At 69.9% G+C, this 57,671-nt stretch carries 46 protein-coding genes (1 of these 46 running past the window's edge); 25 read left to right on the forward strand and 21 right to left on the reverse strand.

All coding sequences use genetic code 11. The features are described from left to right. Positions 1 to 951 (forward strand): xylulokinase (locus EJ913_RS21320; protein ID WP_244939442.1); only part of this gene is annotated, 951 nt, incomplete at its 5' end. A 280-nt stretch (positions 952 to 1,231) separates the two neighbouring features. Here the strand turns inward: EJ913_RS21320 and EJ913_RS21325 are convergent. The 7 genes from EJ913_RS21325 to EJ913_RS21350 form a co-directional block, all read right to left on the reverse strand. Next, complete coding sequence (locus EJ913_RS21325) at positions 1,232 to 2,305, reverse strand: ABC transporter ATP-binding protein (RefSeq protein WP_127001650.1); 1,074 nt, start codon at positions 2,303 to 2,305, stop codon at positions 1,232 to 1,234. Beyond that, a complete protein-coding gene (locus EJ913_RS21330; RefSeq protein WP_244939443.1) occupies positions 2,302 to 3,957 on the reverse strand; it encodes an ABC transporter permease in 1,656 nt (551 codons plus the stop codon). The genes EJ913_RS21325 and EJ913_RS21330 overlap by 4 nt, the downstream gene beginning before the upstream one ends. Further along, positions 3,954 to 4,988, reverse strand: a complete 1,035-nt coding sequence (locus tag EJ913_RS21335; RefSeq protein WP_127001652.1) for an iron ABC transporter substrate-binding protein — start codon at positions 4,986 to 4,988, stop codon at positions 3,954 to 3,956. Before EJ913_RS21335 ends, EJ913_RS21330 begins: the two co-directional genes overlap by 4 nt. 178 nt (positions 4,989 to 5,166) lie before the next feature. Next, complete coding sequence (locus EJ913_RS21340; RefSeq protein WP_127001654.1) at positions 5,167 to 6,498, reverse strand: TonB-dependent siderophore receptor; 1,332 nt, start codon at positions 6,496 to 6,498, stop codon at positions 5,167 to 5,169. A 7-nt stretch (positions 6,499 to 6,505) separates the two neighbouring features. After that, on the reverse strand, positions 6,506 to 6,637 hold the full coding sequence (locus tag EJ913_RS33090) for a hypothetical protein (protein ID WP_274389861.1): 132 nt from the start codon (positions 6,635 to 6,637) through the stop codon (positions 6,506 to 6,508). Between the two features lie 234 nt (positions 6,638 to 6,871). Then, positions 6,872 to 7,444: a MurR/RpiR family transcriptional regulator gene (locus EJ913_RS21345; protein WP_185909874.1), complete on the reverse strand. Its 573-nt coding sequence runs from the start codon at positions 7,442 to 7,444 to the stop codon at positions 6,872 to 6,874. 308 nt (positions 7,445 to 7,752) lie between these two features. Beyond that, positions 7,753 to 8,517, reverse strand: a complete 765-nt coding sequence (locus EJ913_RS21350) for an SDR family oxidoreductase (RefSeq protein ID WP_127001658.1) — start codon at positions 8,515 to 8,517, stop codon at positions 7,753 to 7,755. A gap of 101 nt (positions 8,518 to 8,618) precedes the next feature. On the opposite strand from EJ913_RS21350, the gene EJ913_RS21355 reads away from it, so the two are divergent. Then, positions 8,619 to 9,557, forward strand: coding sequence for a LysR family transcriptional regulator (locus EJ913_RS21355; protein WP_127001660.1), 939 nt, complete (start codon positions 8,619 to 8,621; stop codon positions 9,555 to 9,557). An 82-nt stretch (positions 9,558 to 9,639) separates the two neighbouring features. On the opposite strand, the gene EJ913_RS21360 is transcribed toward EJ913_RS21355, so the two are convergent. The 4 genes from EJ913_RS21360 to EJ913_RS21375 form a co-directional block, all read right to left on the reverse strand. Continuing rightward, complete coding sequence (locus tag EJ913_RS21360) at positions 9,640 to 10,395, reverse strand: isochorismatase family protein (protein WP_127001662.1); 756 nt, start codon at positions 10,393 to 10,395, stop codon at positions 9,640 to 9,642. Positions 10,396 to 10,412: 17 nt separating this feature from the next. Next, a complete protein-coding gene (locus EJ913_RS21365) occupies positions 10,413 to 11,729 on the reverse strand; it encodes a nicotinate phosphoribosyltransferase (protein ID WP_127001664.1) in 1,317 nt (438 codons plus the stop codon). A 31-nt stretch (positions 11,730 to 11,760) separates the two neighbouring features. Then, positions 11,761 to 13,461, reverse strand: a complete 1,701-nt coding sequence (locus tag EJ913_RS21370; protein ID WP_127001666.1) for an NAD+ synthase — start codon at positions 13,459 to 13,461, stop codon at positions 11,761 to 11,763. Positions 13,462 to 13,768: 307 nt separating this feature from the next. Further along, positions 13,769 to 14,908 (reverse strand): bifunctional nicotinamide-nucleotide adenylyltransferase/Nudix hydroxylase, encoded by a 1,140-nt coding sequence (locus EJ913_RS21375; RefSeq protein WP_127001668.1) that lies wholly within the window; start codon positions 14,906 to 14,908, stop codon positions 13,769 to 13,771. A gap of 221 nt (positions 14,909 to 15,129) precedes the next feature. Here EJ913_RS21375 and EJ913_RS21380 point away from each other — a divergent pair, with 221 nt between their 5' ends. The 22 genes from EJ913_RS21380 (at position 15,130) to EJ913_RS21480 (ending at position 47,699) form a co-directional block, all read left to right on the forward strand. Further along, the gene (locus EJ913_RS21380) at positions 15,130 to 16,341 is read left to right on the forward strand and encodes a putative DNA modification/repair radical SAM protein (RefSeq protein ID WP_127001669.1); all 1,212 of its coding nucleotides are present in this window, start codon (positions 15,130 to 15,132) and stop codon (positions 16,339 to 16,341) included. Positions 16,342 to 16,343: 2 nt separating this feature from the next. Then, positions 16,344 to 17,750, forward strand: coding sequence for a UdgX family uracil-DNA binding protein (locus EJ913_RS21385; protein WP_127001671.1), 1,407 nt, complete (start codon positions 16,344 to 16,346; stop codon positions 17,748 to 17,750). A 35-nt stretch (positions 17,751 to 17,785) separates the two neighbouring features. Next, positions 17,786 to 18,019, forward strand: a complete 234-nt coding sequence (locus EJ913_RS21390) for a hypothetical protein (protein ID WP_127001673.1) — start codon at positions 17,786 to 17,788, stop codon at positions 18,017 to 18,019. 116 nt (positions 18,020 to 18,135) lie between these two features. Continuing rightward, positions 18,136 to 24,594: an SPM autocatalytic domain-containing protein gene (locus EJ913_RS31780; protein WP_185909875.1), complete on the forward strand. Its 6,459-nt coding sequence runs from the start codon at positions 18,136 to 18,138 to the stop codon at positions 24,592 to 24,594. Positions 24,595 to 24,727: 133 nt separating this feature from the next. Beyond that, on the forward strand, positions 24,728 to 26,158 hold the full coding sequence (locus tag EJ913_RS21400) for a TolC family protein (RefSeq protein WP_244939445.1): 1,431 nt from the start codon (positions 24,728 to 24,730) through the stop codon (positions 26,156 to 26,158). Beyond that, entirely contained in the window at positions 26,155 to 27,828 is a 1,674-nt protein-coding gene (locus tag EJ913_RS21405; RefSeq protein WP_127001675.1) for a peptidase domain-containing ABC transporter, read from the forward strand. Before EJ913_RS21400 ends, EJ913_RS21405 begins: the two co-directional genes overlap by 4 nt. Then, entirely contained in the window at positions 27,828 to 29,207 is a 1,380-nt protein-coding gene (locus EJ913_RS21410; protein WP_127001678.1) for an HlyD family type I secretion periplasmic adaptor subunit, read from the forward strand. Before EJ913_RS21405 ends, EJ913_RS21410 begins: the two co-directional genes overlap by 1 nt. Before the next feature lie 235 nt (positions 29,208 to 29,442). Continuing rightward, positions 29,443 to 32,535 carry an ABC transporter substrate-binding protein gene (locus tag EJ913_RS21415; protein ID WP_127001680.1) on the forward strand — a complete coding sequence of 1,031 codons (3,093 nt, stop codon included), beginning with the start codon at positions 29,443 to 29,445 and terminating at the stop codon, positions 32,533 to 32,535. Further along, positions 32,532 to 32,930, forward strand: coding sequence for a hypothetical protein (locus EJ913_RS21420; RefSeq protein WP_127001682.1), 399 nt, complete (start codon positions 32,532 to 32,534; stop codon positions 32,928 to 32,930). The genes EJ913_RS21415 and EJ913_RS21420 overlap by 4 nt, the downstream gene beginning before the upstream one ends. Then, entirely contained in the window at positions 32,927 to 33,424 is a 498-nt protein-coding gene (locus tag EJ913_RS21425; RefSeq protein ID WP_127001684.1) for a hypothetical protein, read from the forward strand. The genes EJ913_RS21420 and EJ913_RS21425 overlap by 4 nt, the downstream gene beginning before the upstream one ends. Beyond that, on the forward strand, positions 33,421 to 34,137 hold the full coding sequence (locus EJ913_RS21430; protein ID WP_127001686.1) for a hypothetical protein: 717 nt from the start codon (positions 33,421 to 33,423) through the stop codon (positions 34,135 to 34,137). Before EJ913_RS21425 ends, EJ913_RS21430 begins: the two co-directional genes overlap by 4 nt. Then, positions 34,125 to 37,433, forward strand: coding sequence for a type VI secretion system protein (locus tag EJ913_RS21435; protein WP_244939446.1), 3,309 nt, complete (start codon positions 34,125 to 34,127; stop codon positions 37,431 to 37,433). The genes EJ913_RS21430 and EJ913_RS21435 overlap by 13 nt, the downstream gene beginning before the upstream one ends. 374 nt (positions 37,434 to 37,807) lie before the next feature. Then, positions 37,808 to 38,308: a YcjF family protein gene (locus tag EJ913_RS21440; protein WP_127001688.1), complete on the forward strand. Its 501-nt coding sequence runs from the start codon at positions 37,808 to 37,810 to the stop codon at positions 38,306 to 38,308. A gap of 47 nt (positions 38,309 to 38,355) precedes the next feature. Beyond that, entirely contained in the window at positions 38,356 to 38,526 is a 171-nt protein-coding gene (locus tag EJ913_RS31785) for a hypothetical protein (RefSeq protein ID WP_185909876.1), read from the forward strand. A 62-nt stretch (positions 38,527 to 38,588) separates the two neighbouring features. Continuing rightward, the gene (locus tag EJ913_RS21445; protein WP_238518970.1) at positions 38,589 to 39,347 is read left to right on the forward strand and encodes a substrate-binding periplasmic protein; all 759 of its coding nucleotides are present in this window, start codon (positions 38,589 to 38,591) and stop codon (positions 39,345 to 39,347) included. Beyond that, positions 39,344 to 41,098: an ATP-binding cassette domain-containing protein gene (locus EJ913_RS21450; protein ID WP_127001690.1), complete on the forward strand. Its 1,755-nt coding sequence runs from the start codon at positions 39,344 to 39,346 to the stop codon at positions 41,096 to 41,098. Before EJ913_RS21445 ends, EJ913_RS21450 begins: the two co-directional genes overlap by 4 nt. 1 nt (position 41,099) lies before the next feature. Beyond that, a complete protein-coding gene (locus tag EJ913_RS21455; RefSeq protein ID WP_127001692.1) occupies positions 41,100 to 42,431 on the forward strand; it encodes an SPFH domain-containing protein in 1,332 nt (443 codons plus the stop codon). Between the two features lie 7 nt (positions 42,432 to 42,438). After that, entirely contained in the window at positions 42,439 to 44,103 is a 1,665-nt protein-coding gene (locus tag EJ913_RS21460; RefSeq protein ID WP_127001694.1) for an ATP-binding cassette domain-containing protein, read from the forward strand. 54 nt (positions 44,104 to 44,157) lie between these two features. Continuing rightward, positions 44,158 to 45,312 (forward strand): SDR family oxidoreductase, encoded by a 1,155-nt coding sequence (locus EJ913_RS21465; RefSeq protein ID WP_127001696.1) that lies wholly within the window; start codon positions 44,158 to 44,160, stop codon positions 45,310 to 45,312. A 28-nt stretch (positions 45,313 to 45,340) separates the two neighbouring features. Continuing rightward, positions 45,341 to 45,754, forward strand: coding sequence for an SET domain-containing protein (locus EJ913_RS21470; RefSeq protein WP_127001698.1), 414 nt, complete (start codon positions 45,341 to 45,343; stop codon positions 45,752 to 45,754). After that, positions 45,751 to 46,485, forward strand: a complete 735-nt coding sequence (locus tag EJ913_RS21475) for a hypothetical protein (protein ID WP_185909877.1) — start codon at positions 45,751 to 45,753, stop codon at positions 46,483 to 46,485. The genes EJ913_RS21470 and EJ913_RS21475 overlap by 4 nt, the downstream gene beginning before the upstream one ends. 35 nt (positions 46,486 to 46,520) lie before the next feature. Continuing rightward, positions 46,521 to 47,699 (forward strand): porin, encoded by a 1,179-nt coding sequence (locus EJ913_RS21480; RefSeq protein ID WP_127001700.1) that lies wholly within the window; start codon positions 46,521 to 46,523, stop codon positions 47,697 to 47,699. A 63-nt stretch (positions 47,700 to 47,762) separates the two neighbouring features. Here the strand turns inward: EJ913_RS21480 and EJ913_RS21485 are convergent, their stop codons facing one another. The 7 genes from EJ913_RS21485 to EJ913_RS21515 all read right to left on the reverse strand — a co-directional run bounded on the left by EJ913_RS21485 (position 47,763) and on the right by EJ913_RS21515 (position 54,347). After that, positions 47,763 to 48,677 carry an SMP-30/gluconolactonase/LRE family protein gene (locus EJ913_RS21485; RefSeq protein ID WP_127001702.1) on the reverse strand — a complete coding sequence of 305 codons (915 nt, stop codon included), beginning with the start codon at positions 48,675 to 48,677 and terminating at the stop codon, positions 47,763 to 47,765. Then, complete coding sequence (locus EJ913_RS21490) at positions 48,674 to 50,209, reverse strand: tripartite tricarboxylate transporter permease (protein ID WP_127001704.1); 1,536 nt, start codon at positions 50,207 to 50,209, stop codon at positions 48,674 to 48,676. The genes EJ913_RS21485 and EJ913_RS21490 overlap by 4 nt, the downstream gene beginning before the upstream one ends. Before the next feature lie 16 nt (positions 50,210 to 50,225). Further along, a complete protein-coding gene (locus EJ913_RS21495; RefSeq protein ID WP_127001706.1) occupies positions 50,226 to 50,750 on the reverse strand; it encodes a tripartite tricarboxylate transporter TctB family protein in 525 nt (174 codons plus the stop codon). A gap of 73 nt (positions 50,751 to 50,823) precedes the next feature. Continuing rightward, positions 50,824 to 51,789: a Bug family tripartite tricarboxylate transporter substrate binding protein gene (locus EJ913_RS21500; RefSeq protein WP_127001708.1), complete on the reverse strand. Its 966-nt coding sequence runs from the start codon at positions 51,787 to 51,789 to the stop codon at positions 50,824 to 50,826. Positions 51,790 to 51,887: 98 nt separating this feature from the next. Next, positions 51,888 to 52,541, reverse strand: coding sequence for a 2-dehydro-3-deoxy-6-phosphogalactonate aldolase (locus EJ913_RS21505; protein ID WP_127001710.1), 654 nt, complete (start codon positions 52,539 to 52,541; stop codon positions 51,888 to 51,890). After that, positions 52,534 to 53,541, reverse strand: a complete 1,008-nt coding sequence (locus tag EJ913_RS21510) for a 2-dehydro-3-deoxygalactonokinase (protein ID WP_127001712.1) — start codon at positions 53,539 to 53,541, stop codon at positions 52,534 to 52,536. The genes EJ913_RS21505 and EJ913_RS21510 overlap by 8 nt, the downstream gene beginning before the upstream one ends. After that, positions 53,505 to 54,347, reverse strand: a complete 843-nt coding sequence (locus tag EJ913_RS21515; protein ID WP_244939447.1) for an IclR family transcriptional regulator — start codon at positions 54,345 to 54,347, stop codon at positions 53,505 to 53,507. Before EJ913_RS21515 ends, EJ913_RS21510 begins: the two co-directional genes overlap by 37 nt. 295 nt (positions 54,348 to 54,642) lie before the next feature. Between EJ913_RS21515 and EJ913_RS21520 the strand changes: the two genes are divergently transcribed. Beyond that, positions 54,643 to 55,419 (forward strand): SDR family NAD(P)-dependent oxidoreductase, encoded by a 777-nt coding sequence (locus EJ913_RS21520; RefSeq protein ID WP_127001714.1) that lies wholly within the window; start codon positions 54,643 to 54,645, stop codon positions 55,417 to 55,419. A 73-nt stretch (positions 55,420 to 55,492) separates the two neighbouring features. Here EJ913_RS21520 and EJ913_RS21525 read toward each other — a convergent pair whose 3' ends face one another. The 3 genes in view from EJ913_RS21525 to EJ913_RS21535 are tightly spaced (at most 4 nt apart) and all read right to left on the reverse strand, a layout consistent with a single transcriptional unit that may run on beyond the window. Next, a complete protein-coding gene (locus tag EJ913_RS21525) occupies positions 55,493 to 56,512 on the reverse strand; it encodes a peptide ABC transporter ATP-binding protein (RefSeq protein ID WP_127001716.1) in 1,020 nt (339 codons plus the stop codon). Beyond that, on the reverse strand, positions 56,509 to 57,501 hold the full coding sequence (locus EJ913_RS21530) for an ABC transporter ATP-binding protein (protein WP_127001718.1): 993 nt from the start codon (positions 57,499 to 57,501) through the stop codon (positions 56,509 to 56,511). The genes EJ913_RS21525 and EJ913_RS21530 overlap by 4 nt, the downstream gene beginning before the upstream one ends. A gap of 4 nt (positions 57,502 to 57,505) precedes the next feature. After that, a protein-coding gene (locus tag EJ913_RS21535; RefSeq protein ID WP_127001721.1) for an ABC transporter permease subunit crosses the window boundary here: on the reverse strand, positions 57,506 to 57,671 show its 3' portion. 758 nt of this gene lie beyond the right edge of the window; the window shows 166 of its 924 coding nt (coding positions 759–924); its start codon lies beyond the right edge, outside the window; its stop codon occupies positions 57,506 to 57,508.

The raw sequence follows: 57,671 nt of genomic DNA on the forward strand, positions 1-57,671 counted from the left end.
TGGCTCGACGTCGCCCGGCGCGACTGGTCGGACGAGCTGCTGGCCGTGACCCGCCTGACCCGCGCCCACATGCCCGACCTCGCGGAAGGCTCCGCCCCGGTCGCCCGGCTGTCGGCCGGTTTCACCCGGCGCTGGGGCATGAAGGCGCCGCCGGTGGTGGCGGGCGGGGCGGGGGATTGCGCGGCGAGCGCCATCGGGCTCGGCGCCATCGCGGCCGGCGACGGCTTCCTCAGCCTCGGCACCTCGGGCGTGGTGTGGCGGACCACCGACCGCTTCCTGCCCAACCCGGCGCTGGCGGTCCACGCCTTCTGCCATGCGCTGCCCGGCGTCTGGCACCAGATGGGGGTGATGCTGTCGTCGGCGGCGTCGCTGGCCTGGGCGGCCTCGGTCTTCGGCCGGCCGGAGGCGGAGCTGCTGGCGCCGCTGGGCGACGCGGTGGACGGTCCGTCGCCGGTCGCCTTCCTGCCTTACCTGTCGGGAGAGCGCACTCCTCACAACGACGCCACCGTGCGCGGCGTGTTCGCCGGCCTGTCGCCGGAAAGCGGGCGCGACGCCATGGTGCAGGCGGTCCTGGAGGGGGTCGCCTTCGCCGCGCGCGACAATCTGCTGGCGCTGGGGGAGGGAGCCGGCGCCCCAACCGAACTCGACCTTGCCGGCGGCGGTTCGCGCTCGCGGCTGTGGGCGCGGGTCTGCGCCGACGTGTTGGGCGTCACCGTTCACCGCATCGAGGACGGCGAGGTCGGCGCGGGGCTGGGGGCCGCCCGTCTCGGCCGCATGGCGGCGACCGGCGAGGACCCGGCCGCCGTCTGCCGCAAGCCGCGCCGCCTGGAAAGCTTCGTCCCCGATCCGTCCCGTGCCGAAGCCTACGGCCGGGCATGGCTGCGCTGGCGCCGGCTCTATCCCCTCGCCAGGGAATTCGCGGCTGTCGAGGCGTCCGTGGCAGGGCCGTGACGCCCGGATCGTTGATGAGGTTGCGAATCATCGGCGTAGCCGGTCGCACGGCTTCATGGCCAGGGCACAGGCCGAGAAGGCGGTGGCGATGACCGCCGCACCGACAAACAGGCTGCGCGGCCCCAGCCAATCCATCGCCAGGGCATCCGGCAGCGGCGCCGTCGCTTCCGATGGATCCCAACCGTGGGCTTACCGTGAACATCACCGCCTGACTGGAAGGTCGGCCGGCTGGTTTTGCCGCTCTTGCGGGTCGGGCGGCCGGCCCGGAAACGCAAAGCCGCTACGTTGCGAAGACGTGAGCCTTGCCGGACACCGTGATCCGGACATGGGTATTGATCGCCGGCAGGTCCAGGCTCGAGCTGTGGACCGTCAGCGCCGGCTGGGAATCCTGGGCGTGACCGTTCAGCAGCGACACCGCGACCTTGCAGACGGCGCCGCCGAACTCCACGGCGGTCACCCGGCCGTGGCAGGCCGCTTCAGGGGAGGCCGCCGGATCAGCGGGCGAGGCGGGAGCCAGCCGAAGCTGTTCGGGGCGCAGCATAATCTCCGCCCGCCCGCGCCGCGAACCGGTGTCGGCGGCGACGCGGCCGAGACCGCAGGCGGCCCAGCCGTCGCCCAATTCCGCCGGCAGCACGATGGCGTCGCCCAAAAAGGCCGCCGTGTCGCGGTCGCAAGGCCGGTGATAGAGTTCCTGCGGCGTGCCCGCCTGCGCGAGCCGCCCCTGGCGCAGCACGGCGACGTGGTCGGCGAAGGACAGCGCCTCGTTCTGGTCGTGGGTGACCAGGATGGTGGTGACGCCGGCCGCGCGCAGCAGATCCGCCACCGCCTTGCGCATCGTCTCCCGCAGTCCGGTGTCCAGCGCCGAGAACGGTTCGTCGAGCAGCATCAGCCGGGGCTGGCGGGCCAGCGCGCGGGCCAGAGCCACGCGCTGCTGCTGGCCGCCCGACAGCTCATGCGGGCGCCGGCCCAGCATCCGGCGGTCCAGCTCGACCATGTCCATCATGTCCAGCACGCGGGCGTCGCGCCCCGGCAGGCCGCGCTCCAGCCCGAAGGCGATGTTGTCGGCGACGCTCAGATGCGGGAACAGCGCGCCGTCCTGCGGGACGTAGCCGATGCCGCGCCGGTGCGCCGGAACCGCCGAGGCGCCCTCGGCCAGCACCTGGCCGTCCAGCGTCACCCGGCCGGAATCGGCGGTCTCGAAACCGGCGACGATGCGCAGCAGCGTGGTCTTGCCCGACCCGGAGCGCCCGACGATGGCCATGCGGGCGCCGGCCGGAACGGCGAGGTCGATGCCGTCCAGCGCGGCCATCCCGCCGTAGCGCTTGCCGATGCCTTGAATCGTGAGGAACGTCATCGTCCGGCCGCCCGTTTGGATTGCGCGTGGAGAAGGAAGGTCAGCGGCAGCGACGCCAGCACCATCAGCACCGCGTAGGGCGCCGCCCCGGCGTAGTCGAGTTCGGCGGTGAAGGACCAGAACTCGGTCGCCAGCGTGCGCGTGCCGTTGGGGGCGAGCATCAGGGTGGCGGTCAGCTCGTTGGCGATGCCGAGCGCGACCATCGCCATGCTGGCGGCGGCACCGGGCGCGGCCAGGCGCAGCGTGGTCTGGCGCACCGCCTGGAAGGGCGTGCGGCCGAGCGACATCGCCGCGCGCTCCAGCTCGACCGGGGCCTGGGCGATGCTGCCGCGCAGCCCCACCAGCGCGCGCGGCAGGAACAGCAGCCCGTAGGCGAGCAGCACCGTCGCCACCGTCTGGTAGAGCGGCAGGGCGACCCGCACGGTGATCGTCACCAGCGCCAGCGCCACCACGACTCCGGGCAGCGCGCCGACGTGGTAGTGGCAAGCCTCCATGATCCGTTGCAGGCGGCCGGGCGCCCGCACCGACAGCCACGCCATGGGCAGGGCGGCCAGCGTGGTCAGCGCGGCGCCGGCCAGCGCCAGCAGCGCGGTCTGGCCGATGGCACCGAGGACGGCGGGACCCCAGACGGCGGCGCCGCCGATCAGCAGCCAGCGCCCCAGCGTGACCAGCGGCACGCCGAGCGACAACGCGGCGGTCAGGGCCGGAACCAGCAGGGCGGGCAGCGTGGCGTTGCCCAGACGGCGGCGGTCCGGCAGCCGCGCCGCGCCGGATCCGACGCGCGCGTAGCGCTCGTTGCCCCGGACGGCGGTCTCGGCGCCCAGCAACGCCAGGCAGCACAGCACCAGCACGCCCGCCAGCATGTTGGCCGCCGGCCCGTTGTAGGCCGACTGGAACTGGTCGACGATGGCGGTGGTGAAGGTGTCGAACTGGATCATCACGTAGAGGCCGTATTCGGCCAGAAGATGCAGCCCGACCAGCAGCGCGCCGCCGCAGATCGGCAGACGCAGCTGCGGCAGCACCACCCGGAGGAACACCTCCCACGGCCCGAGGCCGAGCGAGGCGGCGACGTCCTCCATCGCCGGGTCGAGCCGGCGCATCTGCGCGGCCACCGGCACGTAGAGGAAGGGAAAATAGGCGAGCACCGAGACCAGCGTCGCGCCGGACAACCCGTGCAGGCCGGGGGCGACGGTGATCCAGGCGTAGCTGTGGACGAAGGCCGGCACCGCCAGCGGCGCCACCGCCAGCCAAGCCCAGAGCCGAGCGCCGGGCAGGTCGCTGCGCTCGGTCAGCCAGGCCAGAGCCACCGCCAGGATGATGGCCGGGGGCAGCGTGGCGAGTTCGAGCAGCAGGGTGTTGACCAGCAATTCGCCGACGCGCGGTCGGAAGACCAGCGCCGCCACCGTGTCCCAACCGGTCTGAACCGCGATCCAGGCAACGAAGCCGAGCGGCAGCAGCGCGATCAGCGAGACCAGCGCCGCCAACGCGATGGCGGCGGCGGGGCCGTTCGGCCGTCGCCACCGCCACCCTTCACCGGCGGTCGGAGACCGCCATGCCCCCTCTCCCCGCGCGCCGTCTTCCCGCGCGTTGATGCCGGGATGGACGGCGTCGCGGAAAGCCGGCGTGCGGGGATCGAGGGTGGGGTGCGTCACAGCAGGCCAGCCGCCGTCATCAGGTCGGTGACGGCCTTGTTGTTCAGCGTCTCCGGCGTGACCTTCGGCGCCTGCAGCTTGGCGATCGGCTCCAGCTTGGCGTTGGACGCGACGCCGCTGGCGATGGCGTACTCATAGGCGTTGCCGTCGCGCAGAATTTCCTGGCCCTTCGTGCCGGTCATCCACTTGACGAAGGCCTGGGCCTCCGCCTTGTGCTTGCTCGACGCCAGCACGCCGGCCCCGGAGAGGCTGAGGAAGGCGCCCGGATCGTTGTTGCGGAAGTAATGCAGCGCGACGTTCTTGCTGTTCTCGCCGGTGTTGGCCTGATCGCCGACGTAATAGTAGTGGTAGATCACCGCACCCTCGACCTCGCCGGCGTTGACCGCCTTCATGGCGACGCCGTTGCCCTTGTAAGGCTTCGCGTTGTCCTTCACGCCCTTCAGCCAGGAGGCGGTGGCCGCCTCGCCCTTCAGCTGGAGCAACGCGCCGACGATGGCCTGGAAGTCGGCCCCGGCCGGCGAGGCCGCCCAGCGGCCCTTCCAGCTGGGATCGGCGAGGTCGAGCAGCGACTTGGGCAGCTGTTCCGGCTTCAGCTTGGCGGTGTTGTAGGCGAAGACGGTGGAACGCGCGGCGACGCCGGTCCAGTGGCCGTTGGCCGGGCGGAAATTCTCGGGCGTCTGGGCCAGCACGTCGGCGGCCAGCGGGGCGAAGAGCCCGGCCTTGTCGACCAGCGCCATGGCGGGCGAGTTCTCGGTCACGAACACGTCGGCGGGCGAGGCGGCGCCTTCCTGGACGATCTGGTTGCCCAACTCCATGTCGCCACCCTTGCGCAGCGTCACCTTGATGCCGGTGTCGCGGGTGAAGCCGTCGGCCCAGGCTTGGGTCAGGCTGGCGTGCTGGGCGTTGTAGACGACGATTCCGTCGTCGGCCGCGCTGCCGGCCGTGCCCTGGGCCAGGGCCGTCAGGGACGAACCGGTGAGGACGACGGTCACCGCCGCCGCGCGGGCAAGATGCTTGAACACCATGGTCATGGTCACCTTCGCTGCTTTATCGATATCGACGTGTGCCGGGAGCGTCGATGCCGCTCCAGTAACACAGGGAATAGGATGCGAATCAATCTCAACCGCAGCCGTAAGCGTCCGAGAGGCGGCATGGGAGGCATGACGACACCGGGCGGCTTGGCGATCCGGTGCCGCGCTCCCGGCCAACTCAAGCCCTCCGCCCGGCCAGGATGGTGGAGGGGGAGAGCCGGGACGACGGGACGGCCGGCACCCTTCCCGGCTCGGCGGTCTGGACCGAGCCGTAGAGGTTGAGGCGGTAGCCGGTGCGGTTGCGCAGGCTGATGCCGTTGTCGAAGCGGTGCTCGACCGCCGCCGTCACTGCGTCCACCCGCGCCTTCACCGGGCTGCGTTCGGGATCGCCGAAGAAGGTGGCGGTGCCGGTCTCGAAGGGTTGGCCCCGGAAGGACGGAATGCCGCGGTCGGCCACCCGGTCGTCCTGGAAATGCTCATAGCCGACCTGGAGCAGCGTGTTCTCGTCCAGGCGGAAGGAGGCCGTCGGGTTGAGGCCCCAGCGCCGCAGTTCGACGCCGTTGCGGTAGCTTTCCGAAACCTCGTAGACGCCGGTCAGGCGTAGGGCGACCGCCTCGTCGACACCCTGGCCGACGTCGAAGGAGCCCCGGTAATGGGCGTTGCTGCCGGTCTCGACCTTGGCTTCGCGGGTGCGGGTCCAGTCGGCCTGACGGCTGACGCGGTTGATCAGGCCGCCGACGCCGCCGCGCCCGAAGATCATCGCGTTCGGGCCTTTGACGACCTCGACCCGCTCGATGTTGTAGAGGTCGCCGTAATACTCGACGTCGTCGCGGATGCCGTCGAGGAAGAAGTCGGCGGTCGTGCTGTTGCCCCGGAACACCGCCGTGTCGCGGTTGCCCTCGCCTTGGGCGAAGCCGACGCCCGGCACGTAGCGGACGGCGCCTTCCAGATTCTGGATCGCCTGGTCGTCCATCTGCTGGCGGGTCACCGCCTGCGGCACGTCGCGCAGGTCGGTTTCGGTCTTGGTGGTGCTCAGGATACGCTTGGCCTGATAGCCGCTGTCGGGCGGCGTTTGGATGTTGAAGCCTGTCGCGGCCCCCCCGACCTGAACGGGGTCGATCACAACCGGACCCGATGCGGCGCCCTGCGCGGTCGCCAGCGCGACGGAGTTGGCGCCGGTGAAGCGGTAGGTCAGCCCGCTCCCGGCCAGCAGGCGGGCCAGCCCCTCGGACACGCTGAACGTCCCGCTGACGCCGTTGCTGCGCAGAGCCCCCAATGGCGCGGCGTCATAGAAAAGCTGGATGCCCGCCTTGTTGGCGAAGGATAGCGGTTGAGCGACGCCACGGCGTCGCTCAAGGGGACGCGGTCGAACACCAGACGGCCATGGAGCCAGGCGTCGGCGTTGTCGAGGTCGATCAGGGCGGTCGCCTCCAGACCGCTTGTGGCGTGGTAGCGGACGGTCTGGCCGGGCGACAGCACGACCGCGTCGCCCGGAGACTTCGGCCAGCATCGCGGGGTCACGACTCCTTCTCCGGGGCGGGCGCCGTCTTGCGGCGGCGCGGGGTGTCCGGCGGCCCGGCGCGGTCCTGGTCGAGCAGGTCGGCCCAGCCGCCGCCGATCGACCCGCGCAGGTCGTTCAGGCGCTTCAACTCGGCCAGCGAACCCGAGGTGTCGGACGCCGTGACGCCCAGGATGATGGCTTCGAGGCAGACGAAGGTCGCGCCGTGCAGGGCGACGCGCTGGGACCGCCCGCGCAGGACGGGGATGGTGACGTCGGCGTGGCGGGACAGCTTCTCGTCCAGCGAATTGGTCAGCAGGACGATGGGCAGCGCCAGCCGGCGCGCCTCGGCGATGACCGCTCCGGCCTCGGCGTAGGCGCGGCCTTAGGCCATCATCAACACGGCGTCTCCGGAGCGGAGTTCCAGCAGTTGGTCGGCCAGCGCGCGACCGCTTTTGTTCAGCAGATGGATTGGCCGCCCATGCCGGCGCAGCACCGCGACCGCCATGGAGATCTGCATCCGCGCGGCGCCGCCGCGCAGCGCGCTCAGGGCATCCTGGTGGGTGGACAGCACCAAGTCGATGGCGGGGTCGGCGCCCTCGGCGATGTCGATGAAGGTCCGGCTCATGTTGTCGGCCGGCGTTTCCTTGTCGCCCAGGCTGGCCGCCAGCGCCCGCCGGAGATCCGGCAAGCCGTCGAAGCCGAGCGCCTGCACCGTCCGCACGACGCTGGCGTCGGAAGTGCCGGTGACCGCCGCGATCTGGAGCGCGGATTTGGTCAGAACCTCCAAGCGGTTCTGGTCGATGTAGGTCGCCACGCGCTGGAGCGACGGTGGAAGCGAGGCTGCCTTTTCTTGAATGGCTCGACGGGCGTCCGCTGGTCCTTTTCGTCCCGTGAGGCCATACCGTCGTAAACCCTGTCGAAACTGCTTGTCTGTAATAAACCATACGAATGGCAATCGCAGGCGTCAATGCCACTCATTCGCAATAATATTATTGCAACCACTTGGAACGCCGAACCATTCACGAAAGCCGTACGGAAGGGCAGGTCGAGGACTGCCTCCAGAAGGCTGGTCTCAACCAGGGTCCACATCAGCCGGATACGCCCCTCCGGGAGCAAGCCGCCGTTGGATTGGCGTCGGGTGGAGAGGAGGCTGAGGTGTGAGCGGAGCGGCGTGACCTTCCGCCACGCGGAGGCGAGGTCACGCCCGTCCGGGGCGACGGGGCGCGGACGGCCAACCGATGCCCCGCCTCTGCCGGCGTCCGGTCAGATCTGGGCCATCCCGCCATCGGCGAACAGCTCGACGCCGTTGACGAAGCTGCTGTCGTCGGAAGCCAGGAAGACGGCGGCCTTGGCGATCTCGTCGGGATCGCCGACACGGCCCAGCGGCACCTGCGCCGCCAGATAATCCACCAGTCCCTGCTGCTGCGCGGCGTCCGGACCGGCCAACTCGACCAGACCCGGCGTGCGGATCGGGCCGGGGCTGAGCGTGTTGACGCGGATGCCACGATCCTTCAAATCCAGGATCCAACTGCGGGCGAAGCTGCGCACCGCCGCCTTGCTGGCGCTGTAGACGCTGAAGGCCGCCGTGCCCATGCTGCCGGCGGTCGAGCCGGCGAGGATCACCGAGGCGCCGCTCCCGAGCAGCGGCAGCGCCTTCTGCACCGTGAACAGGACGCCCTTCACATTGCGGTCGAAGGTGTCTTCGTACTGCTCCTCCGTGATGGCGCCCAGCGGCAGCATGCCACCGCCGCCGGCGTTGGCGTAGAGCACGTCGATGCGGCCCTTGTCAGCCTGTATCCGGGCATAGAGCCGGTCAAGGTCGGCGAGGTTGGACGAGTCCGCCTGGACGCCCGTCGCGGCGCCGCCGGCCGCGGTGATGGCGGCGACCGCAGCGTCCAGTTCGGATTGGCGGCGGCCGGTGATGTAGACGAAGGCGCCCTCATCGGCAAAGCGCTTGGCCGCGGCGAGGCCGATGCCGCTGGTGGCGCCGGTGACGAGGGCGATCTTGCCGTCAAGCTTGCGTGACATGTGGCTCTCCATGTTTGGGGGTGTGCGCTGGTCACAAAGCTATCGACGGCTGAGGCATATCGAAATAGAAATGACTGAAAACGAACGTTGCGGATTTGTCGATGTCGAAGCTTCCCGATTTCGAGGGGTTGGCGATGTTCGCCAAGGTGGCGGAGGAGCGCTCCTTCGCCGGCGCGGCGCGCGCCATGGGGGTTTCGGTCGCCACCGTGTCGCGCGCGGTCAGCCGGCTGGAGGAGAGGCTGGGCGCGCGGCTGTTCAACCGCACCTCCCGCCGCCTGGCCCTGACGGACTTCGGCCATTCGCTGACCGAGCGTGCGGCGCGCCTGTACGACGACGCCGAAGCGGCGGAAAACATCGTGCGCGAGATGTCCAGCCGTCCGCGCGGCCTGATCCGTCTGGCGGTGCCGATGTCCTTCGGCCTGCGCTGGGTCGCGCCCCTTCTTCCGGACTTCTTCCGGCTCTACCCGGAGATTTCCATCGATCTGCACCTGAGCGACGCGGTCGTCGATCTGGTGGGCGACGGCTTCGACGCCGCGCTCCGGATCGCGGTGCTGCCGGACAGTTCGCTGGTGGCCCGGCGGCTGTGCCCGATCTCACCCGTCGTCCTGGCCGCTCCGAGCTATCTGGCCCGCCACGGCCAGCCCCGGCACCCTCGCGAACTGAACGGTCACCATTGCCTGGGCTATGCCTACCGGCGGCGGCAGGACATCTGGCGCTTCACCAACAGCGCCGGCGAGGAGGAGAGCGTGACGCCTTCCGGCCCCTTGCGCGTCACCAACGCCGACGCGCTGGTGCCCATGCTGCTGGAAGGGCTGGCGATCGCCGAATTGCCGGAATTCATGGCGGCCGAGCCTCTCGCCGACGGGCGGGTCGTCGCCATCCTGAGCGACTGGTCCTTGCCCAGAGGAGGCCTCTACTTCATCACGCCATCGGCCCGCACGCGCCCGGCGAAGGTCGGGGTGCTGGCCGATTTCTTCGCTGAACGTCTGTCGGAACCGGTATGGCGGCGCTCGATGGACAAGGCCGTGGAAAACGGCTGACCCGGCGAACAGTCGATTCTGGAGTTGGCTTGCCATCCGCTGCTGGGCAAGGCGCACGCTCGTGCCGACGCCGAGGGTTTGCTCAGAACACCAGCTCTTGCGCAATCACCGCGCCGCTCGCCTGCATAAGATACAGCCCGATGTGATGGGCGACTTTCTGTGGATGAGCCGCGGTGTCCGGCAGGCCGATGTTTCGCGCCGTCTCCAGCGGCAGATCGTAGGTCGCGCAGCCCGGCTCGTAAACGACGATCTCCCGGAGCGGCCCTGTCATGCCGTGGTTGCGCGCCGACAGCAGGGTCTGCACGGCCTGGAGCACGCAGATGTCCGTGCAGATGCCATCGACCACCAGGGTCTCGATGCCGTTGCCAAGGATCCAGTCGAGCAGGCGGTTCCTGCCGGTCGCCGGATCGGTCAGCCCGACCACGCCGTCGATGCAGTCCTTGCGCATCAGCGTGACACCGGGAGCCCCCTCCAGCCAGGCAAGTTCATCGACCAGATTTTCCTCGCCGGTACCGATTTCGCAATGGGGCGGGTAGGGGTGTTCGGGCTTGCCCGGTTCGTGGGTGTCCAGGAACACCGCGATGGGACGCCGTGCCTCGATGAACAGGCGGTCGGTGCGATCGATTTCCGCGATCATGCGGGCGACCTGCGCGTTGGCCACCGGCGGCGCCAGATTGCCGCCCCCGACGGCGGCGAACCCCTTTACCGGATCCACGTCGAGCTTGCCGATTTTCTTGCCGTCCAGCGCGAAGCGGGTCGGGCGCACCGGCATGACGGCGGCAACGGCCTCCAGTGCGGCGGCCGGGCCGACCAAGCGGTCGATCGGGGTGTCGGTCATGATGCGTCTCCTCTCGTTCAGACCAGCACCGGGACGTTCGCGACGCCTTCGGTGCCGAAGACGGCGCGGTAGCGGGCGACCTCGGAGGCCGGTCCCGTGGCCTTCTCGTAATTGTCGCTGAGTTTGACGGCCCCCTTCCAGACGGCGTCCACCTCGACCGCGGTGACCTTGCAGACCAGGCTCAGCGGATCGAGGCCCTGGCCGTTGCGCGGGTGGCAGCCCCGGAAATCCGAGGTCAGCAGCGTGCCCCAGCCGTAGCCGTCGCGGATGCGGCCGCCGAAGGTCTCGTGGAGCCGCAGGATGTCCCCGACGTCCAGACCGTCGCTGAACAGCACGCGCTTTTCCCTGGGATCGCGGCCGTGCCGCTCCAGCCAGGCGATGTACTCCTCGCCGGCCGCCACCGGGTCCTTGCTGTCCACCCGCATGCCCGTCCAGTCCGCCACCCAGTCCGGCGCGTTCCTCAGGAACTGGGTCGATCCGAAGGTGTCGGGCAGGAACACCAGCATCGCGCCGCCGTAGGTCTCCTGCCACAGCCGCAGGACCTCGTACTGCGCCTCCAGCAGCGCGTCACCGGTCCGGGCCAGAGCGGCGACGGTCGTCGGCAACTCGTGCGCGTTGGTGCCGATGGCCTCCAGGTCGTGCTTCATGGCGAGGTACGTGTTGGAGGTGCCGATGAAGCGCGGGCCGAGCTCGGCCGCCATCGTCTCCACGACGTATTCCTGCCAGAGGAAGCTGTGGCGCCGCCGCGTGCCGAAGTCCGAGAGGCTGAGGTCGGCGACCGGGCGCAGGCGCTCGATCTTGTCCCAGAGGCGGACCTTGGCGCGGGCGTAGAGGATGTCGAGCTCGGTCTCCGTCATGCCGGCCAGCGCGGCGCGGGTCTTGAGCTCGTTGATGATGCTGAGCGCGTGGATCTCCCACAGGGTGACCAGGGCCCACGGCCCCTCGAAGTCCAGGCGCCATTGGCCGTCCTCCTCGGACAGCGTGTAGTCGGGCAGGACGACGTCGCCGGCGAGCCAGGCGACGAACTCGGGCCGGAAAATGCCGTGCTGGCCGTAGAAGGTGTTGCCCTGGAGCCAGACCGCCTCGGAGCGCTTCAGGCGCAGCGAGCGCACGTTGTCCAACTGACGGCGCAGTTCGGTTTCATCGACGATCCGGGCCAGCTTCACCGATCTGGTGCGGTTGATCAGGCTGAAGCGGACCTTCACGTCCCGGAAATGCAGCCAGATGAACTGAAGCATCGCCAGCTTGTACCAGTCCGTGTCGAGCAGCGAACGGACGATGAAGTCGGAGGCGAAGTTGTGGTTGTGGGCACGGGTGCCGAAGTTGATGAGCATGACGGGAACCTCCTGTTCCTAGCGGATCGGGTCACAGCCCGTAATGGTTGGTGATCGGCAGACGCCAGCCCAGCCCGTAGGTCCGTTCGGTGACGACGACGCCCGGAGGGCTCTGGTCGCGCTTGTACTGCGCGCGCGCCGTCAGGCGCCCGATCCGCTCGGCGTAGGCGGCGGAAACCGGCTCGCCCACCACGGCGCTCGCCAGGGCGGCGGCACGGTCCGCGCCGTTCAGCCCCTCGACCATGCCGACGAGCACCGCGTCGAGATGCTCGTAGGCGCCCAGCGCCTGCTCATCGGTTTGGCCCTCGCGCAGTTCGGCGGTCGGCGGCTTGGTGAGGATTCGCTCGGGCATCACCGCGCCTTGCGGGCCGAGCAGCCCAGACGGCCATTGCGCGTTGCGCCAACGCGCCAGACGGAAGACGACGGTCTTGTAGACGTCCTTCAGCACCGAGTAGCCGCCGCACATGTCGCCGTAGAGGGTGGCGTAGCCGACGCTCATCTCGCTCTTGTTGCCCGTGCTCAGCACCATCAGCCCAAGCCGGTTGGAGAGCGCCATCAGCGTCATGCCGCGCGTCCGCGCCTGCACGTTCTCGAAGGTCGTGTCCGCCGCCGGCACCGGCCGGTCGTCGAAGACCGGGGCGAGCATGGCGTCGAAGGCGTCCATCGCGGGCGCAATCGGCACGGTCAGAAGACGGGTCCCGAGCAGGGCGGCGGCCCGTTCGGCGTCCTCCATGCTCTCCGCCGAGGTGTAGGGCGAGGGCATGCGCACCAGCAGCACGCGCTCGGGCCCCAGCGCGTCCACCGCGACGGCCGCCGACAGGGCGCTGTCGATGCCGCCCGACATGCCGAGCACCACGCCGGGGAAGCGGTTCTTGTTCACGTAGTCGCGCAGGCCCAGCACGAGCGCCTGGTACACGGCCTCCAATTCCTCGGGGTAGCCGTTCGGCGTCGCGCCGAGCACGTCGCCGCGGCACAGTTCCACGCCCCCGTCCTCGCTCCGCTCCAGCCGGATGTCGAAGGCCGTTTCGCGAAAGGCGGCCTGGGCGATCACCAGCCCGGCGCGGTCCATGACGTAGCTTCCCCCGTCGAACACCAGGCTGTCCTGGCCGCCGACCTGGTTGACGTAGAGGATCGGCAGGCCGGTGGCCTTGACCGTGCGACGGCCGATGGCGAGCCGGACCGCCTGCTTCCCGGTCTTGAAATGCGAACCGTTCGGCACGATCAGAACCTCGGCGCCATCGGCGGCGAGCGTCTGGGCGATTTTGCCGTGCCAGAAATCCTCGCAGATGGCGATGCCCAGGCGGAAGCCACGGAAATCGACGGGGGAGGGCATCGGGCCGGGCGCGAAGACCCGCTTCTCGTCGTAGACCTCGTCGTTGGGCAGGGTGTGCTTGAGCACGATCCGCATCGAGCCGTCGGTCTCGACGAGGAAGGCGGCGTTGTGGGGCAGGGCGCTGCCGTCGAGCGGGCCGCCGACCAGCACCGCCGGCCCGCCGTCGCCCCGCATGTCGTTGGCGAGCGCGTCGAGCGCGGTGCGGAAGTCGCGCCGGAAGCCCGGACGCAGCACCAGATCCTGAAGCGGGTAGCCGGTGCCGAAGCACTCGCTGAACACCAGCAGATCCGCCGTGCCGTGGTGTTGCGCGCGGTGGCGGCGGACGATGTCGAAATTGTTGTCGAGCGCGCCGACCGTGGGATTGGCCTGGACGCAGACGATGCGCAGAGTTGCCGACATGATGCCCTCATCCTGGGAGCGCTCCGTTCCGGGAGCGCGTACAGCGCCGTCGCCTGAATCCCCGCATGGCGGGGAGTCGGGCGGTTTGCAGGTTTACGGTCAGCGGCGCGCCTGGGCGACGCGGCGGCGGACGGTCGGCGATGGCAGGGGAGGGCGGTGGCGGGGCGAACCCAAGGGAAAACGCGTGGTGCGCATGGCAAAGCTCCTTTGCCGAATGCCGCCGGTCTGTCCGGCGGGCTTGGTTGAGGCGACGATCCACGGATGGTTTCATGCGGATCGCAATCGAACACTCCACCGGATCTTCCGGTCAGTGTCCGGCCTGGGCGATCATCGTCTGGATGATGTGGAAGTGGTCTTCGAACATCCGTTCGGGGTCGATCTCCGCGATCGGCATCCAGCGGGCCGACTTGGCGTCGTCGCCGCCGCGCACTTTGGGAAACCCCTCCTCACCGGCCTTGAGCTGGATGAGGAACGCCTGGGTCACCGTGCGCCCGCGCGAGGAGCGGTAGGGATGGTCGAAGATCTGGCTGGCGCGGACGCTGCCCTCCAGGAACCCCGCCGGGACCTTGAGCTTCGTCTCCTCCCGCAACTCCCGGATCATGGCGTCCTTGATGCGCTCGTGCTGTCCGACGAAGCCGCCGGGCAGGGCCAGCAGGCCGCGCCCGGGCAGGCCCCGGCGCTCGATGAGCAGAACGTGACCGGACAGGACGACCACGGCGTCGGCGGTGAGAAAGGTCGGAGGGTAGGGGGCGTCGGCCCAGCCGGCCTTGTATTTGGCGATGTAGGCGCTTTCCTCGGCGAGCCGCTTGTACTCTTCGGTGCGCGCGAACTCGGCCATGAAGGCCGCGACGTTGGGGGGTAGCGCGTCCTTCCACTCCTCCAGCGCCGCGGCGGCGTCGGAAAAATAGGCGTCGCGGATGGGGGTGGCCGAGATCCCCCGGGCGTTCCCGCATTCCACGGCGCCCCATTGCGGGAACATGCGCAGGTAATAGCTGCTGTGGTCCTTGGAATGGCCGATCAGGCCGATCCTGGGCGCCGAGCCGTCGGCGGGGCGGTGGTGCTGCACGACGACGCCATGCACGGCGGCCTGAACGTCGCGGATCCATTCCAGATCGTTGTAGCGGTCGATGAGAGGCAGCACCGTGATGCGCTGGCACTCCTCCGGTGAGAAGGCTCCCAGGATGCAGGCACGGACCTCTTCGAAGCGGAAGGGGTTGCGGTGGCTGCGCGCCTGACGGGACGACCCGACCAGCAGGATGAGACGCCGCCCCAGGGACAGGGCGCGCTGCATTACGGTGAGATGGCCGAGGTGGAAGGGGCGGAAACGGCCGACAAAGACCATAAAGTCATAAGTCGGGGCGGCTTGCGCGCCGGAGGCCGTGGTCCTGGCCTTTCTGGGCAACGAAAGGGTGCCGGACTCGCGCCCGGTGCTGTCTGCGGAGGTCATGCTCAGCAAGCTCCTTGCTGAAAGAACGCTGCGGTCTATCCGCAGCACAACGACAATAGGATCGCGGCGACCATTTCTCAAGGCCGTTCCGTCCTCCCTTTCGGGGTAGCCGCCAAGGCGCCGGGCGACACCCATGGCGAGGGCGATTGTTTCGCCATCCGCTTGCCTCTCCGTGCTATAAGAACATATTAGGAACATCATGGCGGCGCGAGGGCGGAATTTTGGACGAGACCCTGATCGACAAGCTCGGCATCCTGGCCGACGCGGCGAAGTACGACGCGTCCTGCGCCTCGTCCGGGGCCAAGCGGCGCCAAGGCGGCGCGGAGGGGCTGGGATCCACGACCGGGGCCGGCATCTGCCACGCCTACACTCCGGACGGACGCTGCGTCTCGCTGCTCAAAATCTTGCTGACCAACTACTGCCTGTTCGACTGCGCCTACTGCATCAACCGCCGCTCCTCCAACGTGCGCCGTGCCCGCTTCAGCGTGGACGAGGTGGTGCGCCTGACCATCGGCTTCTACAAGCGCAACTGCATCGAGGGGTTGTTCCTGTCCTCGGGCATCATCCGCTCGCCCGACCACACCATGGAACAGATGATGCTGGTGGCCAGGACGCTGCGGCGCGACCATGGCTTCGCCGGCTACATCCACCTGAAGACCATCCCCGAGGCCAGCCCCTGGCTGATCGAGCAGGCCGGGCTGTGGGCCGACCGGCTGTCGATCAACCTCGAACTGCCCTCCGACCTCAGCCTCAAGGCCTTCGCGCCCGAGAAGGACGGCGCCTCGATCAAGGCGGTCATGGGACAGGTGAACGAGCGCATCGTGGAGGCCAAGGAGGAGCGGCGCCGCTTCTCCCCCGCTGGCCAGAGCACCCAGATGATCGTCGGCGCCGACGACGCCACCGACCGTTCGGTGCTGGAAACCAGCGACACGCTCTACCGGCGCTATGGGTTGCGGCGGGTCTACTACTCCGCCTTCAGCCCGATCCCGGAGGCCAGCTCGGCGCTGCCCGTCAAAGCGCCGCCCCTCCAGCGGGAGAACCGCCTGTACCAGGCCGACTGGCTGCTGCGTTATTACGGCTTCACGGTGGAGGAGATCGCCGCCGGGGGCGACGGCGGCATGCTCGACCTCGGCATCGACCCCAAGCTGGCCTGGGCGCTGAAGAACCGCGCGCGCTTTCCCATTGACGTCAACCGCGCCGACCGCGAGCTGCTGCTGCGGGTGCCGGGGCTGGGTGCCCGCGCGGTGGACAAGATCATTTCGGCCCGCCGCCACAACCGCTTGCGGCTGGAGGATGTGGCGCGGCTGTCGTCGGGGCTGAAGCGGGCGCGCGCGTTCCTCATCGCCGCCGACCATCACCCGGCCGGGCTGACCGATCGGCTCGACCTGCGCCAGAAACTGGTGGCGCCGCCACGCCAGTTGAGCCTGTTCTGACCATGCTTCCGGTGACGCTGGGGGAGGGGGCGGATCTCGACGGTTTCCGCCGGGCGGTGCGGCGGCTCATTGCCGCCGATGCGGCGCCCGAGGCGGTGCTGTGGAACGGCGGAGCCTTGTCGTTGTTCGGCGATGCCACCGAATCGGCCCTTGGGAGCGACCCGCCGCCGGTCTCCCTGCCACGGGCGGTGGGAGCGCTGATCGAGACGGTGGTCTGCCACCGCGACCCGGAACGCTACGCCCTGCTCTATCGGTTGGTCTGGCGGGTGCTGGGAGGCGAGCGGGCGTTGCTCGACCAGCACGCCGACCCGCTCGTGCACCGGCTGGCGCGGCTCGACAAGGCGGTGCGGCGCGACCTTCACAAGATGCACGCCTTCGTGCGTTTCCGTGAACTGCGGGACGCGGACGGCGACGCGCGCTACGTCGCGTGGTTCGAGCCCGACCATTTCATCGTCGAGGCCGCCGCCCCCTTCTTCGTCGAGCGTTTCGAGAGCATGGTGTGGTCGATCCTGACCCCGGTCGGCGCGCTGCACTGGGACCGGCGCAGCCTGACGGTCGGGCCGGGGGCGGTTCGGCCGGATGGTTTGGCGGATGACGGGTTCGCCGAGGGTTGGCAGCGCTATTACGAGAGCACCTTCAACCCCGCGCGGGTCAACCCGACGGCGATGCGGGCGGAAATGCCCCGAAAATACTGGGCCAACCTGCCGGAAACCGCCGCCATCCCCGCCCTTGTCCGCTCCGCCCCCGCCCGTGTCCGGGCGATGATCGAGGCGGAGGCCGCCATCCCCCGCCACCGCGCGCCCGACAAGGCGGTCGCCGCCATGGCGCGGCAGGAACAGGAGACGCTGGCCGCGCTGAACCAACTCATCGCGCGCTCCGAACCGCTGGTGCCGGGCGCGACGCGGGCCGTGTTGGGGGAGGGACCGCTCGGCGCGGCGCTTGCCATCGTCGGCGAGCAGCCGGGCGACCAGGAGGACCGGCAGGGACGGCCGTTCGTCGGTCCGGCCGGCCAGTTGCTGACCGCCGCGCTGGAGGAGGCCGGCATCGACCGCGCCCAAGCCTATCTGACCAACGCGGTCAAGCATTTCAAATTCGTCCAGCGCGGCGAACGCCGCATTCACCAATCTCCCACCGCCGGGGAAGTGAAGCATTACCGTTGGTGGCTGATGAAGGAACTGGGCCTCGTCCGGCCGCGCCTTGTCGTTGCGCTGGGGGCGACCGCCGCCCTGGCCCTGGCCGGTCGCAGCGTTTCGGTGCTGAGGGAGCGGGGGACGATGAGCTTCGGGGACTGGGACGGGTTCGTCACCGTTCACCCGTCCTATCTTTTGCGGCTACCGGATGAAGGGCAGAGGGAAAGGGCGCGCTCGGATTTTGTCGCCGATCTGCGGCGCGTGTCGGGCCTGCTTTGAATGAGGTGATTTGCCAACCTAAGGTTACCGACCCGGTGGGCGCGCATTCTGGTGTCGAGAGCGCCGCCCACGATCATGAGAGCAAAGGATTCCGCCAAAAAGACATCAAAGCTTTTGCGGTTTTTCCGGGCGTGGCAACGCAAGCTTGGCGTTATCCATCAACACTAAAGCCGATGCAACCGGCGCCATTCGTGCATCGGGGCAGTGAATTTGTTGCGGAGCAGAGGAAGTATTCCATCGACCAAGCAAGGGTTGTGGCGTTCGATTGATAAAATGTGACGAATTCAAACGAAGCTGCATCAGCTCAGGAGATTGTTAACGATCGGAAACCCATTCTGCTGAGGAAGATGCCAGACCGTTTCACCCAATGCAGCAGAGGGTCGTCGTGCCTGACAATCGCGCAGAAGCCCTCACCTCCGTCGCACCGTCGCCCGCCCTGACCATTCCCGAAGCGTTGGCGTCCGAAGCCACGGCGATGTTGCTGGGCGGCAACGTCGATGGGATCAAGGCGGTTCAGGAAAAGCTGGCCCATGCCCTGGCCGGCCAAGGCGTGTCCGGCGACGCCGCCGGGACTCTGGCCGACGGTTGGGTGCGGAGCTTCGCGGAGGGGGTCGGTGCCGCCTCGTCGCCCGACGCGGCCATCGCGGAGGCTGGCCGGCAGATGACCGGCACCGCCGCGCGGATGGCGCAGGCGATGCAGGACGCCGCCGGCCTGACGACCGAGCAGCGCGTTGCCGCCGCCCTGGCGCAGGGCCAGGATCCGAGCCAATCGCTTGGGAGCGACGCCGCCCCCGGCCTTTCCAAGGCGCTGTTCGCCGGGGTCATGGACCAGATGGCCCGTCCCGCCGGGGCGGCGGATCCGGTCGCTGCGCTGTCGCGCGCGCTGACCGAGACTCCGGAGGTTGTCCCCACGGCCGCGCCGGTCGCGTTGTCTCCGGCGGAAAAACTGACCTCCGCCTTGGCGTCGGGCGTGGCGGTGTCGGACGCGGTCAAGGCGGCCGGCGCGGAATCCTCGGGCGTCTTCGCGCAGAGCCTGGAGCGGGCGCTGTCGTCGGGCGGGGACGTCACGGCTTCCATCGCCACGGCGGCCGAACAGGCCGCGCATGGCGTGACGCAGACGCAGGCGGTGGCGGTCGAGCAGTCGGGCGGCGAGCGCCTGCTGACGGCGCTGGCCGCCGGTGGCGCGGAGGCCGCCCGGACCCTGGGCGGGGTTGAAAAGGGCGCGGCCTTCGCCGGCGTGCTGGGCGACGCGCTGGCGCGTGGGGCCGCCCCGGACGCGGCGCTCGACCGCTCGGTCAAGGCGCAGAGCGACACGGCGGCGATGGTCAACGGGGCGGAGGTCGCGCCCAAGCCGACCGATGCGCTGGTGGCGTCGCTCGCGTCGGGCCGCAACGTGGCCGAAACGGTGAAGAGCTTCGCGGCGGCGGCGGGTGTCGATCCGTCCTCGGCCGGCGGCTTCGGCAAGGCTCTGGGGGCGGCGCTGTCGTCCGGCACGGACGCCGTCGGGGCGCTCGGCACGGCGCAGCAGGACGCCTCGGCGGCAACCTCGATGATGGTCGCGTCGGCGCAGGGCGTGAAGGGCGATCCCCTGTCGACCGCGCTCGCCAGCGGGCAGAACGTGCAGCAATCGCTCCAGGCGGTCGGCGGGACCGGCGTCTTCGGGAACGCCCTGGCGCAGGCCCTGTCGGAAGGACGTTCGATGGGGCAGGCGCTCGCCAGCGCCCGTCAGGCCGCCGACATGGCCCAGCAGAACAGCCAGGACGCGGCGGTCGCGGTGTCGGCCGAGAACAAGGCGATGGCCGATCTTGCCACGCCGAAGGCCGAGGTCGCTGCGGACCAGGGCAAGGCCGATCCGCAGGTCGCCGAGCACGTCGACCCCAAGAGCGACGCCAAGACCGAGGCGCCGGCCGAGGGCAAGGAGGCCGCCAAGGCGGAGCCGGAGGCCGAGGGCGAGAAGACTGCCGAGGGGGATGCCAAGGACGCCGGCAAGGGCGAGGCGAAGGCGGACGCCAAGACGGCCGCGGCGGACAAGGCGGATGCAAAGGCCGATGCCAAGGCGGAGTCGGGCGAACCGGCCGCCAAGGATGTCTCTCCGTCGGCGGACAAGCCGTTCGGCATGGACAGCGCCGCGCTCAAGGCGACGGGATTCACCGCCCCCGACAGCGCCGTCAAGGCCAGCCCGTCCGCCGACAGCTCCAGCCAGAGCGCGTCGTCGGGAGCCACGCTGGCCAGCACCGCGCCGGTCACCAAGACGACGTCCAGCACCGACGCCTTCGCGACGGTGGCGGCCGTCCAGCAATCCATCAAGAGCGCCGAGCGGATCATCGAGGCGATAAAAACCGACCCTCTCGTCGTCACGCCCACGCCGGTCCCCCCCGAACCGGTGCATCTGCGGGCGCCGGTTCTTGCCCCCGACTACGACGCGGCCGCGCTCGCCAAGGCTCTGGCGATCACCGAAAGCACGGCGGCGCCGGCTGGTTTCACCGTGTTCCACCTGATCGAGACGATGTTCCGGGCGGGCGAGACGGGCAGCAGCGTGATCGGCGTCGCCGTGGTGGGAAATCCCGGATCGGCGCTCGGCGTCTGGCAGTACAGCGTGGACGGCTCGACCTGGCTGGAGATCGGCACGGTTGGCGACGGAGCCGCGCTGGTGCTGGCGGGCAGCGCGATGCTGCGCTTCCTGGCCAGCGAGGGCGCGTCGGGCACGGCCCCGTCGCTGTCCTTGCGTGCGGTGAACGACAGCTGGACCGAAGGCTTCACCGGCGCCGGCAAGACCCTGTTCGCGCTGACCGGGACCGGCGGGACCTCGGCCTTGTCGGCGGAGGTCGGATCGCTGGCGCTGCTGGTGACCCCGGTCAACGACGCCCCGGTGGCGACCGGCACTACCGTCGTGCTGGACTCCATCGTCGAGGACACCGCCGATCCGGCGGGCGCCACCGTGTCGTCGCTGTTCGCGGCGCTGTTCTCCGACCCCAAGGACGCGGTCAACGGGCTGAGCGGCGACCAGTTCGCCGGTGTGGTCGTCGTCGGCGACGAGTCCACCGCCGCGCAGGGCGTCTGGCAGTACTGGAACGGTTCGGCCTGGGCCGCCGTGGGCGCGGTGTCGGAGGGATCGGGCCTGCTGCTGGCCGCCGACGCCAAGCTGCGCTTCCTGCCGGCGGCGGACTGGCACGGCACGACGCCCACCCTGACGGTGCGGCTGGTGGAGGATTCCTCGGGCGCCGTGACCACCGGCAGCCACGCCGACCTGTCCGCCGGGGCCGGGCTGACCACCCGCTACAGCGCCGAGACCATCGCGCTGACCCAGATCGTGACCCCCGTGAACGACGCCCCCGTCGCCACCGGCACGAGCGCTTCGCTGGCGCCGACCTTGGAGGACACCACCGATCCGGCGGGCGCCACGGTGTCGTCGCTGTTCGCGGCGCTGTTCTCCGACGCCAAGGACGCGGTGAACGGATCGAGCGGCAACGCCATCGCCGGCGTCGCCATCGTCGGCGACGGGTCGTCGTCGGCGATGGGCGTCTGGCAGTATTGGAACGGCTCGGCCTGGACCGCCGTGGGCGCGGTGTCCGAAGGTTCGGCCCTGATCGTCACGGCGGGGGACAAGCTGCGCTTCGTGCCGTCGCCCGACTGGCATAGCGAGGTTCCAGCCCTGACGGTCCGCCTGATCGACAGCTCCGCCGGTGCGATCGCCAGCGGCGGGCGGGTCGATCTGGGTAGCCTCGGTGTTGGCGGCATCACGCCCTACAGCGCCGAGACCATCACGCTCACCACCTCCGTCACGGCAGTCAACGACGCCCCGGTGTCAAGCGGCACCGCCGTCACGCTGGCGACCATCATGGAGGACACCGCCAACCCGGCGGGCGCCACGGTGTCTTCGCTGTTCGCGGCGCTGTTCTCCGACCCCAAGGACGCGGTCAACGGCGCCAGCGGCGACCAGTTCGCCGGTGTCGTTGTCGTCGGCGACGCGGCGACGGCCGGGCAGGGCGCTTGGCAGTATTGGAACGGTTCGGCCTGGACCGCCGTGGGCGCGGTGTCGGAGGGATCGGGCCTGCTGCTGGCCGCCGACGCCAAGCTGCGCTTCCTGCCGGCGGCGGATTGGAACGGCACGACGCCGGCCCTGACGGTGCGGCTGGTCGACAACTCCGCGGGCGCTCTGAGCACCGGCAACCACGCCGATCTGTCGAGCGGGGCCGGGCTGACCACCCGCTACAGCGCCGAGGCCATCGCGCTGACCCAGACCGTGACCGCCGTCAACGACGCGCCGGTCGCGCTGGGGACGACGGCGACCCTGAGCGCCATCGCGGAGGACACCGCGAACCCGGTGGGCCAGACCGTGGCGTCGGTGTTCGCGGCGCTGTTCTCCGACGCCAAGGACGCGGTGTCGGGCGGGTCCTCGGCCAACGCCTTTGCCGGCATCGCCATCGTCGGCAACGCAGCGACGGCGCAAGGCGTCTGGCAGTACTGGAACGGCTCGGCCTGGACCGCCGTGGGCGCGGTGTCGGAAAGCTCGGCGCTGCTGGTCAAGGCGACGGATCAACTGCGCTTCGTTCCGGCGGCGGACTGGAACGGCACGGCGCCGGCCCTGACGGTGCGGCTGATCGACGGCTCCGGCGGGACCGTCGCCACCGGCGGTCATGCCGATCTGACCGCCACCGGGGTGGGGGGGGACACCGCCTACAGCGGCACGACGGTCGAACTCAGCGAGACGGTCACTCCCGTCAACGACGCGCCCCATGTGACCGCCGCGACGGCGGCGCTGTCGACCGTGAAGGGAATCGCGGTGGCGGTGACCGGGCTGTCGGTGTCGGACATCGACGCCGGAACCACGCCGCTGCTGGTCACGCTGACGGTCGGGCACGGCACCCTGACGCTCGACGGCGGCGGGTTGGACGCGGTCATCACCGGCAACGGGACGGATAGCGTCACGGTGCGGGCGACGCTGGGCACGATCAACACCCTGCTGGCGGCGACCAACGGGCTGCTCTACACCTCGTCGTCCAGCTTCACCGGCACCGATTCGCTGTCGGTGCTGGTGGACGACCAGGGCGGCGGCGGGGCCGGCGGCGCGCTGACGGCGACCGGCAGCGTCACGCTCACCGTGATTCCGCCCAACGCGTCGCCCGTGCTGATCGACACCAATCTGGAGGTCTCGACCGCCGGCGAAGCCTCGGCCACGCCGACGGGGGCCACCGGCATCCTGGTGTCTGCGCTGGTCGGGCTGAACGGATCAGGAGCCGCGAACGTCACCGACAGCGATTCCGGCGCTCTGACCGGCATCGCGCTGGTCGGCGCCAACGAGAGCTACGGCCACTGGTGGTACTCGACCGACAACGGGGCGCATTGGTCCCTGGTCGGGACGGTGAACGACAGCGATTCCGCGCTGCTTCTGCGCTCCACCGACCGGCTGTACTTCCAGCCCAACGCCTCGGTTCCCGCCACCGTCTCCAACGCGCTGACGATCCACGCCTGGGACCAGACCACCGGCACCGCCGGCACCAAGGTCGCCGTCGACACCACCACCGGCAGCGCCTTCTCCAGCGCCACCGACAGCGTGACGCTGCACCCCGGCGTGCTGGTGCCCAACGGGTCCTTCGACAACGGTTTGACCGGCTGGACCTACACCGGCGGGTCCACGGTCGGAACCGGCGGCGACGGGCATGAGGGAAAGATCACATCGGAAGCCGGCAAGACGGTGACGGAGATGGAGGACTTTCTCGGTCTCGCCCACGGATCCATCGCCAGCGCGACCGGCACGACGCCTTTCGCAGGCCACGCCATGAAGATGTCCAGCACCGTCACGGTGACGCAGGACACCACCTTGACCTTCCACTGGAACTTCACCTTCATCGACAGCGGCAGCTATCAGGATTTCGGTTTCGTCAGCGTCAACGGCGTGGTGACGTTGCTGGCCAAGGCGGCCAGCGCCAGCGGCACCTTCAGCGTGACGATCCCGGCCAACACAACCATCAGCCTCGGCTTCGGCGCGTCGGACACCGGCGACAACAGCGTCAACCCGACCCTGACCGTCGACAACATCAAGCTGACCACCGTCGCCAGCGACCCCATCGTGCTCGACATGACGGGGGAGGGGCTGTCGCTGCGCCCGCTGTCCGACAACGTCCATTTCGACGTGACCGGCGACGGGCTGGCCGACCAGACCGGCTGGGTCGGGGCCGGCAATGCCCTGCTGGCGCGCGACACCAACCACGACGGCAGCATCTCCAGCGCCAGCGAACTGGTGTCGGAGAAGTTCGGCGCCGGCTTCAACAGCAGCCTGGAGGCGCTGACCTCGCTCGACACCAACCACGACGGTCGCATCGACGCGCAGGATTCGGACTACGCCACCCTGCTGGTGTGGCGCGACAACGGCGACGGGGTGAGCCAGGCGGGCGAGTTGCAGACGCTGGCGCAGGCCGGCATCCAGTCGATCGCCGCCACTGCCACGGCCAGCGACGCGACCATGGCCGGCAACCGTATCCTCGGCACCACCAGCATGACGATGGCCGACGGCACGACCCACGCGGTGGCCGGCGTCGCCTTCGACGTCAAGGCGGCGGTCAACACCGTCGTTACCACGGTGAACACAATCACGGCGGGGGCAACGGCGGTCCCGGCGGCGCAGAGCCAACCCGTCGTTGCCGCCGCGCAGGACGGCACCGACTTCGCGGCGATGCTGACCTCCGGCCTCGGCCTGCCGCAGGGGTTGCCGCAGCCGGCTTCCTTCGCGCATGACCCGGCGTTGGGCGGGCATGGCGCGGAGTGGATGCCCGATCCGCTCGACCCCAACACGGGTCACACCCAGCCCCACGACGCGTCGGTCCATCCGGCGGCGCATGCATAAGCTCAACGGTTATAAGGGTTTTTCCTAAAGTGAAAGCCACGGAAATGTCTTTAACCATAGCGCATATGATCGGGTATGGTGCGCTGGCCATTGGGCTGGGCCGGATCGGCTGATCGTGTTGTGCAAGGCTTTCATGCGACATAATCTCTATTGCGCCGCGTTTGCACTGTCCTTCCTCGCCGGTGCTGCGCAACCGGTGACCGCCGCCCCGCGCGACGAGGTCGTGGCGCTGATCGGCAAGGCCACCGACACGCACGACCGGCTGCGGGGGGTGGAGGCCGCCGCCGAAAGCGCCCGCAACGCGCTGCGCGTCAGCCATGGCGGCTGGTACCCGAGCCTGAGCCTCAGCGCCAACGGCGGGCGCGAGGTCACCGACAAGCCACCCGGCAGCCCCAGCACCAACCTGAACGCCCGGCAGTTGTCGGTGCGCGCGACCCAGCTGATCTGGGACTTCGACGCCACCAACGCCGACATCCGCCGCAACCAGATCAACGTCGTGCGCGCCGACATCACGGTGGAGCGCACCCGCCAGGACCTGCTGGTCGAGGGGCTGACCGCCTACGCCAGCCTCGTCCGCTCTCACCGCCTGCTCGCCTACGCCCGTCAGTCCGAGGAGAACATCCGCCGGCAGACCGGGCTGGAGGAGGTGCGCTTGCAGGAGGGCTTCGGCTTCACCACCGACGTGCTCCAGGCCAAGAGCCAGCTTGCCGGCGCCCAGGCCCGCAAGGTCGCGGCGCAGGAGGCGATGCAGAACGCGTTGAGCCGCTTCGAGGCGTTCTTCGGCCATGTCCCGTTCCGCATCGACGGGGCGGAGACCCTGACGATGGCGCGCGCCACCCTGCCGGTGTCGCTGGAGGCCGCCGTCGAGGAGGCCCGCAGCCACAACCCGCGCCTCCAGGAACTGGCGCTGACCACCGCCGCCGCGCAGGAGGCGGTCTCGGCGATCCGCGGCCGCACGCTTTACCCACGGGTCGAGGGCTTCGTCGAGCGCAACATCAAGCGCGACGTGGCCGGGCTGCCCGGCACGCAGAACGAGATGCTGTTCAAGCTCCAGGTCACCTACTCGCTGAACACCGGCCTGACCGCGCTCAACACCATCCGCATCGCCGAGGCCGATTTGCGCGCCGCCGACGCCGGCTGGGCCGACCAGGAGCGCACCATCCTGGAGACCGTGCGCAACGCCTGGAACCGGCTGGAGAGCGCGCGGGCCCAGGTGGCGCTGCTGAACGACCAGGCGACGCTGGCCGCCGGCTTCCTCGACGTGGCGCGGGCCGAGCGCGAGCTCGGCACCCGGTCGCTGATCGACATCCTGTCGGGCGAGACGACGCTGATCAACGCGCGCAGCGACGCGGTCGCGGCGGAGGCCGAGTTCGTGCTGGCCGGCTACCGCCTGCTCGCCGCCATGGGCCGGCTGTCCGCCGCCGACATCCAGACCAAGCCGCTGCCCAAGCTGGCGGCGATGGGCCGGGGCGGTTTCGACGCGGCGCGGCCCGATCCGAACCAGCCGCCCGCGCCGGCTTCGCCGAACACCGGACGGCGGCGCGGCACGGGGAGCCCGCCATGAACGGCGCCCTGTCCAGTCTGATGGTGCGGCTGCGGTCCAACCTGCGGCTGACGGCGCGCGTCTTCGCGGCCTCTCTGGCGGCCAACCTGCTGGGGCTGGCCTCGTCCTTCTACACGATGCTGGTGCTGAACCGCTACGTGTCGCACGGGGTCGATTCGACGCTGGCGGCGTTGACGATCGGCGTCGTGGCGTCTATCGCCTTCGAGCATCTGTTTCGTCACGTCCGCCTGCGCATCGCCGGGCGCATCGGTCGCGCCGACCACGAGCGCATGGCGACCGGCGCCTTCGGCATCCTGCTGACCGCGCGCAGCGGCGCCTCCTCCGTCCAAGGCGACGCGGCGCGGCGCGAGGCGATGCGGGCGCCCGACCAGATCGACGCCGCCTTCGGCTCGGCCAATCTGGCGACGCTGTTCGACCTCCCCTTCGCTCTGTGCTTCGTGTTGGTGGTGGCGCTGATCAGCTGGCCGCTGGCCCTGATCTGCGTCGTTTTCACCCTGCTGTCGATCGGCGCCGGGCTGCTGGCCCAGGCCGACATGCGCAAGGTCGGGCGCGATCTGGCGCAGGCCGGGGCCGACGCCCAGGGGCTGGTCACCGCCGCCATCGTCGGGCGCGACGCCGCCACCCTGTTCGGCGGCGCCAAGCCATTGCTGGGCGACTGGCAGCGCGCCGCGCAGACGCTGCGGTCCTTGCGCGAACGCATGTCGATGCACCAGGGCCGCGCCCAATCGGTGGGCCAGAGCCTCCAGGCCTTGCAGGGCGTCGCGGTGATCGCCGTCGGCGCCATCCTGGTGGTGCGCGGCGAGCTGGACGTCGGCTCGCTGATCGGCGTCAACCTGCTGGTCGGCCGCGCGCTGGCTCCCTTCACCCGGCTGGCGCAGATCGGCGAATCCGTGGCGATGGCCCGTCAGGCCCAGGCCCGGCTGGAGCAGTTCGCCCGCACCCCGGTCGAGCCGTCCACCGGCACCATGCTGCCGCGCTACGCCGGCAATCTGGAGTTCCGCGACCTCACCTACACCCCGCCGGGCGGCGTCACGCCGCTGCTGCGCCGGCTGACCCTGTCGGTGCCGGCCGGCAACATCCTGGTGCTGAAGGGGCGCAACGGCTCAGGGAAAACGACGCTGCTGCGCCTGATCGCCGGGCTTTCGGAGCCGCAGGAGGGCGCGGTTCTGGCCGACGGGGTGGACATCCGCAAATTCGCGCCGTCCTGGTGGCGCCAACAGATCGGCTACCTGCCGCAGGAACCGACCTTCCTGACCATGACCATCCGCGACAACCTGCTGCTCGCCAACCCGCGCCTGTCCGAGGCCGAGCTGCACGCCGTCCTGCACCGCGCGGGCGCCGAGCGGACGGTTGGCGACTGCGCCCAGGGGCTCGACACGCCGCTGCGCAACTTCGGGCACGAGCTTCCCATCGGCCACCGCCGCCGGCTGGCGCTGGCCCGCGCGCTCGCGGTCGGCGGACGGCTGATCCTGCTCGACGAGCCGACCGACGGGCTGGATTCCGAGGGCACCGCCATCGTCTACCGCACCCTGATCGAGCTGGCGCGGACCGGCCACACGGTGGTCATCGCCTCGCACGACCCGCGCATCCTGCAAGGCGCCTCGTTGGTGCTGGATCTCGACCAGCCGCACGACACAGCCGTGGCCCGCAGCCCGGCGGGGGTGGCGTGATGAAGCCGTTCCCCGCCCTTCTGCGCAAGCCGGCCACCGCGTCGGCCCCGGCGCTCTCCATCGGACCGGCGCTGGTTCCGTCCCTGCCTTCCGCCGCCTCCCCGCCGGGCGGCGAGCCGGAGGGCCGTTTCGGCGACGGGCTGTTCGCCGTCAGCTTCGGGGCGCTGGCCGTCGCCGTCGGCTGGGCCGCCTTCGCGGAGCTGAACGTCACCAGCAGCGCCCCCGGCGACGTGGTGCCGCTCGCCTACAACCAGAGCGTCCAGCATTTCGAGGGCGGCATCGTCCGCGACATCCTGATCCAGGAAGGCGATTCCGTGCAGGCGGGGCAGGTTCTGGTCGAACTCGACCAGACCAAGACCCGCGCCGACCTGGAGGAGCTTCGCCTGCGGCTGGGCTCGCTGTCCGCCGACATCGCCCGGCTGGAGGCCGAGGTGGCGCGGCGCGACACCATCACCTTCCCCGAGGCGCTGCTGCGCGAGAAGCCCGAGCTGGTCGCCCAGACCCGCGACCTGTTCCGCGCCCGGCGCGAGCGTCTGGCGTCGGACATGGACATCCAGCGCCAGGACGCGCTCCAGCGCGAACAGCAGGTCGTCGCCGTCAAGGCGCGCATCGCCGGCTCGCAGGTCGCCCAGAACCTGATCCGCGAGCAGCTCGACATCAGCGAGACGCTGCTCAAGCGCGAGATCACCAACCGCATGAAGCATCTGGAGATCCTGCGCGACGACGCGCGGGTCACCGGCTCCATCGCCGAGGACCGCGCGACGCTGGCCCAGGCCGAGGCGGCGCTGGCCGAGGCCCGCAGCAAGCAGGTGTGGATCGGCCGCAAATACGAGGAAGAGAGCCGCAGCGCGCTCGACGAGGCGCGGCGCAACCATGCCGAGCTGTCGCAGCGCCTGACCCGCTACCAGGACAGCCTGGACCGCAGCACCATGCGGGCGCCGCTGGACGGCATCGTCAAGACGCTGGCGGTCTCGACCAAGGGCGCCGTCGTGAAGGCGGGCGAGACGGTGGTGGAGCTGGTGCCGCGCGACGGCAAGCTGGTGGTGGACGCGCGGCTGCCGGTGCAGGACATCGGCTACGTCCGCGCCGACCAGCCGGTGGTGGTGACGCTGGCCGGCAGCGACGCCTCGCGCTTCGGGCATATCGAAGGACGGGTGCGGACGATCAGCCCGGACACGCTGCTCGACGCCAACAAGCAGTCCTACTACAAGGTCCGCGTCGAGCTGCCGGTGACCTCCTTCGCCTATGGCGGCAAGACCTACGAGCTGTTCCCCGGCGTGCGGGTGACGTGCAGCATCCTGACCGGGCGCCGCACGATTCTCGACTACGTGTTCTCGCCGGTCCTCAACGGCCTCCAGCACGCGATGCAGGAGCGTTGAGGATGGGCATTGCTTTTCACGCTTCATCTCCCCTCCGCGCCTGTCCCCCTCTCCCCCCCGGGGAGAGGGTTGGGGTGAGGGGGACGCACCCCGACACCTCACCAAGCCGGTGCGCGCTTCGCCCTCCATTCCATGACGCCACGCCACGGTTCCCCCTCACCCTAACCCTCTCCCCGGGGGGGAGAGGGGATGACGGCCGGGAGGCGGAAGCCATGGACACCAAGAGAACCGCCCCATGCTGACGACCCTTCAGCCCCGCTCCCGGCCGCCGTTCCGCTGGTCGCACCTGACCAAGAAGGCGCGTTTCGCGCTGATCCTGGTGGCGGCGATGCTCGTCACGGTGCTGGTCTCGCTGGTCGTGCGCGCCGGATTCCTCGGCGAGCGGCAGCGCGAGCCGCTGCACATCGCCGTCGTCGGTCCGCTGAGCGGGCCGGACGCCGCGATCGGGCTGGCGCTGCGCAAGGGCGCCGCGCTGCGCGCCGACACCATCAACGCGGCCGGCGGCGTCAACGGCCACCCGGTCGCGCTGATGCCCTTCGACGACGAGAACGACAAGGGCAAGTCGCTGGAGATCGCGCGGCGGCTGGCCGCCGATCCCTCGGTGCTGGCGGTGATCGGCCACCACCCCGACGCGGCGGACAGCGCGGCGGCGATCTACGCCGGCCGCAAGATCCCGCTGATCGCCCCGCGCCCCTTCCTGCGCCCGGCCGACGCCGCGCCGAACCCCTGGCTGTTCGCCATCAACCTCGACCGCGGCAACGAGACCCGCTTCCTCGCCAACTACGTCCGCAACGTGGTGGGCGAGCCGACCGTCGCCATCGTCCGCGAGGACAGCGAGCAGGCGGCGGTTCTGGCCGGGCAGTTCGACGCCATCCTCCAGCGCTTCGGCACCAAGCTGGTCAACCAGTGGACCTACGCGCCCGGCCGCGCCGGAGCCGGCGCCCTGCCGGGGCTGGCCCAGGCGGTGAAGGAGCGGATGCCGACCGGCGCCGTGATCGTGCTCGGCTCGGCGGTGGACAGCGCCCGCGTGGTGGTGGCGCTGCGCGACGCCGGGGTGCGCAACCTGATCGCCGGCACGTCGGAGATGGCGACCGCCGCCTTCCGGACCGAGATCGTGGCCCAGACCCAGGCCCAGCCGAAATCCCTGACCCCGGAGGCCTACGGCCACGGGCTGCTGATCTCCGCGCCCATCCTGTTCGACACCGCGAACGAGCGGGCGCAGCGCTTCTACGGGCAATACGTCAAGCGCTTCAACGCGGTGCCCGACTGGGCGGCGGCGCTGGGCAACGACGGCGTCGATCTGGTGGCCCAGGCCGTCGCCAAGGCCGTCCCCGCCGGCACCCCGGCGGAGGGCAGCGGCGAGGCGATCCGCCGCGCCATCGCCGGCCACGACCGCGCCGAGACCGCCTTCCAGGGCAACGTCGGCAGCTGGACCTTCGACGCCAAGGGTCAGGCGACGCTGCCGGTGATGATGGCGACCTACAACGGCCTGAACCCGGTGGCGGCGCTGACCCAGCTCCAGCCGATCCGCGAGGCCGGCGTCTCCAACTTCCTGGAGGAGGTCACCAAGGGTCGGGCGCTCTACGTCAACGACCGCTTCATGTACAAGACGGACGTCATCTACACCGGCGTCCAGCTCGACGAGGTCCGCGACCTCAACCCGGACAAGAACGAGGCGACGCTCAACCTGACCGTCTGGTTCCGCTACCGCGGGGCCTTCAACCCGGCCGACGTGGTCTTCGCCAACGCGGTCAAGCCGATCGACCTCGGCAAGCCCTACCGCGAGGAGCGCGGCGAGGTCACCACCTACGTCGCCTACAAGATCGAGGGCCGCTTCGCGCTGAACTTCTCCGACCAGCGGCCGCCCTACGGCAGCCACACGGCCGGCATCAGCTTCCGCCACCGCACGCAGAACCGCAACACGGTGATGTTCGTCACCGACGTGCTGGGCATGGCGCTGGTGGACACCAACGACTTCGTTGAGAAGCTGAAGGCGATGGCGGCGGCGGAAAGCGCGTCGGCCGTCGACGTCAGCCTGGGCGAGCGCGTGCGGCGCGGGCTGGAGGGGGAGAGCGAAAGCTCCACCCTGCTCGACCAACTGCGCGCCAAGCGGGTGCTGGCGGCCTCGCCCGGCTGGCGCCTGTCGCGGGCCTGGATCTCCCAGGACGTGGTGACGGTCGGCAGCGAGGGCGATCCCAACTACGTCGGCTTCGGCCGTCCGCAGCCGGACTTCTCGCGGGTCGATTTCGGCGTGGTGGCGGTGCCCGACGCCCCGGCCGCGCGCGACTTCATCCACCGCGACTTCTTCGTCTACATCGCCATCTTCAGCGTCGTGCTGGCGGTGTTCGCGGCGTTCATGGACCGCCGTGACCGTGGCCAGTTCTGGAAGATCCAGACGCTGTTCATGCGCATCCTGTCCTGGCCGCTGCTGTTGATGTCGCTCGGCAACATCGCGCTGGACCAGGCGGTGGCGAGTCTGCCGGCCAGCGGCGTCGCCATGGTGGTCAACGGCTTCGACGCGCTGTGGTGGATCGTGCCGGCCATCCTGATCGACCGCACGCTGGAGCGCTTCGTCTGGACCCCGCTGGAGATCCGCACCCAGCGCAAGATCCCCGGCATCGTCCGCCGCTTCTCGACGCTGATCGTCTTCGGCTTCGCCGGCTGCGGCATCATCGCCTTCGTGCTGAAACAGCCGATCACCAGTCTGCTGGCGGCGTCGGGCATCGTCGGCATGGTCATCGGCCTCGCCATCCAGGCCAACATCGCCAACGTCTTCTCCGGGCTCGTGCTGAACATCGAGCGGCCGTTCCAGATCGGCGACACCATCCAGATCACCGACATCGTGCGCGGCGTGGTGGTGGACATGACGTGGCGCACGGTGCGGGTCCGCAACGTCGCCGGCTTCATCGTCGCCATGCCCAACGCCAAGGTGTCGGAGGCGACGGTGGTCAACTTCAGCTCGGTCGAGCGCGTCTCGATGAAGCTGGAATACTTTGCCGACGCCCGCCACGACCCCGGCCTGATGGGCGGGCTGCTGACCGGCGCGCTGCGCGCCGCCGACCGCGTGCTGCCCAGCGCGACGGGCGGGCTGCCCTTCGTCCGCTACGACGGCTTCCGGGGCGTCAACGGGCAGTGGCTGTGCAAGTACAACCTGTTCTTCTGGGTCAAGGACCACGACGCCAGCTTCGCGGTGCCGGAACTGGTCTGGCGCTCGGTCTACCAAGCCTTGGCCGAGGCCGGCATCGACCCGACCCCGCCCGACCTGACCGAGTCCGGCGGCGCGCAACTGATCGCGTCGGCCGCCCAGAAGAACGCGATCCCGGCATGAGCATGAAACGCCCCATGACCCGCAACGCCCGTATGCGGCTCGCCGTCCTGCCCCTGCTGCCGCTCCTGCTGGCGGCGCCGGGCTGCGCGCCGCTGGGGTCGTCCTCCGCCCCTGCCATCCTGGAGAAGATCGCGGACGGGGAGTACGACGTCGGCATCCGCTACCCGTCCAAGCGCATGCGCTACGTGATGATCGTCGAGGACGACGAGGAGACGCTGGCCCTGACCAACCGTCCGGCGGTGCTGGGCGAGGCCGGGGTGACGGCGGACCCGGCCGTCCCGCAGCGCGCCGACCGCGTGCTGGCGCCCTGCGCCCAATCGGCGGCCAACTGGTACCGCCACACCCCGGCCGGCTACGTGTGCGTCGGCAAGGCGGCCGAGGGGACGGGGGGATGAGGGCGATGCGCAAGGCGATGCGTCTGATGGGCGCGATGGTGGGGACGACTCTGGCTCTGTCGGGCTGCGCCCAAGGGCCGGCGACGGCGTGGCGGAACGCCGACGCGGCGCCCGTGGTGCTGCGCATCGCGGCCGATCCCGACGCCAACGGGCGGCGCCCGGTCGCGGTGGACGTGGTGCGGGCCGGCGACACGGCCATGGCCGCGCGGCTCGGCTCGATGGACGCGGCCTCCTGGTTCCACGCGCGGGACACCCTGCGGAACGAGGGCACCGCCCGCATCGCCATCGTGTCGTGGGAGGTCGTTCCCGGCCAGAATGTCGCGTTGGGCAGCCTGCCGCCCTTCGCCGCGACGCCGGTCGCCACCTTCGTCTACGCGCTCTACGCCGCGCCGGGGCTGCACCGGCAGCGGGTGGACGGCGGCGCGCCGCTGGCCGTTCGGCTGGGGCGTGACGGCTTCACTCTGGAAACGCTGGCCGGGGGAGGGGCGCCATGACGGCCGTTGCCACGGTTGCCGCGCGTTCCACCGCCCAGCCCTCGGCCCAGCCCTCCGCGATGGTGGCGTTCCGGCGTTTCCACGCGGAGCTTCTCGCCTGCTGCGCGCCCGGCCAGCCGGTGGACGCGCCCCCGGCGTCCGACCGCCTGATCGCCGCGCTGCACGCGCTGACCGAGGCGGCGGTCCCGCTCGGCCCCGCCGCGCACGGCACCACGGTCAAGGCGGCCTTCGCCATGGCGATGCTGGCCGACCGGGCGCTGTCCGGCGCGCGGCCGGGCGAGGCGGTCGTCGCGTCGCGGCTGTTCGGCGCCAACGCCACCATGAAGACCCTGTTCGTCCAGGCCGACGACCTGATCCGGCAGGGCTCCAAGGGCGACCGCGACCTTGCCGCCGTCTACCTCGCGGTGCTGTCGCTCGGTTTCGCCGAGGATCCCGAGGCCGGCGCGCGGCGCACCTCGCTCCACGGCGTCGTGGTGGGCGAACGGACGCAGGGCGACCGGGTCAGCCCGCGCGCCTACGACCCGCCGGCCGGCGCCGTCATGGGGCCGGAGCAGCCGTCGTCGCGGCGCTGGTGGTGGGCGCTGGGCGGGGCGGTCGCGGCCTTCCTGCTGGTGTCGCATCTTCTGTGGGCCGACGCCGTGGGCGGCATCGACCGTGACCTGCGCGGCGCGCGCGCCGCCATCGAGGACATGGGGATGTCATGGTCGTATTGATGATCGCGCTGGAGCTTCTGTTCACCAGCATCGGCTCCGCCATCGCCTTCCTCGTGTCGCTGCTGGTCACGGTGGCGCCCTACGCGCTGGCCCTCCTGCCGGTCTACCTGCTCTATCTGGGCGCGCGGGCGGTCTGGCCGCGCCTGCGCCGCCGCTTCGCCAAGCCCAAGACCAAATCGAAATCCGCCGCCCGGCTCCAGCCGGTGACGCGCAAGCCGGCGCGTCCGGCGCCGTTGCGCGTCCACGCCGAGGCCATCCCCGCCCCGGCGAAGGCGGCCGCCGCCGCCCCGCCGCTGGCCCGCGTCTACGGCGAGGGGCTGGACATCCTGAAGCGCCAGATGCGCGGCGCCCTGCGGCGCGGCGACATCCCGTGGTTCCTCGCCTTCGGCGTCGGCGGCCCGGCGCTGCTCGCCACCGACCCCACCCATGTGCGCTGGCCCGAGGACGGCAGCGGCGAACTCGGAAGCTGGTGGTTCTGCGAGGGCGCGGCGATCCTGCACGCCGGCGCCGACTCCTCCGACGGCTCCAAGCTGGCCGCGTCCTGGCCGGGCCTGATGGCGGCGATGCGCAAGCGGCCGATGCGCCGCCCGCTGGACGGCATCCTTCTGATGATCGGCGCCGACGAGCTGCGCGCGGCGGCCGAACGCGACGCCCCGCGCGCCGCGCTGGTCAAGCGCGCGGCGGCCTTGCGCGAGCGTCTGCGGGCTTTGCGCGAGAACGCCGGGGTGGTCTGCCCGGTCCATGTCGTGATCGTCCGGGCCGAGGCGCTGGACGGCTTCGCCGAATTCTGCGCCGGGGTGCCGTCCAAGATGCTGGATGGTGTGTTCGGCTGGACCAACCCGCACGACTGGCTGGCGCCCTTCGACCCGCGCTGGGTGGACGAGGCGCTGGACCGCACCATCGCCGACGTCACGCTGCTGGAGGCCGACGCCTTCGCCGCCGGGACCGCCGGGGTGCGCCTGCCGCTGCTGCCAGCCCGGATGGACAGTTTGCGCCATCCGCTGGCGCTGTTCCTCGGCGGGGTTCTCGGCTCGGATGGACCCGGTTCGGCGGACGAGGACGAACCCTTTCCGCTGCGCGGCATCGCCTTCACCGGCGCCCACACGACTTTGGTGGGCGGACGCCGTCCGGCCTTCGCCCGCGACCTGCTGCCCGGCCGCGCCTTCGCGGAGGCCGGCTACGGCCGGGCGTCCGAGGGCGCCTATCTGCTGGCGCGGCGCCGCCGCCGTCAGGCCCAGGGCGCGTTGGCGGCCTCGGTCGTCGGGCTGTCGCTGGTCGCGTGGCAGGGGGTGGTCGCCGTCAAGGCCGGGGTACCCCCGGTCGCCGCCGCCGTCGAGGATCTGCGCAAGGGCATCCTGACCCGCGACAAAAACGTCGATCCGCAACTGGTCGGCCGGCTTCTCGCGGCCACCGCCCTGGTGGAGCAGAACAATCTGGCCACGCCGCTGCTGCCGACCTCGCTGGTCAGCGGGTTCGACACTGACAAGCGGCGGCTGGCGTCGGTCGCCGTGCGCCGCGCGGTGCTGCGCCCGATCCGCGACGCGCTGCTGCCCAGCGCCGCCCTGTCCGACCTGCCTCCGGTGCCCAACCCGCGCAACGTCGAGGACGTGCCGAGCTGGCGCCGCCTGACCGACCAGTTCGACCGCATCGCCGACCGCCGCATCGCCCTGGAGCGCTACGACCGCTTCCGCCGGTCGAGCGGCTTCGACGAACTGTCGGCGCTGGCGGCGAGCGTGTTCGGGACCTTCCCGAAACCGCCGGTGCCGGCCACCGACGGCTTCATCCTGCGCATCACGGCGGGCGCCGACCTCCCCAACCTCGACGCCAAGGCCATCGCGACGGCGGTGCGGGCCGAATCCGTCCGGCTCGCCGCGCCCCTCGCCGATGAACTCTACATCCGCCATCCCCTGCGCGTCCGCGCGGCGGCGCTGGCCGAACGTCTGAACACCCTGCCGGAAACCCCGACGGAAGACGACGTCGCGGAGGTCCGCCGCCTGGTGACCGCCGTGACCGAGGCCGCCGGCTGGCCGATCATGGTCGCGCTGCGGGCGCCGGCCCTCGGGCTGCCGGACGAGATCAAGGTGGCGCTGCAACGCGCCGCGCTGGCCGAGCTGCCGGGCAAGGACGCCGCCGAGCGCATCGGCGAGGCGCTGTCCAGCGCGGCGCTCGCCACCCGCGCCGCCCTGTTCGCGATTGAGGCGCCGCCGGTCGGCCGCTTCTTCATCCAGCCCGAGGACGGCGCGCCGCCGGTGCTGGTCTCCGCCATCGCGGCCTTGCCGGACGCGCTGGCCGCCGCCCTGCCGCCGCCCGCCCCGACGACGCCGCCCGAGGTAAAGGCCGCGCCCAAGCCGGTCGCCGAGGCGCCCCCGCCCCCCGCCCCGGTCAAGGCCGCCCCCGTCGCGCCCCCGGCCGCCGTGCCGGCCCCGACTCCGCCCCCGGCGGTCGTGGAGGCCAAGCCGCCGGTCCGGGAGCCGGCTCCTGCCGCTCCGCCTCCCGTGACCGTCGAGGCTCCGGTCGTGACGGAGAGCGCGCCGGAGCCGTCCGTGGCGCCGGATCCCGCTCCGCCGGTGGCCGTCGATACCGCCGCTCCGGTGCTGGCGAAGCTCGCCTCCAGCTTCTCGCAGACGCTGGCCGGGCGCTTCCCCTTCGTGCGGGGCGATTTGGCGCGTGGTGCGCCCGACGCCGATCCCGAGGATGTCCGCCGCTTCTACAAGCAACTCGACGAGGCGCGGCCGAAGCTGGGGCGCGACGCCACGCCCGAGGTCAGGGCCTTCCTCGACCGCATGGAGGCGGCGCGGCCGATGCTGGACGCGGTGGCCCGCTCCGCCGTCCTGACCGTCGATCTCACCTACGGCGTGAACCGCGCCGGCGAGGTCGGGGCCGAGCACATCATCGACTGGTCGGTCCGCTCGGGCGCCACGGCGGTCGGGTCGGGCACCGCCGCCACGCCGCTGGCCTGGAAGCCCGGCCAGCCGGTGCTGCTGAGCTTCCGCTGGGCCGCCGGATCGCCCTTCCGTCCGAAGAGCGCCGCAGCGAGCGAGGCGGCGGCCATCGCCGGCGACACGCTGACGGTGACGGAACGGGGGCCTTGGGCGCTGCTGCGCCTGTTGAAGGGACGCGCCGCGCCGTCTTCGGCGGGGCAGGGGGCGGTGTTCCGCATGGTGCTGCCGACCCAGACCATCACCGGGGCTCCGGCCCGCGACACCGTGCTGTTCATGGCCGCTTCGGTGAAGACGGGAAGCAAGTCCTCGCCGACCTTGTCCCTTCCCGACCTTCCCGCACGATTCCCTCAATGAAGGGTTGTCCCTTTAAAAAAGGGTGCTGTTACATTTCGTTTCAAGTTGATTCCCGATTCTACAGGCCTCCTGCGCAACCCGCAGGTCTCGGTTAATGGGTTGTTAAGTGGCTGACCTGTAAGAATAAGGAACGACGACAGTATAGTGTGGGTGGAAATATCGAATTTTCCAATGGTTGTGTTTCCAGGTCTTCCTTTGTTGAGGACACAAAAATACAACCGGGTGAATTTTCCAATCTCCAGTGAAGCTCAAATTCGACCTTTGCGTGCGTCGTTGCGCCTTGCGCGCAACGCGTTGGTCGGATGACTCGCGTAAAGCGCAAGGTTTCGTTTCCCACCATGCAATCCCTACCGTCCCCTGAAAGGCTTTGGATTATGGAAGACCGTAAGAAGCGTGCCCAGGACCTGATCAAGTACCACAGCTACGCCTCGGGTGCGCTCGGCCTTATCCCGGTTCCGGGTGCCGACGTCGCGGCGGTCAGCGCGGCCCAGCTCAACATGATCCACAAGCTGGCCAAGCTGTACGACGTGGAGTTCGCCCAGGAGCGTACCCGCGCCATCGTCGTCGCCCTGCTCGGCGGCGTGATGCCCGGCGCGCTCAGCACCAGTGTGCTCGGCTCGGCGGTGAAGGCGGTTCCGTTCGTCGGCACCGTGCTCGGCATGGCGGTGATGCCGGCCCTGTCGCTGGCCGCGACCCAGGCGCTGGGCCGCGTGTTCGCGCAGCATTTCGAGACGGGCGGCACGCTGCTGAATTTCGACGTCGACGCGATGCGCGAGCATTTCGCCAAGGAACTGGAGCGCGCCAAGGCCGAGACCTCGGGCTCTGCGGTCGACGCGCCGCAGATGGAGGATGCGCCGGTCCAGAAGGCCGGCTGATCCCAGCGGTTTGACGTCGAACGCCGGGCGGAAAGGAAAGCATCACCGTGTACGAGCTGATCTACATTGGCCTTTGCCTGCTGGTCGGGTTTCTCGCGATCGGCCGTCGGGGCGGGTTTCTGCTCTATGCTTTCCTGGCGGTGGTTCTCACCCCGCCCGGCGCCCTCCTGCTTCTGATTCTGTTGACGGCTCCCCGTAAGAAGGCCGTGAAGGCGTGACGATGGGAACGGGCAACACCAATCAGGACCGGACGGATTTACGGACGAAAGCCGTCGCGCTCGTGCGCCGGTCGTTTTCGTGCCTGCCGCTTTCACGGCTCTGTGCCGCGCTGCTGCTGCCCCTGCTTCTGCTGGCGGCGGTCCCGGCGCGCGCCGAATACTGGACCATCGCGTCGGAAGACCATTTCCCGCCCTACAACTACTCCTTCAACGGCAACCGCACGGGCATCGACACCGAGATCGTCGCCGCCCTGCTGAAGGAATTGGACGTCACCCCGGTCCACCGCCCGCTGTCCTGGAACGAAGTGCTTCAGGCGATGGACAACAACACGGCCGACGTCGGCTTCCAGTTCATCGCGTCGCCCGCCCGTTTCGCGCAGTACAACATGATCGGCCCGTTCCGCACCGGAACCACCGTCTTCATGGTGCGCAAGGACTCCACCATCACCTTCGACCGGCTGGAGGATCTGTCCCCCTACCGCATCGGCGTGGTGGAAGGCTTCAACTATGAATCGGCGTTCGACGCCGCCACCTATCTGGACAAGGTTCCGTCGAGCAGCAACGTGGTCAATTTCCGCCGCCTGATCCTGGGCCGCGTCGATGTCCTCGTCGGCGATCTGCACGTGCTGACCTACATGGCCAAGCAGGACGGCCGGCTGAAGGACGTGCGCGTGCTGCCCAAGCCGCTCGGCCTCGTTCCCCGCTACATCGCCATGCCCAAGGCGCGCAAGGAGAAGGCCGACCGCCTTCAGGCCGCCTTCGTCAAGCTGCGCGACAACGGCACCATCGACCGCATCGTCAACCAGTGGCTCGACCAATGAGCCGGCCCATCCCCCGTCCCTCGAAGCCCGCCTCGGCGCTGCTGGTGCTGACCGGGCTGGCGGACCGCGAGGTTCTGACGCGGCTGATCGTCACCGGCTGCATCTCGGCCACCGCCAACCTCATCAGCCTCGTCAGCCTGAGCGCCGAGCTGTCGGGCTGGCTGCGCGGCGAGGTGATGGACACCCCCTTCCTGGTCTTCTGCGCGTCTCTGATCGTCGGCTACATGTTCAGCAAGCGCTTCGTCGGGCTGCTGCTGACCACCGCCTTCAGCGCGCTGGCCGACACGCGCCGCCGATTTCTGCGCCACGTCACGCTGGGCTCCCACGGGGAAATCCTCGATCTGGAAGCCAAGCAGAGCTTCGACATGGCGAACTACCATCTGGAGCGCATCGCCGCCCTGATGCCGAACTTGTCGATCGCCGCCAACATGGCGTTGGTCGCGCTGGTCGCCTACGCCTATCTGTGGACGCTGTCGACGCTGGGCGCGACGCTGCTGCTGGGCGCCGCCGTTCTGGTCGGCGGCTGGTACGTCCGCGAGGCGCAGCGCACCCGCGCCATGCTGGGCGACGCCAAGACCTCCGAGCTGCGCATGCTCCAGGGCTTTTCCGAGCTGGTCGGCGGCAACGCCGAGGTCAAGCTGGGCAAGTCCCGCCGCGACGAGCTGGTCGCCGCCGTCGAGGCGGACATCGCCAGCTGGGAGGCGCTGAAGCGCCGCCACGGCCGCAGTCTGGGCGAGCTGTTCTCGTGGATCGCCACGATCATCGTCGGCTTCTCCGCCGTCTTCGTCTTCATCTTCCCGCGCATGGGGGCGATGTCCATCGCCGAGCTGCCGACGGTGACCTCGGTCATCCTGTTCCTGGCGCGTCCCCTGTCGAAATTCCTCAACGCCGTGCCCGACTACGTGGCGGCGGAGGACGCGGCCAACCAGTTGACCGCCCTGCTCGCCATCATGCCGGCGGCGGAATACGAGCCGTCGCGTCTGGCCCGCGCGCCCCGCCATTTCGACACCATCGAGTTGCGCGGCGTGAACTTCGCCTACCGGGCCGGCATGCGGCCGGAGCCCTTCATGATCGGCCCCATCGACCTGACCATCCGGTCGGGCAGCGTGGTCGGCATCGTCGGTTCCAACGGGTCGGGCAAATCCACCCTGCTGCGCGTCATCCCGCTGCTGTTCCGTCCCGACGACGGCCAGATCCTGATCGACGGGCAGCCGGTGGAGACCGACCGGATCGAGGCCTACCGCGACCTGTTCTGCGCGGTGTTCCAGGACCACCACATCTTCACGCGGCTGCCGCGCGGCAACGGCTTCGACGACGACCTGTTCCGCGAGATGCTGGCGTACCTGAAGATCGACCATCTGGTGCCGGAGACCGGCGACGGGCTGCTGAACCGCGACCTGTCGAAGGGTCAGCGCCGCCGTCTGGCGCTCGCCGTCGCGGTGGCCGAGGGACGTCCGATCATCATCCTCGACGAATGGACCTCCGACCAGGACGCCGAGTTCCGCACCCGCTTCGCCAACGAGATCATCGGCAAGCTCCAGTCGCTGGGCCGCACGGTGATCTTCGTCTCGCACGACGGCGACCTGTCGGCGATCTGCGACCAGACGATCCGCATGGTCGGCGGGCGCATGAGCGCGCCGGAGCACAATCAGAATCGGCAGGCCGCCTCGGCGCCCGCCGGCATCGACATCATCCAAGCCGGCCCCGGCCTTCGCGCCGACGCCCTGGCCTGCTTGCAGGAGACCGAGTGACATGGCCGACCAAGCCTTCGCCGCCGACGACATGGACGCCGCCCTGCCGAAGCCGAAGTCCCGCCTCGCGGGCCTGCTGGGGTTCTGGTACGAGGAGTACCGCCGGTCGCTGCTCTGCACGCTGCTCGTCGGCATCCTGATCTTCCTCTACTTCATCCCGTCGATCGTCATCTTCATCCCCGCCGGCCACGGCGGCGTGCTGTGGAAGCGTTTCCATCAGGGAACCCAGATCGCGCCGGCGCTGCCCGAGGGCGTGCACGTCATCTTCCCGTGGGACAAGATCGAGGTCTACGACCTCCGCCTCCAGGAGGACACGCGCTCCTACTCGGCCATCGCCAACGACGGCCTGAACGTCAGCATCGAGATCACGGTCCGCTATCGGCCCTACGCCGAGGCGCTGGCCTCCCTGCACAAGCACGTCGGTCCCCGTTATCTCGAAGTGCTGCTGGTGCCGGAGGTCGGTTCGGTCTCGCGCGAGATCGTGTCGCGCTTCAAGGCGGACGAGCTTTACGCCCACCGCCGCCTGCGGGTGCAGACCGAGGCCTACGAGCAGTTGGCCGACCGCGTGATGTACGCCCAGCTGATCGGCGCCGAGGCGTCCGGGCCGCGCGCCGACGCGTCGGTCAAGACCGGCTACGTGCTGATCCAGGACATCCTGATCCGCAACGTCTCGCTGCCCGACGCGATCATGGCGTCGATCGAGCGCAAGATTCAGCAGGACCAGGCCGCCCAGGAATACCAGTTCCGCCTGCAGCGCGAGCTGTTCGAGAGCCAACGCAAGCAGCTGGAAGGGCAGGGCATCCGCGCCTTCCAGGAGACCGTCCAGGCCAACCTGACCGAGAACTACCTGCGTTGGCGCGGCATCGAGGCGACGCTGGAGCTGGCCCATTCGCCCAACTCCAAGATCGTCGTCATCGGCAACGCCGCCAGCGGCGGCCTGCCGCTGATCCTCGACGCCGCGACCGACAAGAGCGGCGCCGGCGCGCTGCCCTCGGCCCCGGCTCCCGGCGTGACCATCGGTTCCGCTTCCGGCGTGCACCCGCCCGGCGCCCCGGTGGCCGGCGTGCCGACCAGCGTCGCGCTGCCGCCGACCGCCCAGCTGCCCTCGCTCAGCGGCGACGGGTCGCCCAACCAGACGCCGGTCGCGCAGATGCCCAGCCTGAACACCGGCCCGGCCGAGCCGACCACGTCTCACACGGCGACGCCTGCCCAGGGTTCGTCTCCTGCCGCGCCGGTTCCGCCGACGCCGCCGGCGGCCAAGACGGCGGCCTCGGCCCCGATCCTGTCGTCGATGTCTCCGTCCCGCCTGCTCGACCTCGTCAAGCCGAAGTGAGGCTGGGATGGATCTCTGGCGCCTCCTGCGACGCGACGCTCTCCGCAACGTCCAATCGCTGTTCCTGCTGGCTGCCTTCGCGGCCGCCCTCAACCTCTCGGTCCTGACGACGCTCAACGACGCGCTGCTGCATCTGGAGGACGGCCACGGGCTCGAACGCCTGCTGCTGATCTTCCTGGTGTCGGCCTTCGTCTGGCGCATGGCGCAGAACCTGCTGATGCGGATGGCGTCCAAGCGGATCCAGGCGGGGCTGGGCCGGCTGCGCGTCGATCTGCTGCGCCGGGCGCTCGCCGCCGACCTGCCGGACGTGATGGCGCTGGGTCCCAACCGCATCGCCCAAGCGGCGGGGGCGGAGCTGCAAATCCTGGCGCAGGCGGTGCCGACGCTGGTCATCAGCGTGCAGTCGGTGGCGGCGATCATCCTCTGCCTGGTCTACCTGTCGTCGCTGTCGGGTCTGGCCGTGCTGATCGTGCTGGCCAGCCTGGGGATCGGCGGCATCATCGTCGCCCGCATCGTCGCCAAGCTGGAGGTCCAGGCCGAAAGCATCCACGAGAGCGAGGTCGGGCTGACCGAGCGGGCCGACCACATCCTGAAGACCCTGCGCGAGTGCAAGGTCAACCGCCGCCGCCGCGCCAACGCGCTGGCCGACATCGACGCCTGCACCGGCGAGCTGCACCGCAAGCGGTTCCAGTTCAACGTGCTCTACGCCGACTACTACATGGCCAACGAGCTGGCCTACTACTTTTCGATCGCCGGGATCATCTTCCTGCTGCCGGCCCTGGCGGCGACGGAGATCTCGACCGTGGTGCTGTCGGCGCACGCCGCCGCCTTCGTCGCCTACCCGGTGATCACCATCGTCACCTCCTACCCGTCCTACATGGGCGCGGAGACGGCGGCGCGCAGCTACCTCGCCATCGAGGCGGAGCTGAAGACGCCGGCCCTGCCGCCCAAGCCCGCGCCCGGTCCGGCGGTGGACTTCACTGGCTTCTCCACCCTGGCGCTGGAGGGCACGACCTTCCGCCACGCCGGGCGCGACGGGATCGGATCCTTCTCCGTCGGGCCGATCGACCTGACGGTGGAACGTGGGACGGTGATCTTCGTCACCGGCCACAACGGCTCGGGGAAAAGCACGCTGGTCCATATGCTGCTGGGGCTCTACCCGGCGCACCGCGGCGCGCTGACGGTGGACGGCCAGCCGGTGGCGGCGGACGAGATGGCGTCCTACCGCGACCTGTTCTCCGTCGTCTTCTCCGACGTCCACCTGACCCGCCAGCTCTACGGCGCCCGCGACCTGGAGGACGGCTTCGCCGAGGAGCTGTTCGACCTGCTGGAGATCGCCGACAAGGTGGCGCTCGACGGCAACGCCTTCACCACGGTGGAGCTGTCGCAGGGCCAGAAGAAGCGCCTCGCCCTGGTCGCGGCCCTGCTGGAGCGCAAGCCCGTGCTGGTGCTCGACGAGTGGGCGGCCGACCAGTCCCCCTATTTCCGCCGCAAATTCTACCGGGAGATCATCCCCTGGCTGAAGGCGCGCGGCATCACCGTGATCGCGGTGACCCACGACGACGCCTATTTCGACGCGGCCGACGTGCAGATCCAGGTGGACCGGGGCAGTGCCCGCCGCTTGGTTCCCGCCCGCCCGGCCTCCGAACCCGAATCGCTTCCCGCCGTCTGACGATGGGTGGCTCCCTTCTCCCTCCCGCAACATTCAAGCGAGACTGAGGTCCAAATGATTCTCCTCACCGGTGGCACTGGCTTTCTCGGCGGCGCCTTCTACCTCGACGCCGTCAGGAACGGGAACGGGGCCGACTACATGCTGCTGGTCCGCGGCGCCGACGAGGCCGCCTGCCGCGCCCGTCTCGCGACCAACCTGAACCGCCACAGCGACCGCGAGACGGCCGATGCCGCCGCCCGCCTGTGCCAGATCCTGCCGGGGGACCTTCAGTCGCTGGCGACCAGCACCGATCCGCGCCTGGACCAGGTGACGAAGATCGTCCACATCGCCGCCGACACCTCCTTCGACAGCCGCCAGTCGGTGTGGGAAATCAACGTCGACGGCACGCTGGCGCTGGCCGGCCGCGCGCGCAAGATGAAGCACCTCCAGCGCTTCCTGCACATCGGCACCGCCTTCTGCTGCGGCGAGGCCCCGCACATGCAGATGGTGAAGGAGGCTCCGGCCGCCAGCCACACCGCCCCGCACATCGCCGAATACACCCGCAGCAAGGCGGCGACGGAACACGCGCTGGCCGCCGCCTTCCAGGACCTGCCGATCGTCGTCGCCCGCCCGTCCATCGTGGTCGGCCATACCAAGCTCGGCGTGCGGCCCAGCGCCAGCATCTTCTGGTACTACCGCCTGATCGACCGGACCGGCCTGCTGCCCTGCACCCCGGACGGCTTCATCGACATCATCCCGGTGGATTGGGCCACGGCCCGCCTGCACGACCTGCTGAACAAGCCCGACCTGAAGCACAAGCTCTACCACGTCTCGGCCGGTGAAGGGGCGCGCACGACCTGGACCGAATTCGAGAAGGGCTTCGCCGCCCATGGGCACGAGGGCCAGCGCCCCTACACCCGCTTTGACCACAAGGGGCCGGAAGGCTGGAAGCCGTTCGACGCGGCCTTCCGCGCCGCCTTCCCGGAGCGCACCCTGCTGAACCGGACGATGGCCGTGGGCGCCCGCAAGTACCACCGCTTCATCGCGCAGGACATCGCCTTCGACAACAGCCGCCTGCTGGCCGAAGGCTTCGCGCCGCCCCCGCGCTTCATCGACTACCTCGGCACCTGCCTGGCCAGCAGCGACGCGACCATCGGCGAGCAGTTCGTCGACGACGCCAGCAGCTTCGAGTTCGACGAGGCGCTGATGGCCGCGCCGGTCGCCGCCTGACGCGACGTTTGTTGGAAAGACGGATGCCATGCCCCTGCTGATCCCCACCCGTGTCGCGTCCAGCCCGATCGAGGGGCTGGGCCTGTTCGCCCAGGCGCCGGTCGCCGCCGGCACGCCGATGTGGGCGTTCGACGCCCGCATCGACCGCCTGCTGGAGCCCGACGCCGCGCTGCTGGTCGATTACCCGGAGCTTGCCCGGCTGATCGACGCGCATGGCTGCGTGATCGAGGGGCTGGGCATCCTGCTTCCCGGCGACAACGCCCGCTTCGTCAACCACGCGGACAGCCCGCTGATGGGCCGCGCCGACGCGGCGGACTGGCGGCGCTTCGTCGCCTTGCGCGACATCGCCGCCGGGGAGGAGATCACCTGCAATTACGAGGAGATCTGCGAGGATGTCCGCGAGGCCGGCGCCGCGCGCTACCTGAGCGGTGACGTGGGATGAACCCCTGGCCGCTGCGCACGAGCATCGTTTCCGGTTCCGAGTTGTCCGCCGAACGGCGGGCGGCGATGTTCGTCCTGCTCAGCGTCTGGTTCGAGGGCTACGGCGAGGCCTATTTCAACGAGGAACTGGCCGAGGTCGACCACTGCCTTCTCCAGGAGGATGCGGAGACCGGCGAACTGGTCGGCTTCGCCACCGTGTACCGGCGGGAGACGGAGATCGACGGCCGGGCGGTCGGAGTCCTGCTGACCGCGCATTGCATCCTCCACCGCCGTTACTGGGGGTCGAACGGGCTGGTGCGCGCGATGCTGAGCTTCATGCTGGATCGCGTCCGGGCCGATTCGTCCGACCGTGTCTGGTACTGGATGTACAGCGCCGTCGGCTACCGCTCCTACCGTTACATGCCGGTGCTGTTCCGCCGCCACGTTCCCGACCCCGACACGGCGCTCGATCCGCTCGACCGGGCCGTGCGCGACTGGGTGGGACGGGAGACCTTCGAGCAGTACTACGACCCGGAAGGCGGGTTCGTGGACTGGAACTGGCAAGGCTACGGGATGACGGAGGAGGCCCGCGCGATCAGCGAGGCCAAGCTCGACAGCCCGGCGGTCGCCCAGTTCCGCCGTGTCAACCCGCGCTGGGCCGAGAGCGTCGAAATCCTTTGCCAGGCGCGGCTCGACGACGGCAACCTGACCGATATGGCGCGGCGCTGGTTCCCGCGCGCCAAGAAATCCTAACCCTTTCCTCTCCGACCGATGGAATGATCCGACCGATGCGTTTTGCCGTTTCCGCCCGCACCGCCGCCACCGCCACCGCCGTCGTCGCCCTGGGCGCGGCTCTTGCGTCTCCGGCGCTGGCCCAGTCCAGCTTCGACATCACCGTCGGCGGCGATGGCTATTTCCAGGGCGCCTTCGTCGACCAGCGCCAGGACAGCGGCCTGCGTTCGACCGAATTCGCCAACCGCCTGCGCCTGACCATCTCGCCGAACGCCAAGGCCGACAACGGGCTGGAATACGGCGGGCGCCTGCGCCTGCTGGCCGGCAACGGCGACCCCGCGGTGTCGAGCCGGACGGTGGAGAACGACCGCGCCTTCCTCTACGCCACCGGCGGCTTCGGCACGGTGCAGGCCGGCGTGCTCAACGGTCTGTCCGACGAGTACGGGATGATCGGCCCCAACGTCGAGGGCGTGGCCGGCAGCGCCGACAGCAACGGGTTGCTGTTCCTGAACGGCTCCACCACCTATGGCGCGCTGCCGCTGACCGCGACCAGCGTGCGCACGCTGATCAGCTACGACGCCGGCACCAAGATCGTCTATCTCAGCCCGTCCTTCGGCGGCGTCCAGGCGGCCTTCTCCTACACCCCGCGCTCGGGCGACTCCAACACCTCGGTCAACCGCCGCAAGACCGACGCGCTGGGCGGCGGCCTGTCGTTCCACGACGTGATCGAGGGGGGCGCCGTCTACCAGGGCGTCTTCGACGCGGTGACGGTGGAGGCCAGCGCCTTCTACCAGACCGGCAAGACGGTCCGGCAGACCGACGGCGTGTCCGACCAGCGCTTCGAGAACCTGAACTCGTTCCATGTCGGGGCGAACGTGGCCTATGAGGGCTTCAAGGTCGGTGCCAGCTACGCCTACAGCGGCGACAGCGCCTATGCCAAGGACGCCCCGTCCAAGCGGGACCAGGAGGTCCTGATCGTCGGCGGGCAATACGCCAGCGGCCCGCTGCTCTTCGCCGCCAACTACGTGCGGGCGCGCGGCAACGATTCGGCGACCCTGTCGACCCCCGCCAAGGCCGACATCTGGCAGGGCGGTATCACTTGGACCGTGGCGCCTGGCCTGACCACCGGGCTGGAATACGACTACGTCCGCTCCAGCCTGTCCTCGACCACCGGCGGCGCCGACCTGAACGACCGCGCCGACATCGTGATGCTGGACACCCGCTTCGCCTTCTAAGGGACGAGGGAACGCCAAGACAAAAAGGAAAAGGCGCCGGAGACGGCGCCTTTTCCTTTTTGGTCACTGGGTCAGACGCGGTTCGGGAAGTCCCTGGACGCCGGGGTCGAACATCAGGACGCGCCCGCCATGGGGGTCCTCCGCCAAGTCGGCCGGTCCCCGGCTGAGCGAGGTGACCAGCATCGTCCGCAGGTCGTCCCCGCCGAAGGCGCACATGGTCGGCTTGCGCATCGGCACCTCGATGCGGCGGTCCAGCACGCCCTGCGGGGTGAAGCGCTTGATGCAGCCCTCGTCCAGGCAGCAGATCCAGTAACAGCCGTCGACGTCCACGGTGGCGCCGTCCGGCCGTCCGACCATCGCGCGCATGTCGACGAAGGGACGCCGGTCCCGCGCGGTGCCGGTGTCGGGATCGTAGTCCCAGCTCCAGACCATCCGCACGTCGCGGTGGGTGTCGGACGCGTAGAGGATGCGCCCGTCCGGGCTGAAGGCGGAGCCATTGGGGATGACGAACCCCGTCAGCCCCGTCTCCGTCAGCCCGTCGGCACGGGTGAAGCGGTACCACGCGCCGGACGTGTCGCCCTGCGTGATGTCCTTGACCATGCCGGACACCCAGAGCCGCCCCTGGCGGTCGCAGCGACCGTCGTTGAAGCGCATGCCGTCCTTCGGGAAGGGGGCGGCGGCGAGGCGCGCGACCGTCGCCTCCCCGCCCTCTTCCGGCAGGTCCACGTCGAAGACGCCGGTCTCGCAGCCGCAGACCGCACCGCCGTCCGGCCGCAGCACCAGGCTGCCGATCATCTCCGGCAGGGTCCAGCGGCGGTGACGGCCGCTGGAGGGATCCAGCCGGTGGACGCTGCGCCCCGGAATGTCGATCCAGGTCCAATCCCGGCGGTCGGCGTCCCACACGGGGTTCTCGCCGTTGCCGTTGCGCAGATCCGGAACGGCGACCGCGTCGAGCCCGATGACGGTGACCGTGGTCACTTCACGCCTCCGGTGCCGGCGCCGACCGTCCGGCCGTCCGGCGTCGGTCCGCCGCCGTCGCCCTTCAGGTGCTTGAGCAGCGGCAGCAGCAGCGTGATCGCGGCGACCAGCAGCAGGCCCAGCGTGATCGGGCGGGTGTAGAGGAAGTCGAGGCTTCCCCCCGACAGCGACAGGGCGCGGCGGAAGCTCGCCTCGGCCATCGGCCCCATGATCAGGGCCAGCACGACCGGCGAGGCCGGGTAGTCCCAACGCTGCATGAAGAAGCCGACCACGCCGGTCGCCAGCATGATGCCGACGTCGAACATGCTGTTGTTGATGGCGTAGGCGCCGACGACGCAGAGCGTGAGGATCAGCGGCGTGAGGATCGAGCGCGGCATCTCCAGCACCTTGCCCATCAGGCGCAGCGAGGAGAGACCCAGCACCAGCAGCGCCGCGTAGCAGAACAGCATGCCGGCGAACAGCGTGAAGACCAGGCCGGCGTGGTCCTTGAACAGCAGCGGACCGGGTTGCAGACCCTGCATGGTGAGCGCGCCCAGCATGACCGCCGTCACCGCGTCGCCGGGGATGCCCAGCGTCATCATCGGCAGCAGGTCGCCGCCGGTGCAGGCGTTGGCGCCGGATTCGGCGGCGGCGACCCCCTTCAGTTCGCCCTTGCCGAAATTCTCCGGATTCTTGGAGAAGCGCTTGGCCTCGTTGTAGGCGACGAAGGAGGCGATGTCGGCGCCGGCGCCGGGAATGATGCCGACGATGATGCCCAGGCCCGACGAGCGCAGGATCGTGAAGATCAGGCCCTTGAAGACGTCCCAGGGCGGGATGATGCGGCCGATGTGGACCTTCACCTCGGCGCGGGAAGCGGGTTGGCCCAGCGACTTGAAGGCTTCCGACGCCGCGAACAGGCCGATCATCACCGGGATGAAGGGGACGGCGAGCAGCTCGTTGAAGCCGCCGGTGAAGCGCGGGAAGCCGCCCATCGGGTCCATGCCGACGGTGGACAGCAGCAGGCCGAGGAAGCCGGCGATCAGCCCCTTGACCAGGGATTCGCCCGACACGCTGGTGATGATCGACAGGCCGAACACGGCCAGCGCGAAGGTCTCGGCGGCCGAGAACTCCAGCGCGATGCCGGCCAGCAGCGGGGCGAGGAAGATCAGCATGAAGACGCTGAAGGTGCCGCCGATGCAGGACGAGAGGGTGGCGGTGCCGAGCGCGATGCCGGCCTGCCCCTTCTGGCTCAGCGCGTAGCCGTCCATCGCCGTCGCGGCGGCGGCGGGCGTGCCCGGAATCTTGAGAAGGATGGCGGTGATCGAGCCGCCGTAGATGCCGCCGAAGAAGACGCCGGACAGCATCAGGATGGCGGGAGCCGGGTCCATCCCGAAGGTGAAGGGCAGCAGGATCGCCACGCCCATGGTGGCCGTCAGGCCGGGCAGCACGCCGATGATGATGCCCAGCGCCACGCCCATCAGGGCGAGCAGCAGGGTTACCGGATCCGCCGCCAGATTGGCGAACCCCTTGAGGAGCATGTCGATTTCATACATCTTCCGGACTCCTCGCCTACAGCTCGGCGGCTTCGAACAGGCTTCCGACGGGCAACGGGATCTGCAGGCCGTACAGGAAGATCAGGTAGAGGAAGGCGGTGATCCCGACGGCGAGCAGCGGGGTGCGCACCCAGCTTCGCTGTCCCATCAGCCGCATCATGCCGATCAGGAACACCACCGTCGTCGGAAGGTAGCCGATCAGCGAGATCAGGTAGATGTAGACGGCCGTCGCCACCACCCCGATGGCCACGGGGGCGAAGCGGAAGCCGGTTCCGGGCTGGGCCGGCTCTGCGGCGCGCTCCTGGTTCCGCCGCGTCGGCAGCAGGCGGCCGATCACCAGGATGGCGCTCAGCACGATCAGGATGCCCGCGTAGATCAGCGGGAAGCGGGCCGGCCCGACGTCGCTGTCCAGGCCGGTGGTCGGGAAGTCGCGCGACACGGCGATGGCCGCGACGGCGACCACGGCGACGATGATGCCGGCGGCGATGTCCGCGGAACGCGGCGCACCCGCCCCCGGGGCTCCCTCGGGAGAATGACTCATTCGACGTCTCCTCGGACGGGGCGCGGCGGTGATGCCGGCCGTGCCCCGCCGTCCTTCTTGCTTACTGGCTTGCTTACTTGGCCATGCCGAGCTTGGTCATCAGGTCCTTGAAGAAGGTGTTGTCCTTCTGCATGACCTTGCCGAACTCGGGACCGTCGGCGTAGGCCAGGGTCAGGTTCATCTTGGTCAGCGTCTCCTTGAAGGACGCCTCCTCGACGGTCGCCTTGGAGGCCGCGCGCAGCGTCTCGACCACGGCCTGCGGGGTCTTCTTCGGAACGACGATGCCGCGCCAGGTGTAGACCGACAGGTCGACGCCCTTCTCCTTCACGGTGGGCACGTCCGGGAAGGCCGGCGAACGCTCGTCGGCCAGGACGGCCAGGATGCGCAGCTTGCCGGCGGCGACGTGGTTCACCACCTCGGCCGGGCTGACGCTGACGGCCTCGATGTGGTTGCCGAGCAAGGCGGTGACCGCCGGGTTGGCGCCGTCATAGGGGATGTGGTTGAAGGTCAGGCCGGTCTTGTCCTGAAGCGCGGCGGCGGCGAGGTGCCAGATGGCGCCGGTGCCCGAATTGCCGATGCGGACCTTGCCGGGGTTCGCCTTGGCGTTGGCGATGAAGTCCTCGTAGGTCTTGAAGGGCGAATCCGCGTTCACCGTGATGGCGCTGGGCTCGGCGTTCAGGCGGGCGATCGGGGTGAAGTCGTCGGCGGTGAAGCGGGCGATCCCCATGTGCGGCAGCATGGTGATCTCGACGGTGCCCATGCCGATCTTGTAGCCGTCGGCGCGCGCGGCCATGATCTCGGTCAGGCCGACCGCGCCGGCGCCGCCGGTCTTGTTGACCACGCCCATCGACTGGGGCAGGTGCTTCTTGGCGGCGTCGGCGTAGGCGCGGGCGACCAGATCGGTGCCGCCGCCGGCCGCGTAGGGCACGGTCAGCTCGATCGGCTTGGTCGGGTATTCGGCGGCCGTGGCGGCGACCATCAGGCTGGCCGAGGCCAGGGCGCCGACGACGGCGCCGGTCAGAAAGCGATAACCCTTCATAAGCGTTCTCCCTGCAAACTTGCTTGGCGATGGTGGGTGTGGGGTGAGGAAAAGCGGGAACCCGTGGCGCTTGGCGCGCTCCTGTGCGGGCGGTGTGATCATGAGCCGGGGTTCAGCGTCTTCCAGGACGCGACGAAGGCGGCGGCCCGTTCGGCGATCTCGGCGGTGGCCATGCCCGGCTTGTAGAGGGCCGATCCCAGGCCGAAGCCGGCGACGCCGACCTCCAGGAAGGGGGCCATGGTGTCCGGGGCGATGCCGCCCACCGGCAGCAGGCGGGTGCCGGCCGGCAGCACGGTGCGGATCGCCTTGACGATGGTCGGGTTGATCTGCTCGGCCGGGAACAGCTTCAGCGCGTCGGCGCCGGCCGCCAGCGCGGCGAAGGCCTCGGTCGCCGTGGCGACGCCCGGCACGCAGGCCAGCCCCGCCGCCTTGGCGGCGCGGATCACGGCGGTGTCGGCGTGCGGCATCACCACCAGATCGGCGCCGATCTCCTTGAGGCGGGCGACCTGCGCCACCTCCAGCACGGTGCCGGCGCCGACCAGCGCGTCCCGCGGCAGCAGGCGGCGGATCGCGGCGATGCTGTCGAACGGATCGGGCGAGTTGAGCGGCACCTCGATCAGCCGGAAGCCCCGGTCGTAGAGCGCCTGGGCGGCGTCCTCGCATTCGGCGGGCTTCAGCCCGCGCAGGATGGCGACCAGCGGCAGGGCGGCGAAGGCGGCGTCGAGGCGGGCCTTCAGGCTTTCATCAGACATGCTTGTCCTTTCCAGCCGGCGGCGCGATCAGGCCGGCGGCGATGGCGAACTGGAAAAGCCCCTTGGGCGCGGTGTTCTCGAGCCGGGCGGTGGGCTCGATGCCCAGCAGGCCCAGCCCCTGGACGTAGCGGCGGCAGAGCGCGCCCTCGCCGATCAGCAGCAGCGGCCGGCCGGCGTGAATCTCGCCGCCCATGAGCGCGAGGCCGGAGACCATCTCGTGCCCGATCAGCAGGCCGGACAGGTAGTCCTTCAGCAACGCCGGCGCCATGCGCCGCGTGATTCCAAGGGTGCGCGCGGCGAAGAGCTGGTGCGTCAGGTCGCCCGGCCCGCTGGCCTGCGCCGCCCGGACGCCGTCGGCGAAGGCCGCGTCGCGGGCGCCCGTGTCGGCCTCCGCGTCCGCCGGCATCAGGCGCCCGAGGATGGAGTGCTTGGTCAGGACGGCGAAGACCTCGCCGGTCATGTAGGTGGCGAAGCGGGTCATCCGCCCGTCGCTGATCCGCACCCATTTGGAATGGGTGCCGGGCAGCACCATGCAGGCGTCGCGCGCCCAGTCGGGGCGGTCGGCCAGCACGCCGGCGATCTGGATCTCCTCGCCGCGCAGGATGTCCGGCGGGGCGTCGGGCGGGTCGTAGGTGACGCCCGGCGCGATCAGGATGCTGGTTCCCGACGCGCTGTCGACGGTGATGGCGTGGGCCGCCAACGTGCTCGTGTCCGCCGGGCAGGCGACATAGGGCGCCTCGGCCCAGCCCTGGGCGCTGCCGACCATGCCGCCGGCCACCACCGGAATCCCGGCGTTGGCGGACAGCCAGTCGCCGCACAGATCGGCGAAGGCCTGCTCGAATCCGGGAAGGCCCGGCTGCGGCAGATTCTGGATGCCGTGCGCGTTGGCGCGCTGCTCCAGCACGGTGCCGCCGCCGTCCATGAGGAATCCACGCAGACTGGAGGTGCCCCAGTCCAACGCGATCAGGGCAGCCCCGTCGCGCTTCCGTCCTGTTTCCATCCCAATTCCCTTGATATCGCGTCGGCGGTGGCCCGGACCATGGGGCCGAGTTCCGCCATCCGTTCGTCCGGCATGTAGGGCACGGCGCTCGCCACGCTGATCGCGGCGACCACCTGGTTGCTGATGTCGCGCACCGGCGCGCCGACGCAGCGGACGCCGATCTCGTTCTCTTCCAGGTCGAGCACCCAGTCCCGCCGCAGGAAGCCCGCCATCAGCTTTTCGTATTTCGGCCACGGCACCGGGCCGGGCCGGTCGCCCGGCGTCGAGGCCGCCGCGTGCAACTCGCGCCAGCGCGACGGCGGAATGCCCAGCATCAGCGCCTTGCCGATTCCGGTCGAGGCCAGCGGCATGCGGAGGCCGACGCGCGACCGCATCTCCAGCCCGCGCGTGCCGGGAATCTTGTCGAGGTAGAAGACCTCGCCGCCGTCGACCACGCCCAGATGGACGGTGTCGCCGGTGCGCCGGGCCAAATCCTCGATGTGGGGCCGCGCCAACGCCACCAGCGGACGCTGCTCCAGCGCCTTCATGCCGAGCTGGATCAGCTTCGGCCCCAGCAGATAGCCCTTGTAGGGCACGTGGTGCAGGTACCCCTCCGCCACCAGGCTGTTCAGCATGCGGTGGACGGTGCTGCGCGGCGTGTTCAGCCGCGCGGCGATGCCCTTCACCTCCGTCGTGCCCGTCGCCACGCACTCGATCGCCGCCAGCCCGCGAAGCAGGGTCTGGGTGCCGGTGGCCTGCCGCTTTTCGGGCGTGGCCGGATCGATCGCGTCCATGGTCTGGGTCATCGGGTCGGTTCTGGTGGGCATCGTGTCACCTTGATGACGCGACCGTAGCGGCCGCGTTGTATGTTGTCAAATCCAACATAGATAAAATCATATAGTGAGACATTCGGCTAGCGGACGATCTGACGCAGCGGGATCGGGAAACTTGACCCGATGGCCGCATCTGCCTAACATCCTGCGTATATTGAGCAATATGTCTCAATAAATGAGACATTATGCGTTCGGCCCGCCGATCGCCCCGCGCCGCGTCCGTCCGGACGCGAGGCCGGGAATCGCGGTCCGTGCTGCGTTTTCAACGATCGCAAGGAAGGACACGGCAATGTTCGGGGATTTGAAGGGCCGGCGCGTGCTGGTGACGGGCTCGACCCAGGGGATCGGTCTGGCGGCGGTGGAGGCCTTTGCGCGGCACGGCGCGCTGGTCGGCATGAACGGCCGCAAGACGCCGGCCGACCTCGACTCGACGCTGGCCCGATTGAACGAACTGGACGGCGAGGTCGCGTTCTTCTCCGCCGACGTGTCGTCCAGCGCCGAGGCCGCGCGTCTGGTGGAGGCCTTTGTCGCGCGCTTCGGCGGGATCGACGTGCTGATCAACAACGCCGGCGGCCTCGTCGCCCGCAAGCCGCTGGAGGAGATCGACGACGAATTCTTCGACGCGGTGACCGACCTGAACGCGCGTTCCGCCCTGATGGTCACCAAACACGCCCTGCCGCACCTGAAGGACTCGGCCAAGCGGAGCGGCACCAGCGCGTCGGTGATCCTGGTTGGGTCGGTGGCCGGCTACACCGGCGGCGGCCCCGGCGCCGGGCTGTACGGCGCGGCGAAGGCGTGGCTGCACAACATCCAGAAGAACTGGGTGGCCTTCCACACGAAGGACGGCATCCGTTTCAACACGGTGTCGCCGGGCACCTTCGACACGGCCTTCCACGCCGACAAGGACACGGACACCAAGGCCCGCATCGGTGCCGGCTTCCCGATGGGCCGCTTCGGCCGTCCGGAGGAATGCGCGCCGACCTTCCTGTTCTTCGCCTCGAACGCGTGCAGCGGCTACATCACCGGGCAGGTGCTCGACGTGAACGGCGGCCAGTACATGCCCTGAGGCTGGGCACGGCATGGGGATGGGCGGCTTTTATCGGCCGCCCATCCCCATGGGTTTTCACTTCAGGATTGGATCAGTTCATCTCTTCGGCGTAGTGGCAGGCCACCAGCCGTTCGTCCACCGGGCGCAGGGCCGGAACGTCCACGGCGCAACGGTCCGTCGCGTAGGGGCAGCGCTTGTGGAAGGCGCAGCCGGGCGGCGGGTTCAGCGGCGAGGGAAGCTCGCCCTTCGGCACCACCCGCTCCAGCCGCAGGGCCGGGTTCACGCGCGGCGTCGCCGCCAGCAGGATTCGGGTGTAGGGGTGGCGCGGCCGGGCGAAGACCACGTCCTTCGGACCGTGCTCCACTGGCTTGCCGAGATACATCACCATGATCGCGTCGGCGATGTGCCGCACGACGCTGAGGTCGTGGGAGATGAACAGGTAGGCGAGGTTCAGCTCCTCCTGCAGATCCATCATCAGGTTCAGCACCTGCGCCTGGATCGACACGTCGAGCGCCGACACCGGCTCGTCCGCCACCACCACGCGGGGGTTCAGCATCAGGGCGCGCGCGATGGCGATGCGCTGGCGCTGGCCGCCGGAGAACATGTGCGGGTAGCGGTCCACCTGATCGGGCCGCAGGCCGACCTTGCCCATCATGGCGACGGCGCGGGCGCGGCGTTCGTCCTTGCCGATGTCGGTGTTGATGACCAGCGGCTCGGTCAGGATCGAGCCGACCGTCTTGCGCGGGTTCAGCGAGCCGTAGGGGTTCTGGAACACCATCTGCACCGTGCGGCGCAGCGCCTTCATCTCCGACGCGCTGCGGCCGACGACGTCGCGGCCGTCGTAGTGCAACTCGCCGGAACTCGGCGGCTCGATCATGGTGACGGAGCGGGCCAGCGTCGACTTGCCGCAGCCGGACTCGCCGACCACCGCCAGCGTCTTGCCGGCCTGGAGCTGGAACGACACGCCGTCCAGCGCCTTGACGGTCGCCATCGGCTTGAAGACGCCGCGCTTGACGGCGTAGTGCTTGCGCAGGTCGCGCGCCTCCAGCACCACGGCCTGGTCATCGGCGTTGATGGGGGCGGGGGCCTGTTGCAGGGGCAGGGTGCTCATTGGACCGCCTCCCCGGCGGCGTACGCCCCATCGGGCAGGGGGTAGAAGCAGCGCGCCTTGCCGTTGTCCACGTCGAACAGGGCCGGGCGCTCGGCGTGGCAGCGGTCGGTGGCGAAGCGGCAGCGCGGGCTGAACAGGCAGCCCGACGGGCGGTCGGCGATGCCGGGCACCATGCCGGGAATCGTCGGCAGCCGCCGCTTGCCCAATGCCCGTTCCGGCAGCGCGTCGAGCAGCGCCCCGGTGTAGGGGTGGCGCGGGCGCTCGAACAGACTGGCGACGGGACGGGTCTCGGCGACCTGCCCGGCGTACATCACGACGACGCGCTGGGCGGTCTCCGCCACCACGCCCATGTCGTGGGTGATCAGGATCAGGGCCATGCCCCGATCCTTCTGCAAGCGGACCAGCAGATCGAGGATCTGCTTCTGGATGGTCACGTCGAGCGCGGTCGTCGGCTCGTCGGCGACCAGCAGGCGCGGGTTGCAGGCGATGGCGATGGCGATCATCACGCGCTGGCTCATGCCGCCCGAGAGCTGGTGCGGGAAGGCTGACAGCCGGGTCTCGGGCGCGGGGATGCCGACCTGCTCCAGCAGGTCGATGGCGCGGTTGCGCAGCGCCTTGCCCGACAGCCCCTCGTGCACGCGCAACGTCTCCATGATCTGGAAACCGACGGTGAAGCAGGGGTTGAGGCTGGTCATCGGCTCCTGGAAGACCATGGCGACGTCCTTGCCGGTGATCGCCCGGCGCTGGGCCGGCGGCATGGTCAGCAGGTCCTTGCCGCCGAACGCCATGCGGTCGGCGACGACCTTGCCGTTGGATCCCAGCAGGCCCATCACCGCCAGCGAGGTCACCGATTTGCCGGAGCCGGATTCGCCGACGATGCCGACGACCTCGCCCTCGTCCACGGTCAGGTCGATTCCATCCACCGCGCGGAAGGTGCCGGCGCGGGTGGTGAACTCGACCGACAGGTTCTTGATGTCGAGAAGAGGCATGACGTCAACGTTTCAGCTTGGGGTCGAGCGCGTCGCGGAGACCGTCGCCCAACAGATTGAAGGCCAGCACCGTCACCAGGATCGCCACGCCGGGCCAGGTGACGACCCAGGGCGCGCGCTGGAGGAACTGGAGGGAGGAGGCCAGCATGGTGCCCCATTCCGGCGTCGGC

It is taken from the genome of Azospirillum doebereinerae, assembly GCF_003989665.1.
Classification (GTDB): Bacteria; Pseudomonadota; Alphaproteobacteria; order Azospirillales; family Azospirillaceae; genus Azospirillum; species Azospirillum doebereinerae.

Coding starts and splice junctions, on each gene's coding strand:
- EJ913_RS21325 (WP_127001650.1), bottom strand. CDS start 2,305: ATGACGTTCCTCACGATTCAAGGCATCGGCAAGCGCTACGGCGGGATG.
- EJ913_RS21335 (WP_127001652.1), bottom strand. CDS start 4,988: ATGACCATGGTGTTCAAGCATCTTGCCCGCGCGGCGGCGGTGACCGTC.
- EJ913_RS21340 (WP_127001654.1), bottom strand. CDS start 6,498: ATGCTGGCCGAAGTCTCCGGGCGACGCGGTCGTGCTGTCGCCCGGCCA.
- EJ913_RS21350 (WP_127001658.1), bottom strand. CDS start 8,517: ATGTCACGCAAGCTTGACGGCAAGATCGCCCTCGTCACCGGCGCCACC.
- EJ913_RS21355 (WP_127001660.1), top strand. CDS start 8,619: ATGTCGAAGCTTCCCGATTTCGAGGGGTTGGCGATGTTCGCCAAGGTG.
- EJ913_RS21360 (WP_127001662.1), bottom strand. CDS start 10,395: ATGACCGACACCCCGATCGACCGCTTGGTCGGCCCGGCCGCCGCACTG.
- EJ913_RS21365 (WP_127001664.1), bottom strand. CDS start 11,729: ATGCTCATCAACTTCGGCACCCGTGCCCACAACCACAACTTCGCCTCC.
- EJ913_RS21370 (WP_127001666.1), bottom strand. CDS start 13,461: ATGTCGGCAACTCTGCGCATCGTCTGCGTCCAGGCCAATCCCACGGTC.
- EJ913_RS21375 (WP_127001668.1), bottom strand. CDS start 14,908: ATGACCTCCGCAGACAGCACCGGGCGCGAGTCCGGCACCCTTTCGTTG.
- EJ913_RS21385 (WP_127001671.1), top strand. CDS start 16,344: ATGCTTCCGGTGACGCTGGGGGAGGGGGCGGATCTCGACGGTTTCCGC.
- EJ913_RS21400 (WP_244939445.1), top strand. CDS start 24,728: ATGCGACATAATCTCTATTGCGCCGCGTTTGCACTGTCCTTCCTCGCC.
- EJ913_RS21405 (WP_127001675.1), top strand. CDS start 26,155: ATGAACGGCGCCCTGTCCAGTCTGATGGTGCGGCTGCGGTCCAACCTG.
- EJ913_RS21410 (WP_127001678.1), top strand. CDS start 27,828: ATGAAGCCGTTCCCCGCCCTTCTGCGCAAGCCGGCCACCGCGTCGGCC.
- EJ913_RS21415 (WP_127001680.1), top strand. CDS start 29,443: ATGCTGACGACCCTTCAGCCCCGCTCCCGGCCGCCGTTCCGCTGGTCG.
- EJ913_RS21420 (WP_127001682.1), top strand. CDS start 32,532: ATGAGCATGAAACGCCCCATGACCCGCAACGCCCGTATGCGGCTCGCC.
- EJ913_RS21425 (WP_127001684.1), top strand. CDS start 32,927: ATGAGGGCGATGCGCAAGGCGATGCGTCTGATGGGCGCGATGGTGGGG.
- EJ913_RS21430 (WP_127001686.1), top strand. CDS start 33,421: ATGACGGCCGTTGCCACGGTTGCCGCGCGTTCCACCGCCCAGCCCTCG.
- EJ913_RS21435 (WP_244939446.1), top strand. CDS start 34,125: ATGGTCGTATTGATGATCGCGCTGGAGCTTCTGTTCACCAGCATCGGC.
- EJ913_RS21440 (WP_127001688.1), top strand. CDS start 37,808: ATGGAAGACCGTAAGAAGCGTGCCCAGGACCTGATCAAGTACCACAGC.
- EJ913_RS21450 (WP_127001690.1), top strand. CDS start 39,344: ATGAGCCGGCCCATCCCCCGTCCCTCGAAGCCCGCCTCGGCGCTGCTG.
- EJ913_RS21455 (WP_127001692.1), top strand. CDS start 41,100: ATGGCCGACCAAGCCTTCGCCGCCGACGACATGGACGCCGCCCTGCCG.
- EJ913_RS21460 (WP_127001694.1), top strand. CDS start 42,439: ATGGATCTCTGGCGCCTCCTGCGACGCGACGCTCTCCGCAACGTCCAA.
- EJ913_RS21465 (WP_127001696.1), top strand. CDS start 44,158: ATGATTCTCCTCACCGGTGGCACTGGCTTTCTCGGCGGCGCCTTCTAC.
- EJ913_RS21470 (WP_127001698.1), top strand. CDS start 45,341: ATGCCCCTGCTGATCCCCACCCGTGTCGCGTCCAGCCCGATCGAGGGG.
- EJ913_RS21475 (WP_185909877.1), top strand. CDS start 45,751: ATGAACCCCTGGCCGCTGCGCACGAGCATCGTTTCCGGTTCCGAGTTG.
- EJ913_RS21480 (WP_127001700.1), top strand. CDS start 46,521: ATGCGTTTTGCCGTTTCCGCCCGCACCGCCGCCACCGCCACCGCCGTC.
- EJ913_RS21490 (WP_127001704.1), bottom strand. CDS start 50,209: ATGTATGAAATCGACATGCTCCTCAAGGGGTTCGCCAATCTGGCGGCG.
- EJ913_RS21495 (WP_127001706.1), bottom strand. CDS start 50,750: ATGAGTCATTCTCCCGAGGGAGCCCCGGGGGCGGGTGCGCCGCGTTCC.
- EJ913_RS21500 (WP_127001708.1), bottom strand. CDS start 51,789: ATGAAGGGTTATCGCTTTCTGACCGGCGCCGTCGTCGGCGCCCTGGCC.
- EJ913_RS21505 (WP_127001710.1), bottom strand. CDS start 52,541: ATGTCTGATGAAAGCCTGAAGGCCCGCCTCGACGCCGCCTTCGCCGCC.
- EJ913_RS21510 (WP_127001712.1), bottom strand. CDS start 53,541: ATGGAAACAGGACGGAAGCGCGACGGGGCTGCCCTGATCGCGTTGGAC.
- EJ913_RS21515 (WP_244939447.1), bottom strand. CDS start 54,347: ATGCCCACCAGAACCGACCCGATGACCCAGACCATGGACGCGATCGAT.
- EJ913_RS21520 (WP_127001714.1), top strand. CDS start 54,643: ATGTTCGGGGATTTGAAGGGCCGGCGCGTGCTGGTGACGGGCTCGACC.
- EJ913_RS21525 (WP_127001716.1), bottom strand. CDS start 56,512: ATGAGCACCCTGCCCCTGCAACAGGCCCCCGCCCCCATCAACGCCGAT.
- EJ913_RS21530 (WP_127001718.1), bottom strand. CDS start 57,501: ATGCCTCTTCTCGACATCAAGAACCTGTCGGTCGAGTTCACCACCCGC.